At 61.9% G+C, this 49,638-nt stretch carries 47 protein-coding genes and 6 pseudogenes; 30 read left to right on the forward strand and 23 right to left on the reverse strand.

Annotated features, from left to right (window positions below; translation table 11 throughout):
• The 3 genes and pseudogenes from AC13D8_RS00790 to AC13D8_RS00800 all read left to right on the forward strand — a co-directional run.
• A pseudogene (locus AC13D8_RS00790) lies at positions 1-141 on the forward strand (MBL fold metallo-hydrolase); the annotation flags it as partial.
• Positions 142-177: 36 nt separating this feature from the next.
• A complete protein-coding gene (locus AC13D8_RS00795) occupies positions 178-1,854 on the forward strand; it encodes a bifunctional protein tyrosine phosphatase family protein/NAD(P)/FAD-dependent oxidoreductase (RefSeq protein WP_482967211.1) in 1,677 nt (558 codons plus the stop codon).
• A gap of 91 nt (positions 1,855-1,945) precedes the next feature.
• Positions 1,946-3,667, forward strand: coding sequence for a SulP family inorganic anion transporter (locus tag AC13D8_RS00800; protein WP_482967212.1), 1,722 nt, complete (start codon positions 1,946-1,948; stop codon positions 3,665-3,667).
• A gap of 747 nt (positions 3,668-4,414) precedes the next feature.
• On the opposite strand, the gene AC13D8_RS00805 is transcribed toward AC13D8_RS00800, so the two are convergent.
• Positions 4,415-5,212 carry a helix-turn-helix transcriptional regulator gene (locus tag AC13D8_RS00805; protein WP_104019713.1) on the reverse strand — a complete coding sequence of 266 codons (798 nt, stop codon included), beginning with the start codon at positions 5,210-5,212 and terminating at the stop codon, positions 4,415-4,417.
• Between the two features lie 245 nt (positions 5,213-5,457).
• On the opposite strand from AC13D8_RS00805, the gene AC13D8_RS00810 reads away from it, so the two are divergent.
• The 5 genes from AC13D8_RS00810 to AC13D8_RS00830 are packed head-to-tail and all read left to right on the forward strand — an operon-like array spanning position 5,458 to position 10,149.
• Positions 5,458-6,483 (forward strand): ABC transporter ATP-binding protein, encoded by a 1,026-nt coding sequence (locus AC13D8_RS00810; RefSeq protein ID WP_482967249.1) that lies wholly within the window; start codon positions 5,458-5,460, stop codon positions 6,481-6,483.
• Positions 6,484-6,523: 40 nt separating this feature from the next.
• A complete protein-coding gene (locus AC13D8_RS00815; protein ID WP_482967213.1) occupies positions 6,524-7,678 on the forward strand; it encodes an ABC transporter substrate-binding protein in 1,155 nt (384 codons plus the stop codon).
• A 22-nt stretch (positions 7,679-7,700) separates the two neighbouring features.
• On the forward strand, positions 7,701-8,558 hold the full coding sequence (locus AC13D8_RS00820; protein WP_482967214.1) for an ABC transporter permease: 858 nt from the start codon (positions 7,701-7,703) through the stop codon (positions 8,556-8,558).
• 7 nt (positions 8,559-8,565) lie between these two features.
• Entirely contained in the window at positions 8,566-9,372 is an 807-nt protein-coding gene (locus AC13D8_RS00825) for an ABC transporter permease (protein ID WP_482967215.1), read from the forward strand.
• Between the two features lie 6 nt (positions 9,373-9,378).
• Positions 9,379-10,149 (forward strand): SDR family NAD(P)-dependent oxidoreductase, encoded by a 771-nt coding sequence (locus AC13D8_RS00830; RefSeq protein WP_129435225.1) that lies wholly within the window; start codon positions 9,379-9,381, stop codon positions 10,147-10,149.
• A 180-nt stretch (positions 10,150-10,329) separates the two neighbouring features.
• Here AC13D8_RS00830 and AC13D8_RS00835 read toward each other — a convergent pair whose 3' ends face one another.
• The 4 genes and pseudogenes from AC13D8_RS00835 to AC13D8_RS00850 all read right to left on the reverse strand — a co-directional run.
• Positions 10,330-11,292: a DUF808 domain-containing protein gene (locus AC13D8_RS00835; RefSeq protein ID WP_482967216.1), complete on the reverse strand. Its 963-nt coding sequence runs from the start codon at positions 11,290-11,292 to the stop codon at positions 10,330-10,332.
• Between the two features lie 188 nt (positions 11,293-11,480).
• Positions 11,481-11,705 (reverse strand): annotated as a pseudogene (locus AC13D8_RS00840) (IS481 family transposase); the annotation flags it as partial.
• A gap of 351 nt (positions 11,706-12,056) precedes the next feature.
• Positions 12,057-12,455 carry a LysR substrate-binding domain-containing protein gene (locus AC13D8_RS00845; protein ID WP_482967217.1) on the reverse strand — a complete coding sequence of 133 codons (399 nt, stop codon included), beginning with the start codon at positions 12,453-12,455 and terminating at the stop codon, positions 12,057-12,059.
• A gap of 175 nt (positions 12,456-12,630) precedes the next feature.
• Positions 12,631-12,768: pseudogene (locus AC13D8_RS00850) on the reverse strand (helix-turn-helix transcriptional regulator); the annotation flags it as partial.
• A gap of 4 nt (positions 12,769-12,772) precedes the next feature.
• On the opposite strand from AC13D8_RS00850, the pseudogene AC13D8_RS00855 reads away from it, so the two are divergent.
• Both AC13D8_RS00855 and AC13D8_RS00860 read left to right on the forward strand, forming a co-directional pair.
• Positions 12,773-12,874 (forward strand): annotated as a pseudogene (locus AC13D8_RS00855) (integrase); the annotation flags it as partial.
• A 219-nt stretch (positions 12,875-13,093) separates the two neighbouring features.
• Complete coding sequence (locus tag AC13D8_RS00860) at positions 13,094-13,381, forward strand: hypothetical protein (RefSeq protein ID WP_482967218.1); 288 nt, start codon at positions 13,094-13,096, stop codon at positions 13,379-13,381.
• A 195-nt stretch (positions 13,382-13,576) separates the two neighbouring features.
• On the opposite strand, the gene AC13D8_RS00865 is transcribed toward AC13D8_RS00860, so the two are convergent.
• From AC13D8_RS00865 to AC13D8_RS00875, 3 genes are all read right to left on the reverse strand, one after another.
• Positions 13,577-14,362 (reverse strand): SDR family oxidoreductase, encoded by a 786-nt coding sequence (locus AC13D8_RS00865; RefSeq protein WP_482967219.1) that lies wholly within the window; start codon positions 14,360-14,362, stop codon positions 13,577-13,579.
• A gap of 129 nt (positions 14,363-14,491) precedes the next feature.
• Entirely contained in the window at positions 14,492-14,842 is a 351-nt protein-coding gene (locus tag AC13D8_RS00870; RefSeq protein ID WP_241691208.1) for a VOC family protein, read from the reverse strand.
• 59 nt (positions 14,843-14,901) lie between these two features.
• Entirely contained in the window at positions 14,902-15,882 is a 981-nt protein-coding gene (locus tag AC13D8_RS00875; protein ID WP_482967220.1) for an NAD(P)-dependent alcohol dehydrogenase, read from the reverse strand.
• Between the two features lie 109 nt (positions 15,883-15,991).
• On the opposite strand from AC13D8_RS00875, the gene AC13D8_RS00880 reads away from it, so the two are divergent.
• Positions 15,992-16,873 (forward strand): LysR family transcriptional regulator, encoded by an 882-nt coding sequence (locus AC13D8_RS00880; protein ID WP_482967221.1) that lies wholly within the window; start codon positions 15,992-15,994, stop codon positions 16,871-16,873.
• A 182-nt stretch (positions 16,874-17,055) separates the two neighbouring features.
• On the opposite strand, the gene AC13D8_RS00885 is transcribed toward AC13D8_RS00880, so the two are convergent.
• The 3 genes and pseudogenes from AC13D8_RS00885 to AC13D8_RS00895 form a co-directional block, all read right to left on the reverse strand.
• On the reverse strand, positions 17,056-17,256 hold the full coding sequence (locus AC13D8_RS00885) for a hypothetical protein (RefSeq protein ID WP_482967222.1): 201 nt from the start codon (positions 17,254-17,256) through the stop codon (positions 17,056-17,058).
• 57 nt (positions 17,257-17,313) lie between these two features.
• Positions 17,314-17,505, reverse strand: coding sequence for a hypothetical protein (locus AC13D8_RS00890; RefSeq protein ID WP_482967252.1), 192 nt, complete (start codon positions 17,503-17,505; stop codon positions 17,314-17,316).
• Between the two features lie 297 nt (positions 17,506-17,802).
• A pseudogene (locus tag AC13D8_RS00895) lies at positions 17,803-18,051 on the reverse strand (sulfotransferase); the annotation flags it as partial.
• 310 nt (positions 18,052-18,361) lie between these two features.
• On the opposite strand from AC13D8_RS00895, the gene AC13D8_RS00900 reads away from it, so the two are divergent.
• Positions 18,362-19,348, forward strand: coding sequence for a sensor histidine kinase (locus AC13D8_RS00900; protein WP_482967223.1), 987 nt, complete (start codon positions 18,362-18,364; stop codon positions 19,346-19,348).
• A 337-nt stretch (positions 19,349-19,685) separates the two neighbouring features.
• On the opposite strand, the gene AC13D8_RS00905 is transcribed toward AC13D8_RS00900, so the two are convergent.
• On the reverse strand, positions 19,686-20,423 hold the full coding sequence (locus AC13D8_RS00905) for a peroxiredoxin (protein ID WP_482967224.1): 738 nt from the start codon (positions 20,421-20,423) through the stop codon (positions 19,686-19,688).
• A gap of 317 nt (positions 20,424-20,740) precedes the next feature.
• A complete protein-coding gene (locus tag AC13D8_RS00910; RefSeq protein WP_482967225.1) occupies positions 20,741-21,460 on the reverse strand; it encodes a response regulator in 720 nt (239 codons plus the stop codon).
• A 371-nt stretch (positions 21,461-21,831) separates the two neighbouring features.
• Between AC13D8_RS00910 and AC13D8_RS00915 the strand changes: the two genes are divergently transcribed.
• Positions 21,832-25,782 (forward strand): PAS domain S-box protein, encoded by a 3,951-nt coding sequence (locus AC13D8_RS00915; protein WP_482967226.1) that lies wholly within the window; start codon positions 21,832-21,834, stop codon positions 25,780-25,782.
• A gap of 135 nt (positions 25,783-25,917) precedes the next feature.
• On the opposite strand, the gene AC13D8_RS00920 is transcribed toward AC13D8_RS00915, so the two are convergent.
• Together AC13D8_RS00920 and AC13D8_RS00925 are read right to left on the reverse strand one after the other, a co-directional pair.
• Positions 25,918-26,241 (reverse strand): DUF6647 family protein, encoded by a 324-nt coding sequence (locus tag AC13D8_RS00920; RefSeq protein WP_482967227.1) that lies wholly within the window; start codon positions 26,239-26,241, stop codon positions 25,918-25,920.
• Positions 26,208-26,330 (reverse strand): annotated as a pseudogene (locus tag AC13D8_RS00925) (IS3 family transposase); the annotation flags it as partial. The pseudogene AC13D8_RS00925 and the gene AC13D8_RS00920, both read right to left, overlap by 34 nt.
• 549 nt (positions 26,331-26,879) lie before the next feature.
• Here AC13D8_RS00925 and urtA point away from each other — a divergent pair.
• The 13 genes from urtA to ureG all read left to right on the forward strand — a co-directional run bounded on the left by urtA (position 26,880) and on the right by ureG (position 38,034).
• On the forward strand, positions 26,880-28,160 hold the full coding sequence (gene urtA / locus AC13D8_RS00930; RefSeq protein WP_482967228.1) for an urea ABC transporter substrate-binding protein: 1,281 nt from the start codon (positions 26,880-26,882) through the stop codon (positions 28,158-28,160).
• 73 nt (positions 28,161-28,233) lie between these two features.
• Positions 28,234-30,207, forward strand: a complete 1,974-nt coding sequence (urtB, locus tag AC13D8_RS00935) for an urea ABC transporter permease subunit UrtB (protein WP_482967229.1) — start codon at positions 28,234-28,236, stop codon at positions 30,205-30,207.
• Between the two features lie 3 nt (positions 30,208-30,210).
• Positions 30,211-31,395, forward strand: a complete 1,185-nt coding sequence (gene urtC, locus AC13D8_RS00940) for an urea ABC transporter permease subunit UrtC (RefSeq protein ID WP_482967230.1) — start codon at positions 30,211-30,213, stop codon at positions 31,393-31,395.
• The gene (gene urtD / locus AC13D8_RS00945; RefSeq protein WP_482967231.1) at positions 31,392-32,132 is read left to right on the forward strand and encodes an urea ABC transporter ATP-binding protein UrtD; all 741 of its coding nucleotides are present in this window, start codon (positions 31,392-31,394) and stop codon (positions 32,130-32,132) included. The genes urtC and urtD overlap by 4 nt, the downstream gene beginning before the upstream one ends.
• A 3-nt stretch (positions 32,133-32,135) precedes the next feature.
• Positions 32,136-32,831: an urea ABC transporter ATP-binding subunit UrtE gene (gene urtE / locus AC13D8_RS00950; RefSeq protein ID WP_482967232.1), complete on the forward strand. Its 696-nt coding sequence runs from the start codon at positions 32,136-32,138 to the stop codon at positions 32,829-32,831.
• 129 nt (positions 32,832-32,960) lie between these two features.
• The gene (locus AC13D8_RS00955) at positions 32,961-33,779 is read left to right on the forward strand and encodes an urease accessory protein UreD (RefSeq protein ID WP_482967233.1); all 819 of its coding nucleotides are present in this window, start codon (positions 32,961-32,963) and stop codon (positions 33,777-33,779) included.
• A gap of 12 nt (positions 33,780-33,791) precedes the next feature.
• Complete coding sequence (locus AC13D8_RS00960) at positions 33,792-34,094, forward strand: urease subunit gamma (RefSeq protein ID WP_273249415.1); 303 nt, start codon at positions 33,792-33,794, stop codon at positions 34,092-34,094.
• Between the two features lie 13 nt (positions 34,095-34,107).
• Complete coding sequence (locus AC13D8_RS00965) at positions 34,108-34,263, forward strand: LPXTG cell wall anchor domain-containing protein (protein ID WP_482967234.1); 156 nt, start codon at positions 34,108-34,110, stop codon at positions 34,261-34,263.
• Positions 34,260-34,565 (forward strand): urease subunit beta, encoded by a 306-nt coding sequence (locus tag AC13D8_RS00970; protein ID WP_482967235.1) that lies wholly within the window; start codon positions 34,260-34,262, stop codon positions 34,563-34,565. Before AC13D8_RS00965 ends, AC13D8_RS00970 begins: the two co-directional genes overlap by 4 nt.
• 1 nt (position 34,566) lies before the next feature.
• A complete protein-coding gene (ureC, locus tag AC13D8_RS00975; protein WP_482967236.1) occupies positions 34,567-36,273 on the forward strand; it encodes an urease subunit alpha in 1,707 nt (568 codons plus the stop codon).
• A gap of 8 nt (positions 36,274-36,281) precedes the next feature.
• Positions 36,282-36,749 carry an urease accessory protein UreE gene (locus AC13D8_RS00980; RefSeq protein ID WP_482967237.1) on the forward strand — a complete coding sequence of 156 codons (468 nt, stop codon included), beginning with the start codon at positions 36,282-36,284 and terminating at the stop codon, positions 36,747-36,749.
• Between the two features lie 2 nt (positions 36,750-36,751).
• On the forward strand, positions 36,752-37,381 hold the full coding sequence (locus tag AC13D8_RS00985) for an urease accessory protein UreF (RefSeq protein WP_482967250.1): 630 nt from the start codon (positions 36,752-36,754) through the stop codon (positions 37,379-37,381).
• Positions 37,382-37,389: 8 nt separating this feature from the next.
• A complete protein-coding gene (ureG, locus tag AC13D8_RS00990; RefSeq protein ID WP_482967251.1) occupies positions 37,390-38,034 on the forward strand; it encodes an urease accessory protein UreG in 645 nt (214 codons plus the stop codon).
• A 395-nt stretch (positions 38,035-38,429) separates the two neighbouring features.
• Here the strand turns inward: ureG and AC13D8_RS00995 are convergent, their stop codons facing one another.
• Entirely contained in the window at positions 38,430-39,107 is a 678-nt protein-coding gene (locus tag AC13D8_RS00995; RefSeq protein ID WP_482967238.1) for an SDR family oxidoreductase, read from the reverse strand.
• 749 nt (positions 39,108-39,856) lie between these two features.
• A complete protein-coding gene (locus tag AC13D8_RS01000; RefSeq protein ID WP_482967239.1) occupies positions 39,857-40,390 on the reverse strand; it encodes a YecA/YgfB family protein in 534 nt (177 codons plus the stop codon).
• Positions 40,391-40,793: 403 nt separating this feature from the next.
• Between AC13D8_RS01000 and AC13D8_RS01005 the strand changes: the two genes are divergently transcribed.
• On the forward strand, positions 40,794-42,098 hold the full coding sequence (locus AC13D8_RS01005; protein WP_482967240.1) for an NAD(P)H-dependent oxidoreductase: 1,305 nt from the start codon (positions 40,794-40,796) through the stop codon (positions 42,096-42,098).
• Positions 42,099-42,403: 305 nt separating this feature from the next.
• Positions 42,404-42,811, forward strand: coding sequence for a helix-turn-helix domain-containing protein (locus tag AC13D8_RS01010; RefSeq protein WP_482967241.1), 408 nt, complete (start codon positions 42,404-42,406; stop codon positions 42,809-42,811).
• A 447-nt stretch (positions 42,812-43,258) separates the two neighbouring features.
• On the opposite strand, the gene AC13D8_RS01015 is transcribed toward AC13D8_RS01010, so the two are convergent.
• The 5 genes from AC13D8_RS01015 to AC13D8_RS01035 form a co-directional block, all read right to left on the reverse strand.
• Positions 43,259-43,462, reverse strand: coding sequence for a YgaP family membrane protein (locus AC13D8_RS01015; RefSeq protein ID WP_482967242.1), 204 nt, complete (start codon positions 43,460-43,462; stop codon positions 43,259-43,261).
• A gap of 487 nt (positions 43,463-43,949) precedes the next feature.
• A complete protein-coding gene (locus tag AC13D8_RS01020; RefSeq protein ID WP_482967243.1) occupies positions 43,950-44,933 on the reverse strand; it encodes a calcium/sodium antiporter in 984 nt (327 codons plus the stop codon).
• A gap of 197 nt (positions 44,934-45,130) precedes the next feature.
• On the reverse strand, positions 45,131-45,304 hold the full coding sequence (locus tag AC13D8_RS01025; protein ID WP_482967244.1) for a hypothetical protein: 174 nt from the start codon (positions 45,302-45,304) through the stop codon (positions 45,131-45,133).
• A 46-nt stretch (positions 45,305-45,350) separates the two neighbouring features.
• Positions 45,351-45,572 carry an EF-hand domain-containing protein gene (locus tag AC13D8_RS01030; protein WP_482967245.1) on the reverse strand — a complete coding sequence of 74 codons (222 nt, stop codon included), beginning with the start codon at positions 45,570-45,572 and terminating at the stop codon, positions 45,351-45,353.
• Positions 45,573-45,877: 305 nt separating this feature from the next.
• Complete coding sequence (locus tag AC13D8_RS01035; RefSeq protein ID WP_482967246.1) at positions 45,878-46,441, reverse strand: exopolysaccharide biosynthesis protein; 564 nt, start codon at positions 46,439-46,441, stop codon at positions 45,878-45,880.
• Positions 46,442-46,618: 177 nt separating this feature from the next.
• Here AC13D8_RS01035 and AC13D8_RS01040 point away from each other — a divergent pair, with 177 nt between their 5' ends.
• Both AC13D8_RS01040 and secD read left to right on the forward strand, forming a co-directional pair.
• A complete protein-coding gene (locus AC13D8_RS01040; RefSeq protein WP_482967247.1) occupies positions 46,619-46,801 on the forward strand; it encodes a hypothetical protein in 183 nt (60 codons plus the stop codon).
• Entirely contained in the window at positions 46,798-49,341 is a 2,544-nt protein-coding gene (secD, locus tag AC13D8_RS01045; RefSeq protein ID WP_482967248.1) for a protein translocase subunit SecD, read from the forward strand. The genes AC13D8_RS01040 and secD overlap by 4 nt, the downstream gene beginning before the upstream one ends.
• 154 nt (positions 49,342-49,495) lie before the next feature.
• Here the strand turns inward: secD and AC13D8_RS01050 are convergent, their stop codons facing one another.
• Positions 49,496-49,636 (reverse strand): CorA family divalent cation transporter, encoded by a 141-nt coding sequence (locus AC13D8_RS01050; RefSeq protein WP_482967141.1) that lies wholly within the window; start codon positions 49,634-49,636, stop codon positions 49,496-49,498.
• Positions 49,637-49,638: the final 2 nt, after the last annotated feature.

The raw sequence follows: 49,638 nt of genomic DNA on the forward strand, positions 1-49,638 counted from the left end.
CGCTTCCGCACCGAACGCGACGCGACATTGGACATGCCGCGGCTGATCCTGCCGTCGTTGCAGGTCAACATGCGCGCGGGCGCGGTGCCCAAGGACCGCGACGGCAACCCGATGCTGAAAGTGCCGGTGAACCGGCTCTGATTTCAGGGCGCAGGACCCCAAACGGGAGGACACGCGATGCAACTCAACAAGGTGACCGACGCGCTGTCGGTCAGCCCCCAGATCGGTGCCGAGGATATGGCGGCGATCCGTGATGCGGGCTTTCGTGCCATCATCTGCAACCGCCCCGATGGCGAGGGGGCCGACCAGCCGAATTTCGAGGAGATCGAGGCGGCTGCGAAAAAGGCGGGGCTGGAGGCGCGCTATCTGCCGGTGACGTCGGGCATGGTTCGGGACGCGGATGCCGAAAGCTTCGGACAGGCGCTGATGGAACTGCCCGGCCCGGTGCTGGCCTATTGCCGCACCGGCACGCGCTCGGCCACGCTCTGGTCCCTGAGCCAGGCAAAGAGCCGCCCGGTGCCCGAGATCCTCGCCGCCACCAAGGCGGCGGGCTATGACATGGCCGGAGTCGCGCGGCGGATCGTCAATGGTGGCAAGACGCCCACCGATACGGGGGATGCGTCCTTTGACGTGGTGATCGTGGGCAGCGGCGCGGGCGGTATTGCCGTGGCCGCGAGCCTGAAAGCGCGCAAGCCGGGGCTGGAGATCGCCGTGATCGACCCGGCGGAAATCCATTACTATCAGCCGGGCTGGACCATGGTGGGCGGCGGCATCTTCGAGCCCGCCGAGACCGCCAAGACCATGGGCAGCCTCGTTCCGCGCGGCGTAAACTGGATCAAATCTGCCGTGGCTGCGTTCGAGCCGAAGGACAATGCCGTGATCCTCGACGGTTGCCGGGTGGTGAAATACGACCGCCTGGTGGTCTGCCCAGGGCTGAAGCTCGACTGGGCCGCTGTCGAGGGGCTGGAGGAAACGCTGGGGCGCAATGGTGTCACCTCCAATTACCGCTACGACCTGGCCCCCTATACGTGGGAACTGGTGCAGGGGCTGAAGACGGGCCGCGCGCTCTTTACCCAGCCGCCAATGCCGATAAAATGCGCGGGCGCGCCGCAGAAGGCGCTGTATCTGTCGGCGGATCACTGGCATCGCACCAGTCGGCTCAAGGATATCGAGATCGGGTTCTGCAACGCGGGCGGGGTGCTCTTCGGGGTCAAGGATTACGTGCCCGCGCTGCAATCCTACATGGACAAATACGGCGCGCGGCTCGATTTCTTCTACAATCTCGTGGCTGTGGACGGCCCGGCGAAAAAGGCCGTCTTCGAGGTGAAGAAACCCGATCACGAGCCCGAGCGCGTGACGATGGAGTTCGACATGATGCATGTCTGCCCGCCGCAATGCGCGCCGGATTTCATCCGGGTCTCGCCGCTCGCCGATGCCGCAGGATGGGTGGATGTGGATCAGGCGACACTACGCCACAAGACCTATACCAACATCTGGTCCTTGGGTGACGTGATGAACGCGCCAAATGCCAAGACGGCGGCCGCTGCGCGCAAGCAGGCCCCGGTGGTGGCTGAGAATATCGTGGCCGATATCATGGGGCGCGAGCCGGTGGCGCAATATGACGGCTACGGTTCCTGCCCGCTTACACTAGAGCGTGGCAAAGTCGTGCTGGCCGAGTTCGGCTATGGCGGGGTGATGAAGCCCAGCTTTCCCAGGTTTCTCATCGACGGCACCAAGCCGAGCCGTCTGGCCTGGCTGCTCAAGGAAAAGATGCTGCCGCCGATCTATTGGAAGGCGATGCTGCGCGGGCGCGAATGGATGGCCCGGCCCGAGAAGATCAGTGCCGGGGGATAGACCCGGCCCTGTGCCCGCACCTTGACTACCCCGGGTTCCGTACCGGGGGCCTTTCGCCTTTTTTCGTCCTGAAATGGAAAGACCGCCTGTCATGCCCTCGCTGTCCCGCTATTTCCCCCCCTTGGACTGGGGGCGCAGCTATACCCGCGACACGCTGACCAGCGATCTGGTGGCGGCGGTGATCGTGACGATCATGCTGATCCCGCAATCGCTGGCCTATGCGCTTCTGGCGGGGCTGCCTGCGCAGGCGGGGATCTACGCCTCGATCGTGCCTATCGTGCTCTACGCGCTCTTTGGCACCTCCCGCGCGCTGGCCGTGGGGCCGGTGGCGGTGGTGTCGCTGATGACGGCGGCGGCGATCGGGCAGGTGGCCGAAGCGGGCAGCATGGGCTATGCGGCGGCGGCGCTGACGCTGGCGCTTTTGTCGGGGGCGTTTCTGATGGCGCTCGGCCTGTTGCGGCTTGGCTTCATCGCCAATTTCCTCAGCCATCCGGTGATCGCGGGCTTCATCACGGCATCGGGGGTGCTTATCGCCACGAGCCAGCTCAAACATATCCTCGGCGTGCCCGCAGGCGGGCATACGCTGGTCGAGATGCTGGCATCGCTGGCGGTGCATCTGGGCGATGTGCATCTGGCCACGCTGGTGATCGGCGTGCTTGCTGCGGCGTTTCTGTTCTGGGTGCGCAAGGGTCTGAAACCCGTGCTAATGCGTGCGGGTCTTGCCCCGCGCGCCGCCGATATCCTGGTCAAGGCGGGGCCGGTGGTGGCGGTGGCGCTGAGCACGGCGGCGGTCTGGCTGATGGGCCTCGATGCGCGCGGCGTGGCGATCGTGGGGGCGGTGCCGCAGGGCCTGCCGCCGCTCACGATGCCCGATCTCTCGCCCGACCTGCTGGGCGCGCTTCTTGTGCCTGCCTTGCTCATTTCGGTCATCGGCTTTGTCGAGTCGGTCTCGGTGGCGCAGACGCTGGCCGCGAAGAAACGCCAGCGCATCGACCCCGATCAGGAGCTGATCGGGCTGGGCGCGGCCAATCTCGGCGCGGCCTTCACCGGTGGGTATCCGGTTACGGGGGGCTTTGCCCGTTCGGTGGTGAATTTCGATGCGGGCGCCGAGACCCCCGCCGCCGGGGCCTTTACCGCCATCGGGCTGGCCATCGCGGCGCTGGCACTGACGCCGCTGATCTTCTTTCTGCCCAAGGCGGTGCTGGCGGCGACGATCATCGTGGCGGTCCTCAGCCTCGTCGATTTCTCGATCCTGCGCAAATCCTGGGCCTATTCAAAGGCCGATTTTGCCGCCGTGCTTGCCACCATCGGGCTCACGCTCGGGCTGGGGGTGGAGGCGGGGGTGTCTACGGGCGTGATCCTGTCGTTGGCGCTGCATCTCTACAAGACCTCGCGCCCGCATGTGGCCGAGGTGGGGCTGGTCCCCGGCACGCAGCATTTCCGCAACATTCTGCGCCACGAGGTCGAGACCGATCCGACGCTGCTGACCCTGCGGGTGGATCAGAGCCTCTATTTCGCCAATGCGCGGTTTCTGGAGGATCTGATCCAGGACCGGATCGCCGAGGATTGCGCGTTGCGCCATGTGGTGCTGATGTGCTCTGCGGTGAACGAGATCGACTTTTCCGCGCTGGAAAGTCTGGAGGCGATCAACGAACGGCTCAAGGCAGCGGGCATCACCCTGCATCTGAGCGAGGTCAAGGGGCCGGTGATGGACCGTCTCCAGCGCAGTCATTTTCTGGACGAGATGAGCGGAGAGGTGTTCTTGTCGCAATATGACGCCTGGACCACTTTGGTTCCGACCGGGAAGGGCTGAACCGGATGGTCACCAGGGATGTTTCCGATCTGCCGCCAGATCTGGGCTTGGACTCGGACACGATACTGCCCGCCGGTCGGGATAAGAGGCGATTGTTCCGAAAGAGCTATCTGCTTCTCCTGTTGTCGCGTTGCCCTTAACCCGGTTCTGCCTCAATCTATGTGGGAGGGGCAGCATTCGGGCTCTGAGCAATTCCGGCGCGGCATTTCCGTACACTGGGCGCTTGAGGGTCTTCAGGCGGTAGATCTGGCCTTGCGGTAGTTTCAAGGGTGCTGTCAGACGAACTCGAACTCGTCTCCACTGGCAGCGTGTCGCCCAAAACCTGAATCGCGGGGATTCCCACGCGTATGATTTTGTGAGTCATCCTGTTTGGGAGGATGGATCATGTCAGCACCTTTGCCAGACGTGCTTCGGGCGCGGTTTCGCCGATACATTGAAAAAGGGTTAAGCGGTCGCGCGGCGGCGTTATGGCTGACAACGCGGTCCGCGATCGCCGAGCATTGCAGAAGGATTGGCCGATGGGCGGCCTGAATGTCTGCCCGATGGCCCAACCTGTTTGACGAAAAATTGTGTGCCGGTCGTCCGGTGACGATGCCCGGTCAAGGCGTTTTTGACGGCGGGAACCTGGGCTATCTTGTTACATAGCCGGCACCTTTCAACTGTCATGAAGATTGCGCGTCTGCACATCTTCTGTCGGAACTGCTAGCGCCTCTCTGCCATCAGTCTGCGCCCACTCGCTGCGAATGATCAGCCCAGTTCCGACAAAGAGGCCATGAACTTGGAGAACAATTCACCCTGTGAGCTCACGCGTAGCTTGGCGTAAATGTTGCGCCGGTGAATGCGCACCGTGCCGGACGTGATGCCAAGTGCTCGGCCGGTGGCATCGGCGGAATGGCCCTTGAGAATGTATTCGACCACCTCGGCCTCACGCGGTGTAAGCAGGTTCCGTCCGAAACTTTGAAATGCGTCTTCTATCAACCGGGGCAGACGTTGCCCGTTGCTCGCCGGTTGGGACAAAAACTGACCGATCAGGCCGCACCAATGCTTTCGCGCGGTGGCGGCGACGAATGGTAGCAGGCTCTCGAGATCGCGGAACTCGCGTGCCGAGAAGGCCTTGTGCTCGCGCATCGCGGATATGACCACGCTGACGTCGTCGCCAACGTCGATGACATAGCCTATTTCTTCGGCAAGGCCGGTCTGAACATAGTAATTACGGAAATATTCGCCCTGGTAGAAACGATCGGGGGCCAGGTCGCGCAAACGCGCCAATCTGGTTTCAGTTGGACTTTGGGAGTGCAGGTAGAACGGGTCGAGGAGATACGGCCCTTCCTGATAATCGTCGACCATCACCTTGCGCTTGGTGGCAGGAAAATCATCAAAAAGATCAAGAGGTTTGTGGTCGCGGTGATAGGCAAAGATCACCGTGAACTCGAACGGCACGACGGCGCGCAGCGCATCGGTAAGCGCTGTAGGCAGACCGGGTGTGCCCAAGGTTTCAACGGCACACGCACAAGACCGAGTCCAGTCCGAAAGCTGAGATTTCATGGTCGTCTATGCTCTTTGTGGTATATACAGTGAGATCATCTTTTCGTAGCATTTTCGTCAAACAGGGCATACCCCTTCTTGGGTCAATAATGACAGGGTGTGATATGCTGGACGCATATGCGGAAACGGGAAGAGACATGCGAGCATCCTCGGAGACAACAGAAAACCAGGATGCGCGTGAGGATCGCGTCGCAGAATTTATTAATGTCTCCAAACGATTCGGGGGCGTTCTCGCGGCAGATCAACTGAACCTCGGAATCCGGCGGGGCGAATTTCTATCTTTCCTCGGTCCTTCGGGCTGCGGAAAGACGACGGCGTTGCGGATGCTTGCCGGGTTCGAGGAGCCAAGTGAAGGCTGTGTTAGGATCAATGGCTCTGACATGAGTGCGGTGCCGTCCTATCGGCGTCCAGTCAACATGGTGTTTCAGCATTATGCGCTCTTTCCGCATATGAGCGTGGCGCAGAACGTGAGCTATGGCCTGCGTCAGCGCCGCCCGCGAATGGCAAAGGCCGAGATCGCGACGCGGGTTGCGAAGGCGCTCGAGACTGTCCGGCTCGAGGATTTCGGCGGGCGCCGCGTCTGGGAATTGTCAGGTGGGCAGCAGCAGCGTGTGGCGCTTGCTCGGGCAATCATCAACGAGCCGACGGTCCTGCTTCTGGATGAACCAATGGCGGCGCTCGATGCAAAGCTGCGCGGCGATATGCAGCGCGAGCTGCTCGATCTTCAGCGGAGCCTCGGGATCACCTTCGTGCTTGTCACCCATGATCAGGAAGAGGCTCTGTCCATGTCAGACCGTATCTGCATCATGGGCGGCGGGCGGATCGCGCAGGTGGGCACCCCACAGGATCTCTATGATCGACCATGCAACCGCTATGTTGCGGATTTCGTGGGTAAGGCCAACATCCTGTCAGGTGAAATCGTCGAGAGGGCAGATGGGCGCGCACGGGTCGTTTTGCCCTCGGGCGCGGAGGTTCTGGTGTCGGAGGAGGGGCCGGACACGCGCAGAAAGATCGAGATCGTCGTGCGACCCGAGGCTCTTGGTATTGGCATGGCGGCGAGTCCCGGAGATGCCGCACTCAAGGCGCGGATCACTCATCGCACCTTTCTCGGCGATCATACCGAATACCTGCTGGAGGCCGAGGGAATCGGTCCTGTGCAGGTGAATCTGCCACGACAGGCCGAAAGAGCGTCGGGCAGGCACGAGGTGGGCGATGAGGTCCATATCCTGTGGGCGGCGGAGGCAGGGCGTGTCCTGGCCGCCGAAGACTGACCGAGCCTGAACCTGAACAATCCAGCAAGGGAGAATGATCATGACAAAAGATAATGCGCCGATCACTCGGCAGAAATTCATGGAAGAACTTCGCCGTTACGAGAAGGGCTCGATCACGCGTCGGCACTTCCTGGGGGTGACGGGCCTTGGTGCCGCGATGGCCGTGATGGGCGGAGCCATGCCCGGACTGTTACCCGGTCGCGCGCGGGCGCAGGACTTGGGCAACCGCGTGGTGCTGGCCACTTGGCCCAATTATCACGATGCGTCGAATTTCGACCGATTCACCGATGCCACGGGCGTCTATACCCAAGTCAATGTCTTCGGCTCGAACGAGGAAATGCTGGCCAAGCTGCAAGCGGGCGGGTCGGGCTGGGATGTGTTCGTGCCGACCAACTACGCGATCTCTACCTATGTCGAGGCAGACCTGATTGAGCCACTCGATCTGTCGAAGCTGCCGAATTACGATCCTGCGGCATTCGATCAGCGGTTTGCCGATGCGGGCACGATCGACGGCACCGTCTATGCCGTGCCTAAGAACTGGGGCACTACAGGTATCGCCTACAACTCCGACAAGACCGGCGGTGTCGTGGATAGCTGGAAGACCTTCTTCGACGGTGCGCGCGATCAGTTCGACGGGCGGGTGATGGTTCATGACTATCAGCTGACCACCATCGGCAATGCGCTGGTCTATTTCGGCCACAGCTTCAACTCGGTCGATGAGGCGGAACTGGCCGATGCTGAAAAGCTTCTGATCGACGTGAAGCCCCATCTCTTCGCGATCTCTTCGGATTACCAGCCGTCGATGCGCAATGGCGATGCCTGGCTCACGATGTGCTGGACCGGCGACGGCAAGCAGATGAACAGCGATATGCCCGAGATCGGCTTTGCCCTCGGCAAGGAGGGCGGCGAGATCTGGTCGGATTACTATGCCATCCCCAAGGATGCCCCGCATCGCGAGGCGGCCTATGCGCTGATCGACTATCTGCTCAATCCGGAGGTGAACGCGCGCGAGGCGCTCGCACACGGCTATCCGGTGGCCGATACGCGCACCAATGCGCTCCTGCCCGAGGACCTGCTCAATGATCCGATCCTCTATCCCGCGGCCGAACGGCTGAGTGCGCTGGAATTCGGTGCGGCCGTGACCCTGACCGATCCGAACCGGGCTGAGCTCATGGCGCGGTTCAAGTCGGCCTGAGGCGCGGAAACGGAGACGGACGATGGCCATGGCACAAACACGGGCGCGCACGCTGCTCCTGACGCCCGCAGGCTTGTGGTATGCGGCGTTGCTACTGTTCCCTCTGGCCGTCGTCCTGATCTTTTCCTTCGGCGAGCGCAACCCGATCGGGGGCTATGCGCCCGGCTTCACGTTGGAGCAATATGCCAACCTTCCAGCGCGCTTTGCTGCCTTTCGCAACACGCTGACGCTCGCACCTCTCGGCACCATCGCGGCGCTGCTCATCGCCTATCCGCTGGCGTATTACCTGGCACTCAGGGTTTCGGTGCGTTGGAAGACGATGCTGCTGATCCTGGTGATCGTGCCGTTCTGGACGTCGATCCTGATCCGCTCCTATGCGTGGATCTACCTGCTTGGCGGCAATGGGATTCCGGCCTTTCTGGAGGCGATCGGCCTCGGGGAAATACAACTGATCAACACGCCCTTCGCGGTGCTCGTGGGTATTGTCTACGGTTATTTGCCACTGATGGTCTTTCCGATCTACGTGGCGCTGGAAAAGCTCGACAAGAGCCTGCTGGAAGCCGCTTCTGATCTTGGGACACCACCCTGGCGCAGCTTTCTGCAGATCACCCTGCCGCTTTCCATGCCGGGTGTGCTCACCGGTTCCATGCTGGTCTTCATCCTGTTGACCGGAGAATTCCTGATCCCGGCGATCCTCGGAGGCGGCAAGGTGTTCTTTGTCGGCAACGCGCTGGTCGATCTGTTCCTGCAATCGCGCAACTGGGCTTTCGGCTCTGCCGTGGCCGTGGCGCTGATCGTTATCATGCTGATTGTCGTGGCGCTCTACACACGGGTGGTGAAACGGTTCGGAGCCACCCGCGACGATGTCGGGCTGATGTGAGGGTGCCATGAGACTTTATGCCATCGCCGTCTACGGGTTTCTCTACCTGCCGATTTCGATCATCGCGCTGTTCTCGTTCTCGGCGGGGCGCAATGCCAGTTCGATGCAGGGATTCTCGACCGAATGGTATGCCCGCGCCCTCAACAATCCCTTCGTGATGGAGGCGCTCTGGACGTCGCTCAAGGTGGCGTTCTTCTCGGCCATCCTCGCCACGCTTGCCGGGACCATGGCGGCATTGGCGCTCACGGGCATGAAAGGACGGCTGCGTGCAATCTTTGACGTGCTGGTGCAGATCGCGGTGATGATTCCCGGTATCGTGATCGGCATCGCGACGCTCATCGCGCTTGTCACGCTCTTCGATCTCGTGAATCCTTGGATCGAGAGCCTGACCGGGTGGCGTCTCTCCCTGGGCCTGGGATCGCTCATTGGCTTGCACGGCATGTTCACCATGTCCCTCGTCGTGCTGCTGGTGCGCGGGCGACTGGAAAGCTTCGACCGCGCCCAGATCGAGGCGTCGAACGATCTAGGGGCCAGTCCGCTGGGAACCTTCATGCAGGTGACGTTCCCACAGATCGCGCCGGCCATCCTTGCAGGTTTTCTGTTGGCGTTCACCTTCAGTTTCGATGACTTCATCATGGCGTTCTTCGTTGCTGGATCGGAGACGACGCTGCCCATCTACATCTTTTCGTCCATCCGTCGCGGGGTGACACCCGAGATCAACGCGATCGGCACAATGGTGATGGTGGCCTCTCTCACGCTTCTGATCGTCGCGCAAATTCTGCTGCGGCCAGGCCATTCCAGGGGAAAGGGATAAATCGCTTTGCAGGAGACAGGAAAGCTCAAGGATCGTATCGCGCTGGTCACAGCGGCCGGATCGGGTATCGGTAGGGCAGGGGCCTGCGCAATGGCGCGCGACGGGGCCACCGTGATCGTAACCGACCTAGCGGCCAACCTTGCGGAGGAGACACTTGCACGGATCGAAGCCGAAGGCGGGCAAGGCATGGCCTTCGCGCTCGATGCAAGGGATGACACGGCTTGTCGGGCCACCGTCGACCGCGTCGTCCGTGACCACGGGCGCATCGACATCCTGCACAGCCATGCCGGCATCCAGATTCCCGGACGGCTGGAGGATGTCACGTCAGAGCAAATGGATTCTGCATGGGCGCTCAATGTAAGGGCGCATTTCGTGCTGGCGCAGGCGGTGGTCGCGCCGATGCGTGCGCAAGGCGGCGGATCGGTAATCGTCACCGCATCCAACTCGGGCTGTCAATATGACCGGGGTATGATCTCCTACGCCACGACCAAGCATGCCGCAGTTGCGATGGTAAAGCAGATGGCGGCGGACTATGCGCGCGAGAACATCCGCTTCAATGCGCTTTGCCCCGGTTTCGTCGATACGCCATTCAATGCCGGGTTCGAGATTCAGATGGGCGGGCGCGATGCACTCGAATCCTATGTCGCAGACACGATCCCGATGGGCCGGTGGGCCAGTGTCGACGAGATCGCCGACGGCATCGTCTACCTAGCTTCGGAGCGGTCGAGTTTCGTCACCGGTTTGGCGCTGGTCATAGATGGCGGTGAGCGGCTCTAGAACACCCCTTGGCGTATAGGGTGACCTCCCTCAGACAATCAGCGAGGCGTAAGCGGCAGGGCGAGCCGAGCGGCGCGAACACCGGCGGCTTTCGGCGTCGAGATCAAAGTCGCGCGTAGCCTTCGAATTCCACACAAACCCGGGGGGAAGATTTGCAGATTCCTGCCAATTTCCTGTGCGTCAGGGCGCGGGCGCCAGCCGCGTCCATACCGGCTTGATGATTTTCAGCCCAACCGGGATCAGGGCCAGACCGAGCACCAGCCCGAACACCCCGTCAAGGCCCGCCGTGACGGCCCACTTAACGGCGCCCTGCCACGGGCCCATCCCTTGTGCAACAGCAACCGCGACATGGTGAATCCAATCATACATCGCCGGGAAACCCATCTGGTCCAGCGCGTGCAGGATGATCGATCCGCCCACCCACAGCATCGCGGCCGTGCCGACGATCATCAACAAGTTCATGAACTTGGGCATGGCATGCACGATTCCGCGTCCCAAGGCGCGGGTCAGTCCCAGTCGGCCGTTCTCGGCCATGTAGAGTCCCACGTCATCGGCCTTCACGATCAGTGCGACCGCGCCATAGACCAGCGCGGTGATCCCCATCGCCACCATCGCCAGCGTCGCCGCCTCCATCCAGAGCGCGCTTTCAGGAAGCGCGGCCAGAGCGATCGTCATGATCTCGGCTGACAGGATGAAATCGGTCTTGATCGCCCCCGCAACCTTTTGTTCCTCCAGATGCGCGGCATCCCCTTCGATGTGGCTTCCGTCCGGCCCGCCGTGACCTTTACCAAACCCCAGGAAATGTGCGACTTTCTCGGCGCCTTCAAAACAGAGATAGCCCCCGCCCAGCATCAGGATCGGTGGGATCAGCCACGGCGCGAAGGCCGATAGGGCCAACCCCGCAGGCAACAGGAACACCAGTTTGTTGATCAGCGACGCCCGCGCGATGCGCCACACCATCGGCAATTCGCGCGCGGGCGAAAATCCCTGCATGTACTTGGGCGTCACCGCCGCGTCGTCGATCGCCGCGCCTGCCGCCTTGGACCCTGCCTTGGCCGCTTGCCCTGCCACGTCATCGACCGACGCCGCTGCCATCTTGGCCAGAGCCGCCACGTCGTCCAGCAATGCCATCAACCCACTCATACCCGCCTCCTGTAGCCGACATTCCCCATGCAGACTGCCGTTTGACGACAGCGTCGCCTGACAAGGCCGGTTGATCAATTGTTTTCCGTGCAGCGCAGCGGCCAGTCAGCCATCCCCCCTTTCATGCCAGGCCGCCTTGCAAGAGTTGGGGGTGGGGCGGCGTCTTCTTTCCTCGTCAAAGCCACGGTCATCCGTTCGACCTGGCCGTGGGTCCACGGGTGGTTCGGTTTTGTCAGCCGGTGCTCGACCCCATTCGCCTCGCAGATCATGTCGAAGCGCATCGACCGGGAGTAGATGGTGTTCCGGTTTCGGGGCTGCTCTGCGAACTGGATGCCGTTGTCGGTCAGGACCGTGTGGACCTGGCAGGGCACGGCCTCGAGCATGTGCTGGAGGAACTCCCAAGCTGTTGATCTTGTGTCGAAGTTACAGATTTATGTTTAAACGAAATGCATTAGGTGGGGGTTTGCCTTTAGTCGCTGGCGACCCCGGCAGGCATCAGCCTTCTGGAGAAAGTATGCTAAGATGTTGAAATTAAATGATTGAGAAATTTAGTGTGTAGCAAAATGTGTAGCAAAATGTGTAGCAATACGAAAGGCTTTGACTGTCCTTGAGCGGCGTTTTCCCAAGGCTTCGATCTTTGCCTCGGCCCTCCTCGTCACCCATCTCCAACCTTGGATTCGTGCGCGTCTGACGGTCAATGCATGCCAACCTCTTTTTGCATCGATCATGCGCAGAGGTCAGCTTTCTGGTCGCAATCCGAATCATCAATTGCAAATTTCCTCGGAGCCATACGATACGACCTTGCGCAGCCATTTCTGCCCCGGCTCCCGCTCTGTGCGCAGATCCCAACACAGGTCGAACGAGAACACCACTCCCTCCAGTGGAAGAGGAGCTTCACACAGGTTTCTGAGCCGGGGATCGAGCGAGAAGAGGCGCCGCGGCGCAATTGCGATCAGGTCGGAATTTGCCACGATGTCGGGTATCTCGAACCAGCTTGACACGGTCATTGCCATGCGCCGCTCTAGGCCCCGCGCGACCAGCGCGTAATCGATCACTGTCGTTCCTGTTGTGGACTGCGAGAGTTTCACGTAACGCAGATCGGCATACAGCTGGGCCATCATCGGCTCGCCCGCACGCGGATGGGCGAGGCGCATCAAGATCACGATCTCGTTGGCGATGCCATATCAAAGCGTTTTGATGGGAGGCACTTGGGCGCTCTTGTTATGTAGCGAACACCCTTCAACAGTCGTGATCGATGCGGGTCCGCACTTCTATTGCCGGAACTGGCAGCAGCTATCCGCCATCAGTCTGGATCTGCGCCAACTATCCGGCGCACAATCAGCTTAGTTCCGACAATGAAGCCATGAACCTGGAGAACAATTCGCCCTGCGAGCTCACGCGTCGCTTGCCGTAAATATTGCGCCGGTGAATGCGCACCGTGCCGGGCGTGATACCAAGTGCGCGGCCGGTGGCATCACGTGTTCAGCTTCAGCTCGGTCACACAAAGATGGACAGCAAGGTCCGGTACCTGGGCGCTGAGCTTGAGGATGCACTGGCAATCGCCGAGGGTATCGAAATCTAGCAACTTCGCGCCGCCTTCACGGGCGGCCCAGACCTGCCGTTACCTTCATTGACCGACGCCGCGATGCAGCTTTCGCAATTCTGCCGTTCGTAACCCGCGCCGCATTCTATCGATTTCGATCTGAATCTTCTGCGCGGGTTGGTCGCCGTGTGCTACGGTGCATAAGCCGGGCTGCTTGCGGCGGATTGATACCCAACGAGAAGCTTGAGGAGATAGATGATGTTTGCACGCGTGACGAAGTACAAGATGAAGCCTGGATCACGGGATGCCGCAACCGCGTTGCTGAGCCAGTTAAAAGACTCGATCATGGGCATGAATGGCATGCACAACTTCGTCAACGTGATGAACGAGGACGGCAGTGGCTACGTGATTTCGGTGGTTGAAAGCGAAGGGACATCAGATGCGAACGCGGAACAGGTGCAGGCACTATGGGGCCAGTTCGCAGAGCATTTGGAAGGCCAACCTACGGCCGAGGGCTACGACGTCATCGCAAACTGGACGAACTGAGGCCAATTGCTCGGTCGGCGGGGTTATCCCGCCGACCTGTGAGAGGTCGCTGCATGGAGCCAGGCGGAATACCCTCGCCCAACTGCGGGTAATTTAAAGGCTTCGGCCCTAACCGGACCTTCACCAAGAAGTCCATGTCTGCGGCGCAGCTTCCCCGAAGCGGTCTTTCGCGACAGAATCAAGGCCGGTAACATATCATTCTGTCTTCGGCGCCGCTGCCGATCCGGCGAGCAGGCCTCCGTCGATATTGAGTTCGGCCCCGGTCATGTAGGCCGCCTCATCCGAGGCCAGCATGACGGCGAGGGCGGCGACTTCGTTAGGATCGCCGAACCGGCGCAGCGGTGTGTCCGCAACAAAGGCTGCCATACGCGCCTCGCGGTCCGGTCCGCTGCCCAGCATCGGCTCCCACATCGGGGTCAGGACGGCGGCGGGGTGGATCGAGTTGCAGCGGATGTTGAGCCCCTGCTCGGCGCAATAGAGTGCGACCGACTTCGTGTGATTGCGCACCGCGGCCTTCGAAGACGCATAGGCCGCCGCGGCCGGGATGCCCACGAGGCCCGAGCGGGACGAGATGTTTGTGATCGACCTCGCGCTCCGGGGGCGCATCGCGCGGATCGCGTAGCGGCATCCCAGGAATGTTCCGTCCAGATTGACCGCATGCACCGCGCGCCAATCCTCGAGGCTGGCATTCTCGGGGTCGTTTGGGCGCAGGGCTTCCTCGAAGCCGGTGACGCCCGCATTGTTCACCACCACGTCGCATTCGGGCCAGGCCTCGGCCAGCGCCTCCCAATCCTGCTCGAATGCCACGTCGAGGCGCGTCGCCTCTCCACCGATTTCGAGGGCGACATCGGCGGCGCTGGCTTCGTCTTTGTCGGTCACGACGACAGTTGTGCCCTCCCGGGCGAAGGCCCGCACGATCGCGGCTCCGATGCCGCGCCCCGCGCCGGTCACGATGCAGATTTTAGTGTTCAGTCGGGGCATGATGTTCTTTTCTGTCCAGGGCGCGGTCAGCCTGCGGCACCATCGAATGGCGATTTCAGTAGGCAGGCCTATTCAAGGGTAAGCAATGCAGGGATGGTGTCCAGACCACTTCGAAGGGTGTGGCGATGCTCAATCAGACAGACACAACTTGTTGCCATCGAGGTCTCTCACATAGGCCGAGAATTTCGGCCCACGCTGATTGGGCGCACCTTCGCAGGTGCCGCCAAGCTCAAGCGCCAGGCCGTGCATCCTTTCAACATCTTCCTTGGCGCGGGCACAGAAGCCGACCATCGTGCCATTTCCATGGGTCGCCGGCTTCTTGTCGAACGGCCTTGCAACGGCGAAGGCAAAATCCTCTCCTATCCAGTAGGTCATACGCTCCGAGGGCGATATGCTCTGGAGCCCCGCGCCTTCGAAAAGAGCGTCGTAGAAGGTCCTGGATGCGCGCATGTCGTTCGTTCCGACGACGAAGTAATTCATTTTCATGGTAATCTCTCCGAATGAATTGGTGATTCCGATGCTGACTGTATTGCGGCCTCTCACACCACCACGACATTGCCGCGCTTGTGCCCTGCTTCGACGTAGGCGTGCGCCTCAATGAGGTCGGACAGCGGGTAGATCCGGTCCAAAACCGGGGTGAGACGGTCTTGGTCGATCTGGGTCAGGATCTCGGACAGCATGGCCTGCAGGCGCTGCGGCTTTTCCAGGCCTGCTGCCGCGAACAGGGCGCGTTTTCGGCCAACAAGGCTCGAAAACATGATCGCGGGCAACCGCCTCAACGTCAGGACCGGGCAGAGGTAGCGTCCCGCCTCGGCAAGCGCAGGCCTGGCGGCCGAGAAGGACGCGACGCCCAGCGTGTCAAAGATCACGTCAAAGCCGGCACCGGGCTGCAAGGCCTCTTCACTGCTGTAGTCGATCACGCGGGTGGCCCCGAGCGAAGCGACGAAGCTAGTGTTGCGGGCGCTGCTGGTGGCCGTCACCTCTGCGCGCAGGGCGGCGGCGATCTGCACCGCGGCGCTGCCGAGGCTGCCGGCCCCGCCCAGGATCAGGACGCGGTCGCCGCTCTGGACCTCTCCGAGATTGCGCAGGAAGTGCCAGGACGTCAGCACGCCGTCACACAGAACCGCCGCATCCTCATGCGACAGGCTGTCGGGCTTGGGCATCAGAACCCCGTCCTCGTCGAGGCAGATGTGGCTGGCATTGGCGCCAAAGCGCATCCCGGCCTCGCCGAAGACCATATCGCCCGGCGCAAAGCGGCTGACCTCGTGGCCAACCGCGATCACCTCGCCCGAGAGGCCCGTTCCGGACAGACCGTTGCGCGGACGCCGCAGGCCAAGGAAGGGGCGCGCGAACAGCGGCTCGCCCTTGCGCATCATGCCGTCGGCCCGCGTCACGGCAGAGGCATGGATGCGGATCAGCACCTCTTTCGGCCCGGGCTGCGGCATGGGGAGCGTGACGGGTGTAAGAATTTCGGGGCGGCCGTAGCGCGGGATGTGCCAGGCGGTGCGCGTCGCAGTCATGGGGGAACCTCCGGGGTTTCTGGGTGTGCTGACAGGAATAGAGGTTTTATTTCGCTCCGAGGAGTGACTAAAGTGGCCCACAGTGGTTCATAAACGATCCGGTCGATCTATGGATTGGAAGTCCCTCCCAGCCTTCTTGGCTGTTGCGCGGAACGGCTCGCTCAGGGCGGCGGCTGAGCAGCTGGGCGGCACCCACGCGACGCTGCGGCGCCAGGTCGAGGCGCTGGAGGCGCAGCTCGGCACCCAGCTCTTCCGGCGGGGCGCCGACGGCTTGTCCCTGACCGCCCCCGGGCAACGCCTGCTGCCGCAAGCGCTCGAAGCCGAGGCGGCTTTGCTCAAGGGGTTCAACGCGGTGCAGGGGCTCGACCGAGAGGCTGCGGGGCGCATCCGCGTGTCAGTTGACCCGATGACAGCGCATTACCTGCTGGCCCCGGTCTTGGCCGACTTCGCCGCGCTTTATCCCGAGATCGAGATCGAATTGCGCCTTGCCTACACGCTGGACTCGATCGCCCGGAATGAGACGGATGTCTCGATCCGCCACGCCGCCACGATCGAGGAGGATGCGGTCGGCCGGAAACTCTTTCCCCTGTCCATCGGCGTGGTGGCCTCGCGCGACTACATCGACCGCGCCCTGCCGGGGGCGGGCCGCAAGGGGCAAGGGCTGAGCTGGATCGGATATGGCGACGTGCCCGAGCTTGCGACAATGATCGCGGCCTCGGCCTTCCCCGAGGCGCGGATCCGCCACTCTGTCCCCGACCCGGAAATGCATCTGCACCTTGTCCGCGCGGGCGCGGGGATGACGTTCCTTGCGACCTGGGTCACGTCGGTCTTCCCCGAGCTGCAACGCGTTCCGGGAACCGAGCTCGATCAGCGGCGCGCGACCTGGGTTCTTCTGCACGGCGAGCTGCGCCGGGTACGCCGGGTCCGGCTCTTCGTCGACTACCTGTGCGACGCGCTCCTGGAACGACGCGCGGCGTTCCTGGGACCTTGATCCGATGGAGCCCCCGGTGGGGCCGGGCCGCATAGTCAGGCCGCTATCGGCCCTCAGCGGTCCTTCAGCTTGGTCTACATGCCGCTGATGCAGCTTCACCGAACCGACCTTTCGCTGCGGCTGCGCGGTCGGGACGATGCGAGCTTACGGTCTGCGGGACAAAGCGCCAATTCGCTGCTGTCTCAGGCAGACCCGCCTTGGAGAAAAAGCGTGCTTCGAATTGTTCTTGTGATTTGAGAGGCTCTCAGCGACGTTCCAATGCGACTTTTTTTCGTTGTCGGCTCGATGTCATGGAAACGGAAGACTGGAGTTGAAATCACGCCTGCTGCGGTCATGCCGTTTGCCAATGCGGGATCGGCCGCCCAGGCCAGCGCCCGTTCCATCGTGTCTCATTCGAACCAGACGGTGACGACATTTTGATCAACCGGATTGTGCAGAATTTAGGCTGCCACCTCACCCACCGCACGACGAGTTGGCAGGGCGTCGTCGAAAACCGTCTGCCATCGATCAAAATCTTCGACCTCGTGGGTCACGACCATCCACGCTTCCTGAGCTTGAGCGGCTGGCGCTAAAAGAACGGCCAGAGCGGTATAGGCGCTGATCGTCAGGTGGTGACATCGCATTGTGAACATGGACTTGCTCCTTTTCTGTATGACCGAATCAAGGCCATGCGAGTGCCGGTTCGCCGCCGAACAGGGCCCGACATTCGGACTGGGCATTGCTGTGCGGAACGTCAGTTTTCGAGGTATCGAGCGCGCGCTCGATACCCGTTTGGGCACGCTGAACCCGCGTGTGCCGGATAGGGTCAGCCTGTCGCGGCGGCGGCCTGCGGGGAGGGTTTCTCCGGCTCGCCGCTGAAATGCGCCCAAAAACTCGTCGCGGGCGTGGCTGGGCGGGAAAGGTGTGTCCGGCACGGGCACATCGCGAAATCGGCAGAGAGGCTCCCAGCCGTCGGCGACATTGAAGACCAGAAGCCGGCCGGCGGGGATGAGCTCTCGGACGCGGGCGTTGTTTGCGCGGTAGCTGGCGATGGCGCTGTCGCGGTCCGTGAAATCGCCGAAGGTTTCTCGATCAAACCGGCCTTCGTCACTTCGAAGATTTCCAGCAGATGTGGCGGCAGTTGCAACGTCTCCATCAGGGCGAAGAACGTGCCGATGGTGCCGTTGAAGCTGGCCCAAATTATCTGACGACGGACAGTGGCGCTCCCGTGACGAACTTCTCCTATAGTGATTCCTTCCATTCCTGCGAAAGGATCACACCATCAAACCATGTGACCAAACACCTCATGCCACGCCGTCAATATTTCAGAAAGTGCGTACCACCGCCGAATTTCCAGCAATTTCCGGACTTGACCGTAAAAATTTAAGCCCGGATACTAAATTTCTTAAAAGAGCCGACGAAAGAAATAGAGCAACAAAGCAATGAGTTTTCAAGGCCTTTTCATCCTTCTGCCGCACAACTTCCGGCAGCGCCCCGCAAAGAAATTCGATGCGATTTGAACCGGCGTTAAGGATTGCATTGATCTACGCAGGCTTTAGCCTGTTCTACATCTTCGTGTCTGATGTGCTTGTTGAGCATCTCGTCGCGGACACTGGCGCCAGAATGGTCCAGACGGCAAAGGGCACGATCTTTGTATTGTTCTCGGCACTTGTCATCTATTTCCTGATCCGCGCAGAACTGAAAAAGCGGGCACGGCTGCGTGAGGTCGCCCTGCGGGCGCAACGACTTGAAGCCATCGGTCAATTTGCCACAGCGATGGCGCATGATTTCAACAACATACTGACGGTCGTCATTGGCGGATTGGATATGAGCGAGGACATCCTGCCACCCGACCATCCTGCGCACGTTCATCTCGCCAACTCCAGGAACGCGGCCGAAAAAGCCGGTGAACTGACCCATCGGATGCTTATCTTCTCCCGGCAAAGCCACCTGACCCCTCGGCCGGTGGATGTCAACCAAAGCGCGAAGGAGCTGATCCCACTGTTGAACCTGGCCACGGGCGAAAAGGTATCGGTTCGCTGTAAATTGTCTGATGAATTGCCTCCAGTCATTGCTGAGCCGTCCAAGTTACAAAACATACTTCTGAATCTAATCGTCAATTCACGTGATGCCATGCCATCAGGCGGGGACATCTTTCTGGAAACCGACCGCGAGCGTGTCGAGTCACAGCTTTCCAACGGCCCGTGGACAGTGCCGCCCGGTGACTACGTCACGGTGTTGGTACGTGACACGGGCGAGGGCATGTCGAAGAAAATAATGGAAAAGGTGTCGGAGCCATTCTTCACCACCAAACCGATGGGCAAGGGAACCGGTCTCGGCCTGACCACGGTGTGCGACAGCATGCGAGCATGGCAGGGCCATCTGATGATCACCAGCTCCAGCGGATTGGGCACGACGGTCAAGATGTATCTGCCGGCCACGGGTCAGGAACCACCGCCCCAAGGAGAAATTGCTTGGCACGACAGCCGACAGTAAGGGCCGGACCATCCTGCTGGTAGAGAACGACGCCGAAGTCCACGCGTTGGTGGCCAGCGAATTGAAAAGTCTGGGGGGGGCCAAACCCAAAATGCGGCAAATGTTTCCGAGTCCGGAGAGATCTTGCGATCGCCCAGAGTAGACCTGCTTCTTAGCGACATCATGCTGGATGGCAACACGACCGGTACCCCTGCATGGTGGTCAGCTACGGCACATAGCTCACCTCCAATGCCATAGTGCGCTGGCAGGAGGACCGGAAGGTCGAAAGGCACTACTCACGACAATCGGCATCCCGAGATCATGCGTTGCGCGTGCGTTTGTTGGGGTTAGACCGCGGTTACGCCACGAAGCTATCCGTCGAGTCACTGTTGGGGTTTGCCACGCGCAGGTACTGATTGAGGTGTCGCGATTGAGTGCCAAGCTCGCGAATGACTTGCGACTCCAGCGTATGGGTGGGTATGAGGACCGGATCGCCTTCGTACCAATCGCCAGGTGTCGCGAACCCCGTCCGGTCATGGAGTTGCAGGGCAGCGATTACGCGGAGCGTTTCGTCCACGCTCCGCCCGATGAAAACCGGGTATTCAAAAATCATTCGTACTTTCATTTGAGGGTCGAGGATGAAAGATTTTCGGATAGGCCACGTGGCGTGTTCTTTCTCATGACGCATGCCAAAGAGCCTAGAGAGATGTCCTCCCCTGTCCTCTGCGCCGGGAAACCAGACGTCTGTCTGAAAGAGCTGCTCGATATCATCGTGCCACTCCAACTGCTCCTTGATGGTTGATCCCGTGAGTGCGAGGACGTTAGTGCCGAGCTTTTCAAAGCGCGCCTCGGCCTTTGCCAACTCCGCGATTTCCGTCGTGCAAACCGGGGTCCTCGCAGCGGGATGGCTGAACAGAAACGTATAGCTCCCCTCAGCCCAGTCCCAGAAATTGAGCTCGCCCTTGGTGGTCGCAACCTTGAAGTTGGGGAAGATGTCTCCGATTTGTGGCAGCCATTTCACCTTGCGGCGGTAGCCCATCGGGACGCTTATGTGCGTGCCGTCGATGTTTCTGGGGGTGAAGAACTGTATGCTCATAAGCGCGCCTCCCGCTTCAGTCTGCTGACGTAACTCAGGGCAAACCTACCTCAACACACCGCCTCCCCGTGTGCTGTCGAGGTGACAAGATGTTCCGGAAGTTTTCAAAACTATGTGAAACATGACAGAAATGTGGCACCATAGTATCATGATCATCGATGGACGTAACGCGTCGCAGTAGCGGCCTTATTCCAAAGGCCGGCGCGACGTATGGACAGGAGCGCATGCCGCTTCCGACGCTTCTGCGGGTTCACTCCAACGCGCTTCGAAACGCCCGTTCTGCCTGGATAACCGACGGGCGAGGCTGCGGTTGGATGTTAACTTTTGCTGCTCACCAGCATGTAGCCGACGCCGCGGATGGTCCTTATCTTGCTGACACCAGTGCCATCGGGAAACAGCTTGCTTCGCAACCGGCTGATCAATCCATCAATCGTACGATCATAGGCCGCCCAGCCCGGGCCGCGAACGTTGTCCATGATCTGTTCTCTTGAAAGGACGTTGTTCGGGTGTTTCGCCAGCACACAAAGGACATCGAATTCGAGGGTGGTGAGTTCGATTTCCTCGCCAGATTCCCAATGGATCGAGCGCGCTCCGCGCGAGATATGCATTCCGTGCAGCACCTGCACATCGTCAGGCTTGGCAGCATGTGCCTCTGATGACACTTTACGCCCGGCGAGGACGCGCCTGAGAATAGCCTTGGCCCGCGCCCTGAGCTCCCTTACCGCGAACGGCTTGACGATGTAATCGTCGGCGCCCAGTTCGAGACCCAAGACCCGGTCGATCTCATCTCCCCGCCCCGTGAGGACGATGACCCCGGTGTCAGACACAGCCTTGATCCAGCGCGCCGCATCCAGGCCATTGCCATCCGGCAAGGCCAGGTCGATGAAGGCGAGATCGAAAGAGTGACGCCCGAATTCCTTCTTGAACTCCTCGATACTGTGTACGCAAACGACCTCGAAGCCCTCCACGTGCAATGCATTGGCGACAACCGTTGTAATTGCCTGTTCGTCATCCAGAACAATTGCCAGATTGGTCATGTGGTCTTTCTCTTTCTATCGCCTACATGCTTCGTGATCGGCTCGGTTGGCCTCATTGCACACGCTTTCAGTGTGATGCTCTCTGCTTACACACCTTTGTTCAACCCGCGCTTACCCACGCATTCGGACGGCCATTTACAGTCAGATGCCGCCACATCACAATTGCGTCGACCCGGCTCTGGTGATGCCGTTGGGAGGGACCATCAATACCATCCAGTTAAGTTCCGCTCTCCGCCTGTCAACCTCTCCTGAGGCAGGCCTTGCTGCTCGACGCGACGGTGCTTTTGTGGCAGAGACCGGCATACGAATTTATACGGCCGAGCCATCGTTTGGTCGGATCGATAGCTCTCTCGACTCCTAAGGGGGACGCCATGACGAAAGCTCCTGTCCTGTACCGTGAGGCCCTTAGCGCATACAGCCATGTTTCGCTGCCGATCTGGCTGTTCTCGATCGAGAACCTTCGGATTGTGTTTGCGAATGAAGCTGCGCAAACTTGGCTGGGTTATGATGCGCAGACATTGCGCGCGATGACCATCGCAGACCTGCGGCCAGAAGCCGAGCGGCCCCGGATTGTTGATGAGGTGCAGCAGTTCGACGGACTGATGAACGACGCGGGAACCTGGACGATTGTCGGAAACTCCGGAGATCATTTCAGCGCAGCGTTCAAGTGGAAGAAAGTAATCTTTGAGGGCACAGAGGCCGTCGTGGCAAGTATTCGCGACGTCACGCGAATTGCCCAGGCCGAGGCACGGGCTGAAAACTTGAGCGAGGAAAACAAGGCGCTGGAGCAGAAGGTGCGCTTGTCGGCAGAGCATCTGTCGACGCTTGTCGACAGCTTGCCGGGGAAGCTTCTGGTCCTGACGCCTGGCGAATACAGAATCGTGGCGGTCACCGACGAATACGCACAAGCCGTGATGCTGGATCGTGGCGCGCTTCTTGGTCAACGCCTGTTCGATATATTTCCGGATGATCCCTCCGAGCCTGAGGCCGATGGTGTGCGCAACCTGCGTACGTCGATCCAGCGCGTGGAGTCCTTGCGCGTCACCGATGTGATGAACATGCAGCGCTATCCCGTGCGTCAACCTGACGGCAGTTTTCAGGAGCGTTACTGGCTCCCGCGCAACAAGCCTGTGCTCGATGCCGATGGGCATATCATCTACATTGTCCATCGCGTAGAAGATGTGACCGGTGTCTTGGCAGGTAAAGGGGCGGACTCCGAGGCCACATCTGTCGCAGAAGCGATCGACCCGCTTCAATTGGCGAAAACGCGCACCGCCTTGCATGCCCTACAGGAGCGCGAGACGCGTCTCAAGACGGCTGAAATGCTCCTTGATCTCGGGTCGTGGGAGTTCGATCTTGACCGAGGCAAGCTCAACTGGTCGGATCGGGTGTTCGACATTCACGGGGTGCCGCGCGAGCACGGCGCGCCGGATTTTGACGGCTACGTGGCCCTCGTGCATCCCGACGACCAGGAACAGATGCTGGCCACCTACAATCGGTTCGCCGAGACCGGTGCGCCGGAGCTGGAGTTCCAGCATCGGATCATTCGGAATGATGGCGGGATTACGCATGTGAGAGGCGTGGGGGCGCGGCATCTGGTTGACGACCGTGAACTCGTCATCGGCTTCGTGCAGGACATCACCAACCTCAAGCAGACGGAAGAAGAACTGCTGGTGCAGGCCCGGCGGCGGAGGTTCGCGGGACGCTTGGTCAGTCTCGGAAGCTGGCGCGTCGGACTCGATGATACCCATGTCATGTGGTGCGAAGAGACAGCAGCTATCCACGACGAACCGGAAGGCACATCCCCGCCGGTCGAGGAGGCGATCAACTATTACATTCCTGAACATCGCGATCGCATTCGCACACGCTTTGAAGCCTGTGTCACCGAGGGGCGTCCGTTCGACGAGATCCTGCAGATCGAAACCGCCAAGGGTCGGCGCGTTTGGGTGCGCGCGCTCGGCGAACCGATACGCGACGAGGCGGGGCAGATCATCGCCGTCGAAGGTGCATTTCAGGATGTTTCCGACCTGATCGCCGCGCGGGACGAGGCTGCGGAACTGTCGGCACGCCTGCGCCGCACGCTGGAAGGAATGAGTGATGGCTTCTTCCTGCTTGACCAAAACTGGAATTTCACTTTCATCAACCAGCAAGCTGAAGTTCTCATGCAGCGTAAACGTAGGGAATTGCTGGGCAAGAATATCTGGCAGGAATTCCCGGAAGCTATCGGCAGCACTTTCCAGGAAGAATATGAACGTGCGATTGCCGAAGGAGAACTCGTCCGCTTCATTGAATATTTTGCGCCGCTCAAGAAATGGTTCGAGATCAGCGCCGATCCGACGCCCGAAGGTCTGGCCGTGTATTTCGAGGATGTGACCCAGCAACGCGCCCGGGACACGCAACTGCGGCTGCTTGAAACGGCGGTCTCACGGCAGAACGACATCCTGGTGATCACCGAAGCCGAGCCGATCGGCGAGCCGGACGGCCCCAGGATCGTCTATGTCAACGACGCCTTCGAACGGCGCACCGGTTATTCGCGCGAGGAGGCGATAGGCCAGACCCCGCGTATCCTGCAAGGCCCAAAGACCCAGCGCGGTGAGCTGGATCGTATCCGACACGCGCTTGAGAAGTGGCAGCCGGTCCGGTCCGAACTCATCAATTACACCAAGTCGGGCGAGGAGTTCTGGCTTGAACTGGACATCGTGCCGCTGGCTGACGAGACGGGATGGTTTACTCACTGGGTGGCCATCGAGCGGGACATTACTGCGCGCAAGCAGGCCGAAGAGGTTCTTGAGGCCAATGAGGAGCGCTTCCGCCTGGTGACCAAAGCCGCGGGCAGTGCAATCTGGGACTGGGACGTGGCAACCGGTCGTCAATGGTGGAGCGACGGTCTGCGCGAAATATTTGGGCATGACGCGGACTCATCCGGCTCCGTGCCGACAATCTGGCGTAGGCACGTCCATCCCGACGACGTGGCGCGGGTCGATGCGGCGCTAAAACGTCTCGGCACTGGTCAGGAGAGTATGATGCGCGAGCAATATCGCTTTCGGCGTGCCGACGGAAGTTGGGCTTTCGTAGAGGATAACGCCTTTGCCCTGAACGACGAAGATGGCAACGTTCTCCGCGTGTTGGGATCGATGACTGATGTCACGGAGCACAAGCTTCTCGAGGATCGACTGCGTCAGGCCCAGAAGATGGAAACAGTCGGCCAACTCACAGGCGGTGTTGCGCATGATTTCAATAACTTGCTGACAATTGTCCTTGGCAATGCTGAACTGATGGACGAGGCGCTCGAGGATCAACCGCGCTTGCAGCACATGGCCAGGATGACTGCGAATGCCGCCGAAAGGGGGGCCAAGTTGACCAACCGCCTACTTGCCTTTGCGCGCAAGCAGGCTCTGGAACCGAAGGTCCTGGATGTCGCACAACTGGTCCAGAGTATGGATGTACTATTGCGAAGAGCGCTACCCGAGAATATCGATATTGAGATCATCCGTGCCGGCGGATTGTGGCAGATCGAAGCTGATGCGGCTCAACTCGAGTCGGCTCTTCTCAACCTCGCCGTAAATGCACGCGACGCAATGCCGGACGGGGGTTCCCTGACCATAGAGGTTGCCAATGCCACGCTCGACGATGATTACGTGGCCACAGAACCGGATGTCCGGCCCGGGCAATATGTGGTCATCGTGGTCTCCGACACGGGCCACGGGATTCCCACTGACTTCCTGAGCCGCGTTTTCGAACCGTTCTTTACCACCAAGGAAGTCGGCAAGGGCTCGGGTCTCGGGCTGAGCATGGTCTTTGGCTTCGTCAAGCAGTCCGGGGGGCATATCCGGGTTTATTCCGAGGTGGACGAAGGAACCTCGGTCAAGATGTATTTTCCGCGCTCACGAGTAAGATCAGAGCATTCCGAAACCGACCGACCAGGGCGGAAGATCACCGGAGGCACCGAGACCATTCTGGTGGTGGAGGATGATGGCACGGTACGCGAATTTGTTGCCGCGCAGCTCAGGGGGCTGGGCTATCATGTGCTGGAAGCGTCGAGCGGTCGAGAAGCATTGGACGTATTGCGCAAGACCTCGATCGCTCTGCTCTTCACCGATGTTGTCATGCCGGGCGGCATGGGCGGGCGTGAGCTTGCAGACGCGGCGCGCGAGCTGCACCCGCACCTGAAAATACTGTTCACCTCAGGCTATACGGAAAACTCGATCGTTCACCATGGACGGCTGGATCAGGGCGTCAAGCTTTTGAGCAAACCGTACCGTCGCGAGCAACTGGCCGCAAAGATTCGCGAAGTGCTGGACGAGACAGGACCAATCGACTGAAAGAAGGGCCAGAACAAGCTTCGGTTGACCAAAGGCCATACACAAATTGGAGTACTCATGGAATGCGGATGGTCAGTTTTGATTCGATCACATGGGGTAGCAACTGTGTCTATTCGCCGGGCTGAATCTGCCATGTCAGTGGGTGCAAACGGTTGCCACGAGGATTAGGGCCGGATCTATTCCAAACGCGCTTTGAATATCATGGTCGAAGAGCTGCAGCCAGTCATCCTGCGCACGGTAGGCGAGCCGCTCGCGTTCGGCCGGGCAGGCAAAGATCATTCCCGCTTCCTTCTGTAAATGGTGAACCATTTCGTGCACGAGAACGGAGATCTCGGCAACCGATCCGCCCGTCCAGCTATCGGAAACTATGATTGCCTCCGCCTCCGCGTCATAGAGCGCTACGACTTCGCTCGAACCGGCAATGATACCTTCGCCGCAATCGACATAAGCGCCTGCCAACGCGACCCGTGCTGACCCTCATTGTCGAGGACCAGTCGCACCGCGCGTTCACGCACTTCAGGGGAATAGTTGTTCGTTGTCTTGCTCATGATGCTCCATCCTACTCAGGAGTTGGAGCCTCCGGTAAACCCGGCGCGGTTCAGAAAGCCTCTGTATTCTTACAGGAGCGCAGGCTCAGCCGGCGTTCGGAACTGAGCTCCGCTATCGAGGCGTTAAAGGCCAAATCCATGACCATAAAGTGGTCATCATCGTCCGATGCATCCCGAGACGAACGCCTTGCGACTCGCTTGAGAGTGCGGGAGCGGCAATGCAGATCGGCCGCCTCTCGCCGCACTGCAGCATTATGGCGTTTCGCAAGCGCAAAAGGTTTGGGCGGTCCGTCGGCGCCTGTGCAAATAACAGGCAAAACCAACCCCGAAGCAACACGCGCCAACGTGTTTGTTTGATTAACCCGAATTCGCAACCTCTCCTCGGTGCACCCACCAACGCATGTCATGGCGGTGCTTAACACCCCGGCATCGTGAGTGACGCTGGAAGGAAACCTGCCGCAAGCTGCCAAGCCTGCTTGGCATGGAGGATCATCAACAGACTGGCGCCTTAGAAAAGCATTGCAGTCGGAACACGGGAGTTCTCAAGACATGAAGACCAAGACATATCTGGCCAGTATCGCCACATTGACCGCGCTGATTTCTGCGCCCGCCGCCGCACAGGACTGCCCCGTGAAGGTGGGTGTGCTGCACTCGCTCTCGGGGACGATGGCAATCTCCGAGACCACGCTCAAGGACACCCTGCTGATGCTGGTCGAGCAGCAGAACGCAAAGGGCGGTGTGCTGGGCTGCGACATTGAGGCGGTGGTGGTCGACCCCGCCTCCGACTGGCCGCTCTTCGCCGAAAAGGCGCGCGAATTGCTGACCGTGAGCGAGGTCGACGTGATCTTCGGCTCCTGGACCTCGGTCAGCCGCAAATCTGCGCTGCCGGTGCTCGAAGAGCTCAACGGGCTGATGTTCTACCCGGTGCAATACGAGGGCGAGGAAAGCTCGAAAAACGTGTTCTACACCGGGGCCGCGCCCAATCAGCAGGCGATCCCGGCGGTGGATTACTTCCTCGAGGAACTGGGCGTCGAGAGCTTCGCACTTCTGGGCACCGACTATGTCTATCCCCGCACCACCAACAACATCCTCGATTCCTATCTGAAATCGAAGGGCATCGCGGATGAGGACATCTTCGTCAACTACACCCCGTTCGGCCATTCCGACTGGGCGACGATCGTCTCGGACGTGGTGGCCCTCGGCGCGACAGGCAAGCAGGTGGGCGTGATCTCGACCATCAACGGCGATGCCAATGTTGGCTTCTACAAGGAACTGGCAGCCCAGGGCGTCGATGCCGCCGACATTCCTGTCGTCGCCTTCTCGGTGGGCGAAGAGGAGCTTTCCGGCCTCGACACCGCCCCGCTCGTCGGCCATCTCGCAGCATGGAATTACTTCCAGTCCGCCGATACCGAGATCAACGCAGAGTTCGTCGAGGCATGGAAGGCCTATGCCGGGGAAGAGCGCGTCACCAACGACCCGATGGAGGCGCATTACATCGGCTTCAACATGTGGGTGAACGCCGTGACCGAGGCCGGCACCACCGATGTGGACGCGGTGCGGGAGGCGATGTGGGGGCAGGAATTCCCCAACCTTACCGGCGGCATGGCGGTGATGAACGCCAACCACCACCTCTCCAAGCCGGTGCTGATCGGTGAGATTCGCGATGACGGTCAGTTCGACATCATCAGCCAGACCTCGGAAGTGCCCGGCGACGCCTGGACCGACCACCTGCCCGAGAGCGCACCGCTCAAGAGCGACTGGCAGGAGTTGGGTTGCGGCATGTACAACACCGAGACCGGCACCTGCGTGCAGATGACCTCGAACTACTGAGGCAAACGGGCCGCGCGGATCATGCCCTGCGCGGCCCGTATCACTGAATTTCCCACCCAGAACCGGACCGACCATGCGTTTCACCGCCCTCTTTGCCCGCGCCGCGGCGCTTCTGATGATTGCCGCCTGCGTCATGGTGCTGCGCCCGGACGGGGCCAGGGCGCAAGCCGCGTTGCAGCCGCTCCTGCAAGAGTACCAGGCCGACCTCGCCAAGCCGTCGCGCCGCACCATCGGCCCGGTGATCGCCGCCCTTCTGGCCTCGGATCACCCCGGCATGGCCGATTTTCTGCGCAAATGGGAGGCGCGCGAGGTCTACATCCGCCCCGAAGACGGGTTCTTCTTCTACGCCGAGGAGGCGGGCGACAATCTGCGCCTCATCGACATCGACAGCGGCGACGCTGTGGCCGAGGTGGGCAGCCGCGACGTTGATCAGATCCGTCCCAATGCGGGCGTGCGCCGCGAACTCGCCGCTGCGCTCGTGCCATTTGAGTTGACAGCCCTCGACCCCGCCCGCCGCGCAGAGGCACTGGAGGCTATCACGCGAAGCGCGGATGCCAGCCAGATTGCGCCGCTGGCAGGCAGCATCGAAGGCGAGACCGACCCCACCCTCAAGAAACGCAAGCAGCGCCTGCTCACCTTGCTGATCGCGCAATTCGGCGCGACCAAATCCGAACGCCTCGACGCCATCGCCGGGCTGGGCGGTGATACCAGTATCGAGGCGCGCAGCGTTCTCAACCAGCTCACTGCCACACGCGACGGCGTGGCCGATACCCTGCCGAACGGTGCCAATATTGCCCGCGTGCTGGAGGTCGGCACCGACCTGACCGAGACTGAGGCCCATGACCGGCTGGTCGCCGCAGACCTCGCCCCGCCGCGCCAGACAGCAACCGATTTGCGCGACGTGCTGGCACAGCATATCGTGGATGGCACCATCGGCGGCGTGCCGCTGCACCAGCTTGATACCACCGCCGCCCGCGCCCGCGCCTATGAGGCGCTGGAACAGGCGGGCACCGTGCCGCTCCGCGCCGCCCCGGACGAGGTGGCCCGTGCCGTCGCTTCCCACGTCTTCTACGCCGAATACCTGCAACCCGACCCCGAGATCACGCAGGCCGCCGAAGACGCGCTCACCGCGACCGCCCGCACCCTCGGCCTCTACCAGACCGCCGACCTGGTCCTCGACGGGTTGTCACTCGCCTCGATCTTCTTTCTCGCCGCCATCGGCCTTGCGATCACCTTTGGCGTCATGGGCGTGATCAACATGGCGCATGGCGAATTCATCATGATGGGTGCCTACACGGGTTATGTCGTGCAGCTTTTCATCCCCGATTACACCGTCAGCCTGCTCATCGCCCTGCCGCTGGCCTTTGCCGTCACTTTCGGCGCGGGCGTCGCGATGGAGCGGCTGGTGATCCGCCACCTCTACACAAGACCGCTAGAGACGCTGCTCGCGACCTTCGGCATCTCCATCGCGGTGCAACAACTGGCCAAGAACATCTTCGGCACGCAGGCCCGTCCCCTCACCGCCCCCGACTGGCTGGGCGGGGCGATCACCCTCAACGACATCGTCAGCATCTCGACCATCCGCGTGGCGATCTTCGTCCTCGCCCTCATCTTCCTCACGCTGCTGCTTTATATCCTCAAGCGCACACGCCTGGGGCTCGAGGTGCGGGCAGTGACGCAAAACCCCGGCATGGCCGCCTCGATGGGAATCAACCCCGACCGCATCAACATGCTGACCTTCGGCCTCGGCTCCGGCATCGCGGGGATCGCCGGCGTCGCCATCGGGCTCTACGCGCAGGTCACCTCCGAGATGGGTGCCAACTACATCGTTCAGAGCTTCATGACCGTTGTGGTGGGCGGCGTCGGCAATGTCTGGGGCACGCTGGCGGGGGCCTCGCTCATCGGCTTCCTGCAAAAGGGCATTGAGTGGTTCAACCCGTCGAACACACTGGCGGCTCAGACCTACATGGTGCTTTTCGTGATCCTCTTCATTCAATTCCGGCCCAAGGGTATAGTCGCCCTCAAGGGCCGTGCGGCGGGGGACTGAGCCATGAGCAAACCCGACATGACGCCGCGCCGCCGCTTTCTTGCCGAAAACCCCTCGGTGAGGTGGTTCCTGGGCCTGCTCGGCCTCTTCACCCTCGGCGTCACCGTGCTGGCCGAAGGGTTTGGGCTGGCGCTGCTCTCGACCTCGATGGTCAAGATCCTCGGCATGACGCTGTGCCTGTGCCTGATCGCCGTGGCAATGGACGTGGTCTGGGGTTATTGCGGGATCCTCAGTCTCGGGCATTTTGCCTTTTTCGGTCTGGGCGGCTACGCCATCGGCATGTGGCTGATGTATGCCCGCACCGAAGGCATCGTGGTGGATTCGCTCGCCGGCGCCCCTATCCCCCCCACGCAAGAGGAAATCAACGACGCCATCGCGACGCAAATTTTCGGCGTGGTGGGCAGCAATGAATTGCCCGCGCTCTGGGCGTTCGCCGACAGCCTTTTCATGCAGCTTCTCTTCGTGGTGCTGGTGCCGGGGCTGCTGGCTCTCATCTTCGGCTGGCTGGCGTTCCGCAGCCGCGTGACCGGCGTCTATCTCTCGATCCTGACGCAGGCGATGACGCTGGCGCTGTCGCTCTACCTCTTCCAGAACGACACCGGGCTGCGCGGCAATAACGGGTTGTCGGGCCTGCAGAACATCCCCGGCCTTCTGCACCTGCCGCAATCCACCCTCGCGCTGTGGTTCTTCTGGGCCTCCGCCGCAGCCCTTGGGCTTGGCTATCTCTTCTTCGCCTGGCTCATCTCGGGCAAGTTCGGCTCGGTCATCCGCGGCATCCGTGACAATGAAAGCCGCGTGCGCTTCCTCGGCTATCATGTCGAAAGCTATAAGCTGGTGGTCTTCACGCTCACAGCGGTTGTCTCGGGCCTCGCCGGTGCGCTCTATTACCCGCAAGCGGGCATCATCAACCCCGCCGAGATCGCCCCCATCGCCTCCATCTACCTCGCCGTCTGGGTCGCCATCGGCGGGCGGGGTCGGCTCTACGGCGCGGTGATCGGCGCGGCGGTCGTCTCTCTCGCCTCGAGCTGGTTCACCGGCGGCGGCGCGCCCGATGTCAATCTCGGTTTCTACACGATCAACTGGACCGACTGGTGGCTGGTGCTTCTCGGTCTTGGATTCGTTGCCGTCACGCTCTTCTTCCCGCGCGGTATCGGCGGGCTCTTCGACATGCTGGTGAGGAAGCCATGACCACCCTTCTCGAAGTCTCCGGCGTTTCCGTCACATTCGATGGCTTCCGCGCCATCAACAACCTCTCGATCCAGATCGCGGAGCCGGAATTGCGCGCCGTGATCGGCCCGAATGGCGCGGGCAAGACAACCTTCATGGATATTGTTACCGGCAAGACCAGTCCCGACGAGGGTCGCGTTATCTGGGGCGAGAAAAACATCTCGCTTCTTGGGATGAGCGAAAGCGCCATCGCGCGGGCGGGCATCGGGCGCAAGTTCCAGAAGCCGACGGTATTCGAGGAACAGACAGTACGCGAGAACCTCGCTATGGCATTGAAAAACAAGCGCGGGCCGTTTGACGTGCTGCTCTATCGCCGTTCGACAGAGGGGGCTGCACGCATTGCGGAACTGGCCGAGGAAATCGGTCTCGCGGATGATCTGCCCCGCCGCGCCGGCAATCTAAGCCACGGGCAAAAGCAATGGCTGGAGATCGGCATGCTTCTGGCGCAGGATCCGCGGCTCCTACTGGTCGACGAGCCCGCCGCCGGGATGACCCCTGCCGAGCGCGAACACACCACCGACATCCTCAAGCGCGCGGCGCAGACCCGCGCCGTGGTGGTGATCGAGCATGACATGGAATTCGTCCGCCGCCTGGGCTGCAAGGTGACGGTGCTGCACGAGGGCTCGGTGCTGGCAGAGGGCAGCCTCGATCACGTCACGCAGAACCGCGAGGTCATAGATGTCTATCTCGGGAGATAAGCGATGCTGAGCGTGGACAGCCTCACCCTGCATTACGGTGCCTCGCAGATCCTGCACGATGTCAGACTCACCGCTCACCCCGGCGCGGTGACGGCGGTGATGGGCACCAACGGGGTGGGCAAGACCAGCCTCCTGAAGGCCATCGCCGGGCGGCACCGCTATTCGGGCGGTCGGATCAACCTCGACGGGGCAGAGCTTGACCACCTGAGCGCGGCACAGGCGGCACAGGCGGGCATTGGCTATGTGCCACAGGGGCGCGAGATATTCCCCCTGCTGACCGTCACCGAAAACCTGCAAACGGGCTTTGCCTGCCTGCCGAAATCCGATCACACCATCCCGCCCCGCATCTACGAGCTGTTCCCGGTACTGGAACAGATGCGTGACCGGCGCGGTGGCGATCTCTCGGGCGGGCAGCAACAGCAGCTTGCCATCGCCCGTGCCCTCATCGCCCGGCCCCGCGTGCTGTTGCTCGACGAGCCGACCGAGGGCATCCAGCCCAATATCATCAAGCAGATCGGCGCGGTGATCGGCCTTCTGCGCGACGAGGGCGAGATCGCCATCGTGCTGGTCGAACAGTTCTTCGATTTCGCCTATGATCTGGCCGACGACCTCGTGGTGCTCAATCGCGGCGAGGTGCGGCTGTCAGAGCCTGCGGCGAAAGTGGAGCGTGAGAGGCTCTTGCGTGAAGTGTCCATTTGATGGGCAGAATGCCTTCTTTTCGGGCGCATGGGCGCGCAGGTTCATGACCTGCACGCCTGTCGACCGTCGACCGCTGGCCGTCACGCGCAGGGGCTATAGCCTCGGGCCGACCCTGACACGAGAGCCCGCATGATCGCCTTCCCCACCCCATCCCCGGCACATGAGCGCAGCCAAGGTGCCGCGCATGTGACGCTCTTGTCCGGGCCGAATGGCGGGCGGCTCGATCGGCTGCATCAACAGGGTTCGGCCAAGGCGTTCCTGCATCCCGGCCCTGCCGGCCCCGAGATCGTCCTGCTCAACACCTCGGGCGGGCTGACGGGTGGCGACCTTCTGTCCTACCGGCTCGATCTGGCGGCGGGGTGCCGCGCCACCGGCACCACGCAGACCGCCGAACGCGCCTATCGCAGCACCGCCGACGCGGCGCGGGTCAATGTGTATCACCGCCTTGAGGCGGGCGCACATCTCGACTGGCTACCGCAGGAAACGATTCTTTTCGACGCTAGCCATGTGGCCCGCGAGACCACCATAGCCCTTGAGCAAGACGCCTCCTGCCTGATGCTGGAATCGGTTGTCCTAGGCCGCGCCGCCATGCGGGAGACCGTCACGCGCACCACGCTGCGCGACACTCGCCGCATCACCCGCGCAGGCAAGCCAGTTCTCCTTGAGCCGCTCCACCTGACCACCGATGCCCTCACGGCAGGCCTCGCGGTCCTGCAAGGCGCGCGTGCCTTCGCCACGCTGGCGCTGGTCGCGCAAGGGGCCGAGGATGCCGCGCCCCGCGTGCGGGATATGCTGGATGAGCCGGGCGTCTCGGGCGGGGCTTCGGGCTTTGACGGCAAGCTGGTGATCCGCCTCATGGCCGGTGACGGCTGGCCGCTGCGCCGTCAGATCATGCGTCTGGTCAGCGCCCTGCGCCCCGGCCCGCTGCCCCGCGTCTGGCAGAACTAGGAGAGACACGCGATGAACCTCACCCCCCGCGAAAAGGACAAGCTCTTGATCAGCCTCGCCGCCATGGTGGCGCGCGGCAGGCTCGCACGCGGCGTCCGGCTCAACCACCCCGAGGCGGTGGCGCTGATCACCGATTTCGTGGTCGAGGGCGCGCGCGACGGCCGCTCGGTGGCGGACCTGATGGAGGCGGGCGCGCATGTCATCACCTCTGAGCAGTGCATGGAGGGCATCCCCGAAATGCTCCATTCCGTGCAGGTCGAGGCGACATTCCCCGACGGCACCAAGCTGGTGACCGTTCATAATCCCATCCGCTGAAAGGAATGACCCGATGCGTTACCTGATCCCCATTCTGTTTTTGCCCACGCTCGCGCAGGCCCACGCCGGCGCGCATCTGCACCCGCATGGTATCGACGTGATGTGGCTGGTGGTGGTGGGCCTTCTCGCCCTCGCCGGCGGGTATTTCCTCGGCAGGGGCCGCAAATGATCCCAGGAGAACTCCTTCCGGCAGAGGGCGAGATCACCCTCAACGAAGGCGCGGAGGTCACTGTGCTTGAGGTCGCCAATACCGGCGACCGGCCCGTGCAGGTGGGCAGCCATTACCATTTCGCCGAGGCCAATAGCGGCCTCAGTTTCGACCGCGCGGCCGCGCGCGGCCACCGCCTCGATATTCCTGCCGGCACCGCCGTCCGCTTCGAGCCGGGCCAGCGGCGCGAGGTGCGACTCATTCCCTATGGCGGCGCGCGGCGAGTGTTCGGGTTCAACCAACAGGTGATGGGAGACCTCTGACATGGCCACCACCATCCCCCGCGCCGCCTATGCCGCCATGTATGGCCCGACCTCGGGCGACCGGCTGCGGCTTGGCGATACCGATCTGATCATCGAGGTGGAGCGGGACCTGACCACCTATGGCGAAGAGGTGAAATTCGGCGGCGGCAAGGTGATCCGCGACGGCATGGGCCAGAGCCAGATCACCCGCGCGGGCGGGGCGATGGACACGGTCATCACCAATGCGCTGATCGTCGATCATCAGGGCATCACCAAGGCCGATGTGGGCCTGCGCGACGGGCTGATTGCCGCCATCGGCAAGGCGGGCAACCCCGACACGCAATCGGGTGTCGGTATCGTCATCGGACCGGGGACCGAGATCATCGCGGGCGAGGGCCGCATCCTCACCCCCGGTGGCTTTGACGCGCATATCCATTTCATCTGCCCTCAGCAGATCGAAGATGCGCTGCATTCCGGCATCACCACCATGTTGGGCGGCGGCACCGGACCCGCGCATGGCACGCTCGCCACCACCTGCACGCCCGGATCGTGGCATATCGGGCGGATGCTGCAATCGCTCGACGCCTTTCCGATGAACGTGGGCCTCTCGTGCAAGGGCAATGCGAGCCAGCCCGAGGCGCTGGTCGAGATGGTCCATGCAGGTGCCTGCGCGATGAAACTGCACGAGGATTGGGGCACAACGCCCGGTGCCATCGACTGTTGCCTGTCGGTGGCCGACGACATGGACGTGCAGGTGATGATTCACACCGACACCCTCAACGAGTCGGGTTTCGTGGAAAACACCCTCGCCGCCATGAAGGGCCGCACGATCCACGCCTTTCACACCGAGGGCGCGGGCGGCGGACACGCGCCCGACATCATGAAGGTCGTGGGCTACGAGCATGTTCTGCCGTCCTCCACCAATCCCACCATGCCCTACACCGTCAACACGATCGAGGAACATCTCGACATGCTGATGGTCTGTCACCACCTCGACAAGGCAATTCCCGAAGATGTGGCCTTTGCCGAAAGTCGCATCCGTCGCGAGACCATCGCCGCCGAGGATGTTCTGCACGACATGGGCGCATTCTCGGTCATGGCGTCCGACAGTCAGGCCATGGGGCGCGTTGGCGAGGTGATCATCCGCACCTGGCAGACAGCCTCGAAGATGCGAAAGCAGCGTGGGCGGCTGGCGGAAGAGACAGGCGATAACGACAATGCCCGCGTCAAACGCTATATCGCGAAATACACCATCAACCCCGCCATCGTGCATGGAATGAGCGCCCATATCGGTAGCGTAGAGCCCGGCAAGCGTGCCGATCTGGTGTTGTGGAACCCGGCCTTCTTTGGCGCAAAACCGGAAATGGTGCTGATGGGCGGCACCATTGTTCTGGCACAGATGGGCGATCCCAATGGCTCGATTCCCGTGCAGCCGGTCTATTCGCGGCCGATGTTTGGGGCCTTCGGTCGCTCGGTCGAACGCTCCTCGGTGCTCTTCGTGTCGCAAGCAGCGCAGGCTGACGGGATCGGCACGACGCTTGGGCTGGCCAAGGAAGTCCAGGCCGTCTCAGACACACGCACCATCACCAAGCGCGACATGATCCACAACAACCTGACGCCAGAGGTCGAGGTCGATCCCGAAACCTACGAAGTGCGTGCGGATGGTGAACTGCTGATCTGCGTACCCGCCAGAGAACTGCCTCTGGCACAACGCTATTTCCTGTTTTGAGGGACCAGATGACTCACCTGCCCATTGCCCGCGAGTTGCTTTCAAGCGCACCGCCAGAGGTGGCCGATATGGTTTTGCTGGACTACGACGCCCGGCTCATGCGCCGCAAGAAACTGATCGCTCAGGGAGGCGTGGCGTTCCTGGTTGATCTGGCCGAAGTCACCAACCTCGACGATCACTGGGGCTTTCTGTTGGAGGATGGCCGCGCCGTGGGGGTGGAAGCGGCCGCCGAGGACCTCATCGAGGTGCGCGGCGACCTGCCGCGCCTCGCCTGGCATATCGGCAACCGTCACACGCCATGCCAGATCGCGGCGGATCACCTGACGATCCGGCGTGATCACGTGATCGAGGCGATGCTGATCCATATCGGCGCGAACCTGACGCGGACGACCGGCCCGTTTCGTCCCGAGGGGGGCGCCTATGGCAAGGGGCGCACCATGGGTCACGATCATGGCCACAGCCATCACCACGACTGATGCTGACACCTGCGCACCTTACACTGATCCAATGGTTGTCGCCGGCTTTCCCGACCGGGGCTTTCGCTTATTCGCACGGGCTGGAAGCGGCGATTGCCGCCGGCGCTGTTCGGGACGCCACTGGACTTGAGACTTGGCTTTCCAACATCCTGACCTACGGGGCGGGGTTTCAGGATGCGATCCTTCTGTCACATGCACTGGAAGGAGAGTGTGACGCGCTGGACGATCTGGCGCGCGCGCTTCAGCCTTGCGCCGAGCGTTTGCAGGAAAGCCGGGATCAGGGCGCGGCGCTGTCTCGCACCGTCGCGGGCATGACAGGGCGCTCCCTTCCGCCGCGACTGCTGCCTGTCGCGGTGGGCGAAGCGGCCGCAGGGTTGTGCCTTCCCAAGACCGACGTGCTCGCGCTCTTCCTTCAGGCCTTTGCGGGCAACATTGTCATGATCGCCATCCGCCACGTGCCACTGGGCCAAACCGAGGGACAGGCGGTGCTGCACCGCTTGACACCCCGCGTTCACGCCCTGGCACGAGACGCGGCGGAGGCACCGCTGGACGCGCTGGGCAGCTGTGCGCTGGCCGGTGACATGGCGGCGCTGGATCATGAGATTCAAGAGGTTAGGATATTTCGCACATGACAGGATCAATCATGAACGGCCCTCTGCGGGTCGGTATCGGCGGCCCTGTGGGGGCGGGCAAAACCACGCTGACCGAGGGTCTCGCGCGGGCGCTGGCGCATCGCTGTTCCATGGCGGTTATCACCAACGACATCTACACCCGCGAGGATGCCGAGGCGCTGATGCGTGCTCAGGTCCTGCCCGCCGACCGCATCCGGGGGGTGGAAACGGGGGGATGCCCGCATACCGCGATCCGCGAGGATGCCTCGATCAACCTCGCTGCCGTGACCGATCTTAACACCGCCTTTCCCGATCTCGACCTGGTGCTGATCGAGTCCGGCGGCGACAACCTGGCCGCCACCTTCAGCCCGGAACTGGTGGATCTGACGATCTACGTGATCGACACTGCCGCCGGACAGGACATCCCCCGCAAACGCGGACCCGGTTTGACGAAATCAGACATGCTGGTCGTCAACAAGATCGACCTCGCGCCCCATGTGGGTGTCGATCTTGCCCGTCTCGAGGCCGACACAGCGCACGCAAGGGGCGCGCGCCCTTATGTTCTCGCCAACCTGCGCAAGGGCGACGGTCTTGATCAGATCATTCGCTTCATTCAGGATGAAGGCGGGTTGAGGTCTGGCCTCATGGAAGCGGTCGAGAGGTCTGGCCCGTAAGAGTTTAGATATGAGAGCTTTGCATCGGGGATGATGGTACCAGAAGGTATCCCCGCCGCACGATTCGACATTCTAGGACTTTGCCATTTGACGGGACGGGATCATTGGCGAGCCGCTTGCCGATGCACTACTCGCCAAGTGCGAGCGTCGCATCGGGGCCGGAACCCTCTACGGCTTCAATCCGTTCGTGACGGCAATCGCGCGGCGTCCCTGATCCGGCTGTGATGATCGCGGATACCGGTGACGCCAGACCGCATCTGGGTGTCTTGTTTTCGGGCTTCCCGGGACTGCACTGACCTGTCCGGGTCTGGCCGGGCGTATGCTGGATATGACATCAGCGCTGCCCATACCCGGCTCGCGCTTTCGGCGAGCCCGGGCGGCCTTTGAACTGGGCTTCAGCCTGTGGGCATCACCGTCAGTTCCAGCACATTCGCACGCTCCGGCTGATGCAGCGCAAACATTACCGCATCTGCCACATCCTCGGCTTTCAGCTTGTCCGGCTTGGGCACGGAGAAGAATGGCGTGTCCACCATGCCGGGCGCGACGACGGTGCAACGCCCACCCCATTCGCGCATCTCCTGCGCCATGTTCCCGCCATATCCGTGTACGAACCACTTCGATGCGCCGTAGATCGAGCCTGGGATATGCACCTTGCCCGCGACCGACCCGGTCAGCACAAGGTGGCCGCGGGTCTTGCGCAGTTCTGGAAGGCTCGCTCTCGCGGTGTAGAGCAGGGCCATTATGTTCACGTCGATCAGCTTGCGCCATTCTTCCGGATCGCCGTTCTCCGTGCCTGGCGTGTCCAGCCCAATACCCGCATTTGCAAACGCCGCGTGCAAACCGCCGAAACGCTCCGCCGTCTCCTCAATAGCCTCCTCCTGCGCGGCAAGATCGGTCGCATCGCCGGGTATGACATGACTTGCCTCGCCTAGTTCGCTGTGGAGCTTGGCGAGCTTGTCCTGGGACCGGGCCATGAGCCCGACGTTCCAGCCTGCTTCCACAGCTGCGCGCGCTGTGGCTGCGCCGATGCCGCTGGACGCGCCGGTAATGAAGAGTGTCTTTCGGTCGGTCAAGGGATGCTCCTTTTCTGGCTTTGGTCACAGGTAAGCCCCGGCCAGCAGTCATCCACCCCTGTTCTGGTTGGGGCTGGCGACCGGGGCGCTATGGCCGGGACGCGATGAATGGCGCGCATGTTTCAAAGCGAAAGACATTAACAGTTCCTGTTGCTGTGAACGACCAATCAGAATGGTGTTCCATGCGCGCTGTCATCGTGTAAGCGCTATGCCTTTGGCGACTTTTCCGGATCTTCAGAGGACTCATTGTGCCAGATCGACCAGCATGGGCGCTGCCTGCGCGCGAAAAACATCGCGGGCACGTTCGATGCGACTGCGCCCCGCCTCACGCCAGATTTGCCGTGCAAGAGTCGGGCCCGGGTCGCCGTCTTCTCTCCTCGTCGACGCCATGGCCATCGGCAGACCTTGGACAAGGGTATTTTCCCGGTCTGTGTACAGGGTAGCGCGCCCGACCATCGCCCTGTCGTGGGGCTGAAGCAACTCGCCGCACGTGCACCGCGACACACGCATGCACGAGCAAAATCAGGAAAGGCGGGGGTTTTGCCGAGGCACATCACAGGTGCGTCGGGCAGGTGGAGATGTGCCGGCATTCAGCGTGCCACCAGGCCCCCTCTGATCACCTCCGGGGGAAAAGAATTTTAATCTATGTCCTATCCATGTCCTATGAAAAACCACCAATTACTGCGAACGAGCGAGAGCCCCGGCGCGTGCTGCGACGGGGCCGGGCCCTGCAAACGCTCGGGGCATAGCTAAGAGGCCTCCTGCCAGAACCGGTAGATACCAACCACGGCACTCGGAATTTCCTCGGCGGCGGCGTCTAGGGTCTCGGCAAGCTCCGCCTGTGGTATGCCCATGACGGAGTTGCCCTCCTCGTCGATCATGTGAACCAAGATGGGCGTCAGGAGCGGACCATGCGACCCGCTCTCGGAAAGCCTGAGCCATTCCTTCGGCCGAAGGGAAGCGGCCTTCATGAACCCCTCACACCAGTCCATGGCGATGACATGGCCGTCCTTTGCCTGCCATAAGATGGGCTCCACCTCGGGCGGGTCCTTGGCCAGCCCATCGAGAATATCGGCATAGAGACCCATCATTGCCTCGATCACCCAGTCGGGCTGCCCTTCCATGTGCCCCCCAAGAGCCACGGGCACCCATTCCTCCGGCTGGATGATCACGGGGGAGCAGGCGATGCCGTGGAGAAAGCCATCGAGGTCCGACAGCATCAGGCAATCGTCAGGGGTCGCCTCCGATGACAGGTAGGTATCGAGTTCCTCAAGACTGATCATGCTGACACCCCGGGGTTTTCGACACCGGGGTGGACTACACCATGGACTGCTATACGCTTTCAATGGCCCTGTCGCTTATACTCGGACACAAGTGATGCGCGCAACACTTCGTGGGCGTCCCCTGCTTTCAGGACCGTTCCTTTGGCCATTTACGGACAATGTGATTTTGCGAATTTCGATTTCTGCGCATCATGGACGTTCGAGCGAGATGTGGGGACGGGCAGTTCACGCCCATTCTGTCCGTGACCCGATGATTTCAACGCACCTTGTACGCTGAACTGCTCGTCGCTGCATCCGCGACGAGCTAACCCGCGACATGAATTTCAAATCAACCCCTCTGGACAATCGCACATGAGCGGCCTTTCCTGCCGAGCATGCGAAACGCACTCATGAGGGCTTTGGGATGAACCTTGCAGCACTGGCCGCCGCCGCCGAGCAGTCGAAACGGCCCGTCCGAGCCGGCCTGATCGGGGCTGGCAAGTTCGGCTCGATGTTTCTGAGCCAGGTGCCGACCATCGCCGGGCTAGAGGTCACAGCAATCGCCGATCTCAATCCCGACCACGCGCAGGCCGCGTGCCGTCGCGTGGGCTGGGCGCCCGAGCGTATCGCCGCAACGACGTTTATCGATGACGGCGGTGCCTTGGCAGCACGGGACGATGTGGATGTGGTGATTGAGGCCACCGGCAACCCGCGGGTGGGCATTAGCCATGCCCGCGCCGCTATCTCGGCGGGCAAACATGTGGTCATGGTCAATGTCGAGGCCGATGTGCTCGCAGGCCCTACGCTTTCCGCCGAGGCCCGCGCGGCGGGCGTGGTCTATTCCATGGCTTATGGCGACCAACCGGCGCTTGTCTGCGAGATGGTGGATTGGGCCCGCGCCACGGGGTTTGCCGTGGCCGCAGCGGGCAAGGGCACCAAATACCTGCCCGCTTATCATCAGGTTACCCCCGATGATGTCTGGTCGCATTACGGCCTGACCCCGGAAGAGGCCGCGGCAGCCGGCATGAACCCGCAGATGTTCAACTCCTTCCTCGACGGCACCAAAAGCGCGATCGAGATGGTGGCCATCGCCAATGCATGCGGGTTGAACGTTCCCGATAACGGGCTCGCATTTCCGCCTTGCGGGGTGGACGATCTCGCCCATGTGCTCCGCCCCCGCGCGGTGGGCGGGCAACTTGACGGCACGGGTATGGTCGAGACCGTCTCGTCGTTAGAGCGTGACGGACGGCCTGTCTTCCGCGATCTACGCTGGGGGGTTTATGTGGTACTCGAGGCCCCAAACGACTATGCTGCGGCCTGTTTCAAGCAATACGGTCTGCCGACGGATTCAACCGGGCGCTATGCCTCCATGTACAAGCCCTTTCACCTGATAGGCCTGGAATTGTCCGTTTCGGTCCTGAGCGTTGCGCTCCGCCAAGAGCACACCGGCCAGGCACGGGCGATGCGCGGCACCGTGGCTTCGATTGCCAAGCGCGACTTGAATGCAGGAGAGATGCTAGATGGCGAAGGCGGCTACACGGTCTACGGCAAGGCGTTGCCGGTGAGTTGTGCGCGTGATGCGCTGCCCATCGGGCTGGCGCATCATGTGCCCCTTGTACGCGACGTGGCCGCAGGCGCGGAGGTTCGGTTTTCGGACGTGGATTTGGGTGACGACCCGGTCGCCAAGCTGTACCGCACCACGCTCGAAGCCCCAACTCGCGGGGAATAAGCGCCGCCCCGAGTTGGTTTCGCGCCGATGCTCGCCTCGCGCGTCTTGCCAGCGCGCTTTACCTGCTTGTTCCGTCCCGGCATTTGATTTTCGGCGACATGTCGGAGCAGTGTGCATCCCCCAAGCTTACCCCTGGAGCGGGATTGGCCAAGCCTGTGGCACTGAGTGTCTTCATTTTTCCATACCCCAAGAACCTCGCCACCAAGTCTACTTGCCCCAGGCAACACCGCAAGGCATGCCCGCCCGCCTTCTATCATCGGGGCACGCACACGCTGCATGTGCAGCCCGATCCAGAGGAGGCAACGATGCGCCCACATACCCACTCCCCCACGACCCAGTACCTGCACGACGCGATCGAGAATTGCGACAAGACCCAACGCGAGATCGCCCGCGATGCGGGCTTTCCCCATCCCAACATGCTGTCCATGATGAAGACGGGCGAGTCCAAGGTGCCGATCAGCCGTATCCCCGCGCTCGCGGCGGCATTGGGCACGGATGTCCGCGCGTTCATCGAGATCGCCATGCACGAATACCATCCCGAGATCTGGCACACGCTGCGCGAGCACTACGCGCCGCTTCTCTCTGAGCCCGAGGAGAAACTGGTCGAGCTCTACCAGCTGGCCGCCCTCGGGGTGGACATCCCCTGGAGCGGCGAACTGGAGGATGCGCTCCACGGCGTTTTCTCCCTCGCGGCGCAGGACCCCGAGCCGTGAGGGGGGGCGCCGTGACCCGGGGTTTTCCCGGGGGCCAAGGGGGCGCTGTCGGTGCCCCCTGTTTTTGTCCCCAGCCACGCGCTTACGGGCGCACCCACCCAAGGTTGCAGGATGTCTTAGGTGGGTGGGTTGTGGCCTTGGCAGGGGCGCTGGATGTTCCGCGGGCGGGCAGGCGCATCCTTGGAGGGCCGGCAGGCCGCGGCGGGGATCGATCCGTCGACATTGCGCGGGCACATGTCCCGTGTACCCGCCACAGGCGCACACTGATGCATTTCTTCGGCAAAGAGGGGGCGCGAAGCCTCGCCAAGCGTACTCTGCGGGCGATTCCCGGGCTCTATGGACCTGCTTGGTGTCCTCGAGATGATGTTCAGCGCCTTCCTCCGCAAGCGGCCTGGGAACATCGATCCTACAGCTTCAGGTATTCAACAGCTTTGACCTAGGATCAATTTAACCGAAGCCAGCTTTGGTCGGCAGGCCCATTTTCTTCAACGTCATGACCACCGGACAAATACCGGTGAAGGACGCCTGGACGAGATGTGCGCCCATGATGCCGGTGAGCCAGAGCCAGTTCGGGCTATGAAAGGCGGCAAGCAAGGCACTGCCCAAGACGATAACGCCGACGATTAGAAGGATTGATCGTTCTACGGTCATTGATGTTCTCCAAAAAGCCGCGTGTCACTTAGAAAACCCGATAAAGTGCCATGTGGCAAGTGTCTGGTTTGACCCCGTTCTGAACCCCGAACCGGCTCGCCAACTCGGCCATCGTCTGCTCACCCTTCAGCGCCTCAGGCCATCGGCGCCGCGCTCTGGCAAAAGGGTGATCATGATTGGATCCGATGCACCAATACCCACTGAGACAAGGTGAACCACAAAAAGCTGTTCCGACTCTATAGCGACGACGGTCTGGGTGTGCGTCGCAGAGTTTCACATATGCGGGCTCGGGGTAGGCGTAAGCGCATCCTGGTACCGGACCGGGCCGAACCAGCTATGGTCGCTCAACTTCATGTAAGATTTGCCCGAGGTTTGACAGATCGTGCGCAACGGCGTCTGGGCGATCGAGGTGGTCGACATGGATGGACGCCGGATCGAGAAGCTTCTGGTGCAGAGGACCGGAGCGGTCCAGACTGCTCAACGATGATCAAGGCCAGATGACGTAGACGTAAGCGACATACCCTGTTAGCAGGACTGCCCCTTCCCACCGGGCGATCCTAAGCGAGGTCCAGGCGAATGCGACAAGGGCCACCGAAACGCCGATCATCACGAGGTTGTCGAAGGTCACGATCTCGACCGGGACGGCACCCGGCGCTATGAGCGCGGTGAAACCGCCAATCCCGAGGATGTTGTAGATGTTGGATCCGACGATGTTGCCGAAGGCCACGTCGCCCTGTTTTCTCAGGCCTGCGACCACCGAGGTCACGAACTCTGGCATCGAGGTGCCGACAGCAACGATCGTGAGCCCGATCACCGTCTCCGCGATGCCGAAGCCGCGGGCGAGCGAGACGGCGCCCTCAACGAGGAAGCGGCCGCCGAGGACGACGAGCACGAGACCACCGAGCGCGATCAGTGTCGAGACCAGCAACGATGTCCGCGGCGGCGCGGGCGGAGCGAGTGCTGAATCGGTTTGCTGCAGTGCAAGGCTCTTGTCGTAGACCGCGCCGTGTCCTGCAGGCGCGGAGGCGCTTTCCTGCCGGAACGCGAGGTAGACATAGGCGATCAGCGCGGCGACAAAGATCACGCCCACGACACGGCCAAGCGGCATGAGGAACGCCACGACAGAGAAGGAGATGGCGACGGCCAGCATCACCGCGCCGTCGCGCCTAAGTGCGACCGAGGCGATGACCATCGGGCTGATCAGCGCGGCGACCCCGACGATAAGAAGGATATTGGCGATGTTGGAGCCGACGATGTTGCCGTAGGCGATGCCCGGCGCGTCCGACAGCGCCGCCTGCACCGAGGTCACGAGTTCTGGCGTCGAGGTGCCGAAGCCGACCAGCGTGAGCCCGATGACCAGAGGCGATACGCCGAGCCCGGTGGCGACCTGGACCGCCCCGCGGACAAGCAGTTCGCCGCCCGCGATCAGCAGGACAAGACCTCCGAAGAGTGGCAGCCAGATCTCAATCACGTTTAATCCCTGTTTGGTTGTGTGGCAGAAACACGCGGATACGGACTCGGGCCGATTGCCGATTGAGGATCGGCTCGGACGCCGGTGCCGATGCCACAGCATCGTGTGGGCGCGAAGCCCACTATCGATAGCCCGGTCAAAATTATGCCCCCGACGGGCTAGCCGCCGGGGGCACAATTGTCAAACTACGGTCGAAGTTACTCCGAAACGGGTGCCGTCTGCTCGGTGGCTGGGGCAACCGCGTCAGCGGAACTGCCACCAAACCATCCGAGCCCGTATCCGAGCGCAGCAATCACGACGATCACTGCAAGCGCGCCTCCGCCCCAGACCCACAGATTGGTTTGCTTCGGAGCGTGTGTGTTCATGGCCATGGCTTTGATCCTGTGATCCAGAATGACCCTGTCCCGAGGGACGGGGTTATTCGCTGGGTTTCATGATCGTGCCGGCCTCGAGGGCGGCGGTGAGTTCGCTCTCGTCCACGAAGCTGTCGCCGCTCATGTCGATCTGGGCGAATGTGTCTTCGCTGAGGTCGGGATACATCACCGACATTTCGGCAAAGGAAACCAGGCTGTCGCCATCGGTATCGACATCCGACACCATGAGCGAAAAAGCCGGGGCCGCGAACAGAGCGACCACCATGGCACCAACTGCTGCACGACGCATGTTTTGTTCTCCAGAGAAATGTCATGGGAGGACCATCCTCCCAAGCAGGATAGAAATCAGAATGGGCAAGCGTCTATTCAAGGTCCTCTGACCGGGAACTGAGAATATTTTCTTCCGGCTCACGTGGCTTGGCATGCGCGGAAATTATTCCTTTGGAATCAATAACGAACGCCCATAGTCGAAGAGGCTGCGTTGTTGGCCTCCGCCTGGGATGCACCTTCGTGGGCTGCGCGCGGAGGTTTCCCCGAAACGCAAGTCAGATGTGACCTGGGTTTGCCGCGTCAGAAAATTCGGGCGACGGCAAACGCGCCGCCGCCGATGATCGCCGCGACGACGACCAAGGCCAAGGCAGAGGCCATAAGGCCGGCAAAGAGCCATATTCCGTCCCGTTCACTCAGCGCGAGGCCGAGTGCGATGATGGCAAGCGCCGGAATCCCGTTGGCAAACGGGATCGGCAGGAACAGAAGCAGCGCCATGACGAGGCAGGCCAGTCCGATCAACCGATCCACACTCGCCGTGGCGCCCGGCCAGAAGCGTGGCCGCGCCAGCCGTTCGATTCGTGCGATCCATGGCAGGGAATAGTATACGACCCGTGCAAAGCTGGCGCGATCGACAGATCGGTTGTTCAGGGCCGCGGGCAGCCAGACGGAGGGGCGCCCCGCGATGAGCTGCAGGGCGAGGATCATCAGCGGCAGCCCCGTAATGACCGAGGAGCCGGGCAGATACAGAAATACGTTGGGCACCGCGAACAACACCATGAGCGGTGCGAAGCTGCGATCCCGCAGGCCGGACACGAGATCCCCGAGCGCGACGCGCGCGCCGAGCCCGGTTTCGAGATGGCGCAAGACATCGGACAGTCGGCGAGGCCCCTGGTGCGGGGCCGGGACAACATCAGGTTGGCTGGTCATTTGACGAGGCTTTTCCCCGGCCTTTCCCAATCAGATCGGAAAACAGGATTATGACGCCACTTGTCCGGAAAGGAGCCTGCACGGTGCCGTCCTCGGTGGGTCCATGACACGCCATTGGCTGTCTCGATCAACGGGTTCCTGGCGCGAATTGAAAGTGGCGATTTCCTGCTGTCTTTCAATCCGGCGGCTCGGGATTCTTTTTCATGGCGCCCCTTGTGCGCCTTCGTCGTCGATACGATCTCCAAGCTGCCACTCGCAGAACAGGCGCCGAATACCGGGTCCTTGTCGCTTCGATGATCGGCGAGACGAGCCCGGCGTTTCCGGGCCTGGAGACCTCGGTCTTGAAGCTGCCCCTCTGGCGTTTCGCCCTCTACGCGTTGGTCATCCTGGCCGGTCTCGCGATCGCCCTTCCGACCTTCCTGCCGCGAAATCTCGCGCAAGCCTGGCCGATGGAGTCGGTTTCTCTGGGGCTCGATCTGCGCGGGGGCGCGTCGCTGATATTACGGGCAGACGAGACCGCGATCCGTTCAGGGCTCGTGTCCGACTTCGCCGCCGCCTTGGCCGACGCCGATCCTGGCCTGCGCGCCCAGACGGCGCCGGAGGGCGACGGACTGATTATCGCTTTCACTGCCGGCATGACGTCGGAGGCAGCGATGGAGACGGCGCTCGGCGCGATGCCGGAAGTGGGTGGCGGACCCCTGCGCCAGCCCGAGCCTGCATTCACGCTTCGTGCCTACGAGGGCAAGCTCAAAGCAGCGCTGCGCCCCTCGGTCGTCGCTATGGCGCAGGCCGATGCCGTCTCGCGCAGCATTGAGGTCATCCGCAGCCGGATCGACGAGGCCGGCGTCGCCGAGGCGTCGATCCAGTCACTGGGGCGCGACCGCATCCTCGTGCAGATGCCGGGTATCACCGATCCCGCGCGCCTGCGGGCGCTGTTGGGGGCGACCGCGCAACTGACGTTCCACAGGGTTCTTCCTGACGGGACCGAGGGCGCGCTGCATCTGCTAGAGATTGGTGGCGCAGAGATTTCCGTCGCTGCGCGCCCCGCGCTGGATGGCGAGCGTCTTGCAGATGCCAGCGCCGCGTTCGAGCCGGATACTGGTGCGCCGGTGGTCGAGTTCCGGTTCGACACGGAGGGTGCGCGGGCTTTCGGCGCACTCACGCAGGAACTGGTCGGACACCGGTTCGCCATCGTGCTCGATGGCAGGGTTATCTCGGCGCCCGTGATCCAGGAGCCCATCCTCGGAGGTTCCGGCGTGATCAGTGGTTCCTTCACCGTTGAGGAGACGACGACGCTGGCAGCGCTTTTGCGCGCCGGTGCCCTTCCGGTCCCGCTCGAAGTCATAGAGGAGCGGACCGTGGGCGCGGATCTTGGCGCGGACGCAATCGCGATGGGGCTCTGGACGGGGCTTGCGGGCTTTGCCCTGGTCGCCACCATGATGATCGCGCTCTACGGTGTCTGGGGCGCCGTGGCGACTGGCGCACTTCTGATCAACGTGGCGCTGACCGTTGCCGCGCTTGTTCTACTAAGCGCGACCCTCACGCTGCCGGGGATCGCCGGGCTCATCCTGGGGATGGGGCTCGCCGTTGACGCCAACGTGCTGATCAACGAACGTATTCGTGAGGAAACGCGCGCCGGAAAGCGGGCGGCCTCGGCGGTGCAGGCGGGCTTTGATCGGGCGTATCGCGCCATTCTCGATTCGAACCTCACCACCCTGATCGCGACCGCGCTGCTGTTCTGGCTGGGGTCCGGACCGGTTCGGGGCTTCGCCCTGACCATGGGGCTCGGTATCGCGATCTCGCTCTTCACTGCCGTCGCCGTCGTCCGCGCGGCAATGGACATCCACTTGCGTACGCGCAGGCCCAGGACCTTCGACATCCGGCCCCTTTTCGGGTTTCTCGCGGCGAAGTCCGTTCCGTCCTTCCGCTTCATGCGCGCGCGGTTTGCGGGCCTTGCCGTGTCGCTGGTCCTGTCCGCGGCGTCGGTTTGGCTCTTCGTTGCGCCGGGTCTGAATTACGGCGTGGATTTCCGTGGTGGCGCGTTGATCGAGGCCCGCAGTGAAGCCCCCACGGACCTCGCGACGCTTCGAGCGGGCATCGAGGGCCGCGCGCTAGGCGAGGTGACGCTTCAGGAGAGCGACGGCGGGCGCTCCGTCCTGATCCGCATCGAGGAGCAAGCGGGGGGCGAGGCCGCGCAAACGGCGGCGGCGGAGGCCGTGCGGGCGGTCTTGACGCAGGTTGCGCCGGCTGCCGAAATCGACCGGGTGGAGATCATCGGTCCCCGCGTCAGCGCTGAACTCGCAGTGGCCGGACTGATCGCTGTCGCCGCCGCGAGCCTCGCCATGCTGGTCTACATCTGGGTGCGGTTTGACTGGCCCTATGCGGTAGGTGCTATCGCGACGCTCGTGCTCGACATCACCAAGACGGTCGGCTTTCTCGCTTTGACCGGGCTCGATTTCGGGCTGACGGGCATCGCCGCATTGTTGACGCTGATCGGCTATTCGGTCAACGACAAGGTCGTGGTTTATGACCGGATGCGCGAGAACGCGGGGCGTCATCCGGGCATGCCGCTTCAAGATCTGATCGACCTGTCGATCAACCAGACGCTCGCGCGGTCGCTCTACACCTCCGGCACGGCTCTGCTCGCGATGCTGCCCATGGCGATCTGGGGCGGAGGCGCGGTGCAGAGCTTCGCCATCCCGATGGTGTTCGGGATCGTTGTTGCCGCCTCCTCGTCGATCTTCATCGCCGCGCCCATCCTCCTGTTCCTGGGCGATTGGCGTCGCCACAAACAGGCGGTGCCGGACGCCGCGCCGAAACAGGGCGTGACCCCGTGACAGACCGGGCTTACTGGCAGATCGTGACCTCTGGCTTTCTCGCACACGTAATCAATGCCGGGCCAGCTTCGGCCCCGCTTCGAGCCTTTCGCGGCGAAGCAGCCGCATTGGGCCAGGCAGCGCGGCCGACCTTATTCTGTCTGGCTTAAACCGCTCAAAGCCAGCCGCGCTTTCGGCACCAGAGATAGGGCAGTACGGAAGAGGCGAGCATCAATATGAGTGCAGCCGGGTAGCCCCAGGTCCAGGTCAGCTCGGGCATGATCTCGAAATTCATGCCGTAGATGGCGGCGATCAGGG

This window comes from Roseovarius sp. B-10, assembly GCF_056859295.1.

Coding starts and splice junctions, on each gene's coding strand:
- AC13D8_RS00910 (WP_482967225.1), bottom strand. CDS start 21,460: ATGACCAATCTGGCAATTGTTCTGGATGACGAACAGGCAATTACAACG.
- AC13D8_RS00955 (WP_482967233.1), top strand. CDS start 32,961: ATGATCGCCTTCCCCACCCCATCCCCGGCACATGAGCGCAGCCAAGGT.
- AC13D8_RS00900 (WP_482967223.1), top strand. CDS start 18,362: ATGCGATTTGAACCGGCGTTAAGGATTGCATTGATCTACGCAGGCTTT.
- urtD (WP_482967231.1), top strand. CDS start 31,392: ATGACCACCCTTCTCGAAGTCTCCGGCGTTTCCGTCACATTCGATGGC.
- AC13D8_RS00835 (WP_482967216.1), bottom strand. CDS start 11,292: ATGAGTGGGTTGATGGCATTGCTGGACGACGTGGCGGCTCTGGCCAAG.
- AC13D8_RS00970 (WP_482967235.1), top strand. CDS start 34,260: ATGATCCCAGGAGAACTCCTTCCGGCAGAGGGCGAGATCACCCTCAAC.
- AC13D8_RS00980 (WP_482967237.1), top strand. CDS start 36,282: ATGACTCACCTGCCCATTGCCCGCGAGTTGCTTTCAAGCGCACCGCCA.
- urtB (WP_482967229.1), top strand. CDS start 28,234: ATGCGTTTCACCGCCCTCTTTGCCCGCGCCGCGGCGCTTCTGATGATT.
- AC13D8_RS00825 (WP_482967215.1), top strand. CDS start 8,566: ATGAGACTTTATGCCATCGCCGTCTACGGGTTTCTCTACCTGCCGATT.
- AC13D8_RS00820 (WP_482967214.1), top strand. CDS start 7,701: ATGGCCATGGCACAAACACGGGCGCGCACGCTGCTCCTGACGCCCGCA.
- AC13D8_RS00885 (WP_482967222.1), bottom strand. CDS start 17,256: ATGGAACGGGCGCTGGCCTGGGCGGCCGATCCCGCATTGGCAAACGGC.
- AC13D8_RS01015 (WP_482967242.1), bottom strand. CDS start 43,462: ATGACCGTAGAACGATCAATCCTTCTAATCGTCGGCGTTATCGTCTTG.
- AC13D8_RS00870 (WP_241691208.1), bottom strand. CDS start 14,842: ATGAATTACTTCGTCGTCGGAACGAACGACATGCGCGCATCCAGGACC.
- AC13D8_RS00875 (WP_482967220.1), bottom strand. CDS start 15,882: ATGACTGCGACGCGCACCGCCTGGCACATCCCGCGCTACGGCCGCCCC.
- AC13D8_RS00815 (WP_482967213.1), top strand. CDS start 6,524: ATGACAAAAGATAATGCGCCGATCACTCGGCAGAAATTCATGGAAGAA.
- AC13D8_RS01030 (WP_482967245.1), bottom strand. CDS start 45,572: ATGGTGGTCGCTCTGTTCGCGGCCCCGGCTTTTTCGCTCATGGTGTCG.
- urtE (WP_482967232.1), top strand. CDS start 32,136: ATGCTGAGCGTGGACAGCCTCACCCTGCATTACGGTGCCTCGCAGATC.
- secD (WP_482967248.1), top strand. CDS start 46,798: ATGATCGGCGAGACGAGCCCGGCGTTTCCGGGCCTGGAGACCTCGGTC.
- ureC (WP_482967236.1), top strand. CDS start 34,567: ATGGCCACCACCATCCCCCGCGCCGCCTATGCCGCCATGTATGGCCCG.
- AC13D8_RS00800 (WP_482967212.1), top strand. CDS start 1,946: ATGCCCTCGCTGTCCCGCTATTTCCCCCCCTTGGACTGGGGGCGCAGC.
- AC13D8_RS00880 (WP_482967221.1), top strand. CDS start 15,992: ATGGATTGGAAGTCCCTCCCAGCCTTCTTGGCTGTTGCGCGGAACGGC.
- urtC (WP_482967230.1), top strand. CDS start 30,211: ATGAGCAAACCCGACATGACGCCGCGCCGCCGCTTTCTTGCCGAAAAC.
- AC13D8_RS01025 (WP_482967244.1), bottom strand. CDS start 45,304: ATGGCCATGAACACACACGCTCCGAAGCAAACCAATCTGTGGGTCTGG.
- AC13D8_RS00795 (WP_482967211.1), top strand. CDS start 178: ATGCAACTCAACAAGGTGACCGACGCGCTGTCGGTCAGCCCCCAGATC.
- AC13D8_RS00865 (WP_482967219.1), bottom strand. CDS start 14,362: ATGCCCCGACTGAACACTAAAATCTGCATCGTGACCGGCGCGGGGCGC.
- AC13D8_RS00860 (WP_482967218.1), top strand. CDS start 13,094: ATGTTTGCACGCGTGACGAAGTACAAGATGAAGCCTGGATCACGGGAT.
- AC13D8_RS00965 (WP_482967234.1), top strand. CDS start 34,108: ATGCGTTACCTGATCCCCATTCTGTTTTTGCCCACGCTCGCGCAGGCC.
- AC13D8_RS00915 (WP_482967226.1), top strand. CDS start 21,832: ATGACGAAAGCTCCTGTCCTGTACCGTGAGGCCCTTAGCGCATACAGC.
- AC13D8_RS01000 (WP_482967239.1), bottom strand. CDS start 40,390: ATGATCAGTCTTGAGGAACTCGATACCTACCTGTCATCGGAGGCGACC.
- AC13D8_RS00890 (WP_482967252.1), bottom strand. CDS start 17,505: ATGTTCACAATGCGATGTCACCACCTGACGATCAGCGCCTATACCGCT.
- AC13D8_RS01010 (WP_482967241.1), top strand. CDS start 42,404: ATGCGCCCACATACCCACTCCCCCACGACCCAGTACCTGCACGACGCG.
- AC13D8_RS00960 (WP_273249415.1), top strand. CDS start 33,792: ATGAACCTCACCCCCCGCGAAAAGGACAAGCTCTTGATCAGCCTCGCC.
- AC13D8_RS01005 (WP_482967240.1), top strand. CDS start 40,794: ATGAACCTTGCAGCACTGGCCGCCGCCGCCGAGCAGTCGAAACGGCCC.
- urtA (WP_482967228.1), top strand. CDS start 26,880: ATGAAGACCAAGACATATCTGGCCAGTATCGCCACATTGACCGCGCTG.
- AC13D8_RS00905 (WP_482967224.1), bottom strand. CDS start 20,423: ATGAGCATACAGTTCTTCACCCCCAGAAACATCGACGGCACGCACATA.
- AC13D8_RS00805 (WP_104019713.1), bottom strand. CDS start 5,212: ATGAAATCTCAGCTTTCGGACTGGACTCGGTCTTGTGCGTGTGCCGTT.